Below are 50,390 nucleotides of genomic sequence, written 5' to 3'. Positions count from 1 at the left end.
GGTTATTACAAGTCGTTTGTGGGGGGAAAAGAGTCGTTTGTGGGGACACAAACAACGGATAAAGAAATCTATCTGCTGGGCATCAGTTTTTCGGGCAAAACCAAGCAAGTAGCCGAGTGGAAGATGGAAAAGGTGTAATTTCATTCATAAAAAATTTCAACCGATGTCAAGCTGGACATTGCAACATAAAAAGGCGCTTGTTACGGGCGGCACAAAAGGCATTGGCAAAGCCGTTGTGGAAGAATTTTTGCAATTAGGCGCTGACGTGCTATTCACTGCCCGCAATGCAGATGAGGTTGCAGCAATGGAAACAGAATGGACTGTGCGCTACCCGAACGCGCAAATCAAAGGCATTGCTGCCGATGTAAGCAGCGCAGATGACCGCCAAAGAGTGCATGACTGGCTGGTTGCAAACTGGCAAAAATTAGAAGTACTGGTCAACAATGCAGGCATCAATATTCGCAAAAAAACGCCGGAATATAGCTGCGAAGAATACGAAAAAATACTGTCTGTCAATATGTTAGCGCCTTTTGAATGGGCGCGGCTACTCTATCCCCTGCTCAAACTATCGGGAAAGGCAGCTATTATCAACATCGCTTCCGTTGCAGGCAGCAATTTGGATATTGGCACGGGGTCGCCTTATGCTATGTCTAAAGCAGCGCTGATCCAAATGACGCGCAGCCTTGCCGTAGAGTGGGCAAAGGAAGGCATTCGCGCCAATGTAGTATCCCCTTGGTACACGGTTACTCCGCTGGCTGCGCCTGTGTTGCAAAACGAGGCGCGCATAGCACATATCCTGAGCCGTACTCCGATGGGGCGCGTAGCACAACCCGAAGAAATGGCTGCTGCCGTTGCCTTTCTGGCGATGGACAAATCCTCCTATATCACAGGGCAGAATATTATTGCCGATGGCGGGCTGAGTATCAGCGGGCTGTAAAATATTGGCAACAAGTTTGCCGTTTATTCAGTAAAACCAAAATTATTGCCATGCGATTGTTTGCTTGTTTACTGATTTGTTGCTTTTCAGGCTTTTTTTTCAATGGTTTTGCCCAGCGCAAAATGCCCAAAGATGCCGGAACACTGCCCTCGGGCGTGAACCGTGGACAAGGGCCAAGCAATCAGGTCAGGCGCGATGGACCGGTGATGCCTGAGGTAAAAAAACCTTTGGATAGTGCAGCACTGGCAGCTGCCGCGGCAGGTATCACTATTCAGCCTACCTTTGAAAAACGCGACTCCGCTTTTATTAGTGGCATTGGACGCAATCTGATCATTATTCGCCAGCAGAATCTGGAAGGCATCGCCAACGATACGGGTAAAGTATTGCTTACCCCTGCCTACGACCGCATCAGTTTTTTCAATAACAAAGACTCTACCTGTACGCGCTGGGAAGGTATTTTAAAAGTGGAAAAAGGCGGTGCGGTCGGGCTTATTCACTACAGCGGAAAACCGATCACCATACTTGACTATCAGGATATTAGCCTGCTTCCTGCCAGTTGTTCAGGCACACATCCGGCTTCTATGGTCGCCAAGGTCAAGCAATTAGGCAAGTTCGGGCTGATTAACGGCAAAGGTGAGGTACTCATCCGCCCCAGTTACGACGACATTATCCTGCTTACCGATGAGCAAGGCAAAACAACTACTCCCGAGATTGTGCTGGTGCGTCGCCAAGGCAAATATGGCATGATGGAACTCCGCAACGGACTCGTACTGAAAACAGAGTTTGAGCGCATTGAATTTTTGCAATATTTGGAAAAAGAAATCAAAGGAAAAACCGAAAGAGATTTGCTGCTGCGCATGAAATTAGGCGGAAAATGGGCATTTCTGAACCTGACTACCAAATTCCAGAGCAATCCGGAGTGGGATGAACTGTTGCCTTTTGGTAGTGGCTGGGCAGCTGTCCGCAAAGGCAACCAGTGGGGCTTTATCAACGAAGAAGGTAAAAATAAAATTAACTGCCAGTATGATACTACTGTAGGCTTCAGGCAGGGTGGTGCGCCTGTATATAAAAATGGCAAGTGGCTGCTCATTAACAGTGATCGCAAGGAGTTATGTACCCCTTGCGATCATATGGAGTTTGTAGTACAGCCTACCAACAAGCGCCGCCAGAGCGAATATGTACTCTCGCTTGTCAAGATAGAACGAAGCGGTAAAATTGGCATCATTGATACAAAAGGGCGCGAAATTTTACCGTGTGAATACAAAACGATAGAGTTTGTAGAGCGTGCAGGAGGTTTTAAAGTCATCAAAGATGGTGGTGAGGAACAATTTGTAGCACTCCCCGATCTACCTGCCGCCAACAAGAAATAATATACATCAGTTACCTGCCCTGTCTGCTTCCTGAATTAATCGCACTATATCTTCCTGACTTTTAGCGAGGTTCAGATTATTTGCCTTCACAAAGTTTTTGAGTTTACCATCCTCGTCGTTCAATGCTTTTAGAATCGCTTTTTCATTGGTTTTTAACTTCGTCCATGCGGATGATTCTTTGGCAACTAAGTAGTAGGTTGTTGCGGTTAGGAACTCGTCGTAGTAGCGACCTGCACTGTAAGCCCCCTTGTAGTCTGCCTGCAAGATGGTTTTTTTGTAATGTGCCAGTAGGTTATACTGCTTTCCTTCGTACAATACGTGGAAAAATCCTGTCAGCTTAGTTTCCGGATTAGTCAACTTGCGGAAAAACATTTGCTGCCCTTTGTCATCAACCAACATAAACTGTTTAACAGCATCCTTATCCACGATAATTGAGTCGCCTGTATCGCGCTTGCGCACAATGATCTGGTCGCTGTAAGTGTTCAGTTTTAAGTCTATCTCTGAGTACTTGGTGCCGTTTTTGAACAGAAGATCGCCTTTCACCCATGACTCTAAGAGATAGGGGCTATTCAGAAATCCTTTGTAGCGCGTATCAAAAGACAGAACAACGTTACTGCCTCCAAGAGCAGGGCTGCCTAGTGCATCCAGATTTTGCTGGGCATTAATCCCGCTTGGAGGCGTAGTGTTAGTAGTAGAGGGCTGCTGTGCATCAACTGAAGCAGATATACCCATGCCCAGCAGCCAGAAGAATAGCTTCGTTTGCATATTTATTTGACCCGATCAATTAATTCTTGCAGGTAGGCTTCCAGCTCCTCTTCAGGATTTTGCTTCAAGCCCTTCTCGGCGAAAGCCTTTGCATTCGTTTTATCACCGGATTGCTCCAGTACAAAAGCGTGTACATAGTAGGCTATCGCATCTTCCCCCATTTTGAGTGCCTTAGCAGACCACTCGCGGGCTTTGGCTAAAGGATTAGCTTCTTTGCTGCGAGAAGCCAGTTCCATCGAACGACGCATCAGTTCGTCTCTGTCTTCGCTGTTGTATTGATCCATCCAATCTATCAGCGACTTGACATAAGCTGCCTCGTTCTCAGTGCCCTGATAGTAGAACATATCAATAATTCCTTCGTAGAAACCCGCCTGACGCGCTTCCGGATTGGTAGCCTGCATCAAATTAACATACATATGCTTTACCTGATCGGCTTTACCTATATTCTGCTGTTGTACTGCAGCGGTCAATACAGCATCCATATGTTGAACCACAAACGCTTCAAGCCCCTTGCCGTACTTTTCTGAAAATAACTTGGCATTATCTAACACATACTTAAATTCGCGGCTGTCGCTATCGGTAACAAATCTTTGAATAATTGTCCAATTATCCTCTTCCTGAAGTTGTTGCTCGGTAAGTTTTGACAAATAAGCAGTAGCAACTGCTTTGCTTTCTGCATCTCCACCGTTGGTTCGCGCCAGCGCCAGCAGATAGTTTCGGGCAGCAAGGACATCATCAGGGTTGGCCTCGTACATGGCTTTCAAGGCAGGAATTTCCTTGGCGGCAATCTGACCGTTGATTACTTTTTTTCCGAATGCAATAAACTCGGCTTTGTCCAAAGCGCCAATATTCTTATTGATGATTTTACCATCAGCACTGAAATAGTATAGCGAAGGATAGGCTTCGATTTGTGATGCACGTACCAGCTCCGGCTCTTCCTTCTCCGCATCAATCTTGACAGAAATAAAGTTCTTGTTGTAATAGTCTGCTACTTGAGCGTCGGTAAATACGGTTTTTGCCATGAACTTGCACGGGCCACACCATTCGGCATAGAAATCAACAAAGATAGGTTTGTCTTCGGCTTTTGCTTTGGCAAGTATTTCCTGCCATTTTCCTTTGGTGAAAGCAATGCCTTGTGCAAATGAGGTTACTTGAAGCAGTACAGCACTAATAAATAGAATGCCGTTTTTCAAAAAAGACTTCATAATTGATTTTTTTGTGTTTGATGAGTGGGCATGCCAAATGCATCTAACCCCGTAACTAATTTAGTTACAATTCCCGTACTAAATCCATAATTGTGGCAAAAAAACTAAAAAGCCACCTATATGAGGCGGCTTTTTAGCTGTCAAATTGTGTGTCGGATTAGTTTCCGCCCAAAGATGGGGTATCTCTTTCGGCAATTTGAAGCATGGCAGCGTACTGCTCGGGTGTCAAATCGTTAGCGAAATAAGCAATCGGGTTTACTTTTTGACCTTTCTTAATTACTTCGTAGTGCAGGTGTGGCGAAACAGAGGTACCTGTACTGCCCACCTTACCGATAATCTGTCCGCGCTTCACCTTTTGCCCAACTTTTACCGAATAAGCGGAGAGATGTGCGTACTTGGTAACATAACCGTATCCATGGTCTATTTCGATACATTTACCATAGCCGCCGTCGTAATCTGCCATGCGCACCTTGCCATCGCCCGTTGCATACACTGGCGTACCGGTAGGCGCTGAAAAATCGCATCCACTGTGAAATTTGTAAACCTTGTAAATAGGATGCATCCGCATGCCATAGCCTGAAATAAACATAGCACCATCTTTTTCGGCTACCGGACGAATGGCAGGCATGGCTGCTATACGTTCTTCGCGTTCTTTGTACAACTTGTTCAGCTCGTCGTACGACTTGGATTGTACATAGGCTTGCCTTCTGAGCTGATCCAATTTTCGGAAATTAGCAACAATTAGTTCCTCGCGTTTCAAACCTTCTGCAAATAACTCCTTGTATCTTTCTGTACCCCCGATACCGCCGTTGCGGATTTCATCTGGAATAGGGTCTGCCTCGAGAATCATTCTGTATATTTTGTCATCCCGTTCGCGCAGCGATGCCAACATGTTAGCAGTTTGTTGCATATCGCGGGCAAGAATCTCGTATTTGAGAAGGAGTTCCTCATTTTCTTGTCGGAGGGCTGCCTCTGTAGTGGATGGGAAGTAATAAGAAAATAACTTTAATAGCGCGAAACCCATGAATGCGGCGAGAAAAATAAAGCCAAAGAAATTGATGAGGATTTCCGAAGTTGATCTTTTAATCTCTTCATACTTACACGTTTCCGTGTCGTAGTAGTACTTGATCTTTGCCATTTAGCAAAAGGTTTAGTTCAACATTAATCCAAACAGGGTGCAAGTAAGTAACTTCTCCCCTGAATCTGAAATTTTTAACAAGTTTTTAATAGTCGTATTGCGCAAATATAAAGTTTCCGATAAAAATTTGTGTGCCTCTTCTATTTTTATTCAGAACAAATCTTGCTAACATTAACACCTCAGAAGCACAGCACATATGGACAACCGCATAGATAACCCCACCGATATTCGACAAGGCGAAGAACTGAATATCAGCAACTTAGCCGCTTTTTTACGGCAACACTTTCCCGATTGGCAGGGTGAAGTAACCGTAGCGCAGTTTCCTGCGGGCTTTTCTAATCTGACTTATTTTGTACAAGTAGGGGACAAGGAGCTTGTGCTGCGCCGTCCGCCATTTGGTGCCAACATTAAATCGGCGCATGATATGCGGCGCGAATACGGCATCTTGAAATCGCTGGAGCCTGTCTATTCAAAAATTCCTAAGCCGCTGATTTACACTGATGACGCTTCGGTTATCGGAGCAGAGTTTTACGTGATGGAGCGCGTGAAAGGGCTGATTTTGCGCAACCGCCCGCCTCAAGGCATGGAATTGACGGCGGAGAAAATGCGGGCTATTTCAAAGGCAACCATAGAGAATCTGGCAGATTTGCACGCCATTGATATTTATGCAACGGATTTAATCCGATTGGGAAAGCCCGAAGGCTACGTGCAACGGCAGGTGGAGGGCTGGATTAGCCGCTATGAAAAATCCGCTACTGACGATGTGCTGACCATGAACAAGGCGGCGTACTGGCTGCGCAACAACCTGCCCGCCGAAAACAGTCCTTCGCTAATTCACAATGACTATAAATACGACAACTTGGTGCTGAACCCTGACAACCTATCGGAAATTATCGCCGTTTTGGACTGGGAAATGGCCACTGTTGGCGACCCGTTGATGGATCTGGGTACAACGCTGGGCTACTGGGCAGATGCCGACAGCCCCAAAATGCTCCAAGCCTTTTCGCTCACGGCCTTCCCCGGCAATATGAACCGCGAAGAAGCAGCACAGTGCTATGCCGAAGCAAGCGGCAGAAACCTTGACAATATCCTGTTTTACTACGTGTTTGGTTGCTACAAAATCGGGGTGATTGTGCAGCAGATTTATGCCCGTTACAAAAAAGGCTTCACACAAGACCCGCGCTTTGCCAATCTTATTCACTTGGTTCATGCCTGCGGCGAAAGTGCAACAAAAGCAATTCAATTTGGCAGAATCAGCAACTGGAGGTAGCCGATGCCCACGTTCACCGACCAAATGGGGCGGCAGGTAACAATACCCGCGCCGCCTCAGCGCATTGTTTCCTTAGTTCCTTCCCAAACCGAACTGCTGTTTGATTTGGGCTTGCGCGACCGCATTGTAGGCGTTACCAAGTTCTGCATTCATCCTGCCGAAGCGGTAAAAGGCAAAACCATCATTGGCGGAACAAAAAATTTTCGCTTAGAGGTAATTCATCGTTTGCAGCCCGATTTAATCGTTGGCAACAAAGAGGAAAATTACAAGGAAGGCATAGAAGAACTATCGCAACACTACCCCGTCTGGATGAGCGACATCTGTACCTTAGCCGATTCGCTGGCGATGATTCGCGCCATCGGTGAACTGACGCAAACCGAAGCCAAAGCAGAAGCGATTGCGCAGGAAATTGAAAATAGTTTTGCAGCACTGGCGGCTTACCAAACGGCAAAGCGCGCGCTGTACATCATCTGGCGCAAGCCATGGATGGCAGCGGGCAGCCAAACATTCATTAATGAAATGCTGCAACGCGGTGGCTGGCAAAATGCCGTTACGGCAAGTCGCTACCCCGAATTGAGCGAGGCGGACATCCGCGCGCTTGCCCCCGACTTGGTTTTTCTTTCTTCCGAACCCTTTCCTTTTCGCGAAAAGCACATAGCTGAATTGCGGCAAATGTTGCCCGATGCGCAGATTTTATTGGTAGATGGCGAAATGTTTTCGTGGTATGGCAGCCGTTTGCGGCATAGCGCAGCTTATTTGGCAAGATTGAGGAATCTAAAAGCGTTCGTTTAATTCTAAAAAGGTTCAATCGCAAAGGCTACAAGCGCCCAATTTTCCGGAAAGAATCTGTAAAATTGATGTAGTCGTGCGGTTGCGAATCATTCAAAATATTGCAATAGTCAAATCCAAACGTGAACTCCACACTCCTACACCCCCATATCGCCCGTTGGTTTGCCGCTAAGAATTGGCGGATACAGCCCTTTCAGCAGGAATGTATGCAGGCATTTTTGGAAGGGAAATCGGGCTTGCTCAATGCCCCTACGGGAAGCGGCAAAACTTATGCGCTGTGGCTGCCTTGCCTTGCCGATTATCTGCAAAGGGGCGGCGCAACGGGGGCAACCGCCAAGCCGCCCGGACGTTTGCAGGCGCTATGGATTACCCCGCTGCGGGCGCTTTCCAAAGATTTGCAAGCGGCGCTGCAACGCGCTTGCGATGAAATGGAAATTCCGTGGCGAGTGGCGCTGCGAACGGGCGATACTTCTGCCGCAGAGCGCCAGAAACAGCGCAAGAACGCGCCGGAATGTATGGTTACCACACCCGAAAGTCTGCATCTGTTTTTTGCGACCAAAGACCACGCGGCGTTTTTCAGCGACCTGAAAGCTATCGTCGTAGATGAGTGGCACGAACTGATGGGAACAAAGCGCGGCGTACAAATGGAATTGGCGATTGCGCATTTATTGCGCCTGCAACCCAAAGCGCGGGTATGGGGCATTTCGGCAACGATTGGCAACCTGCAAGAGGCGGCGGATGTGCTCACCTTTCCGCTTCGGCGACAAGCGGCTGATTTTCAGCCTTGTATCATCAAAGCAAATATTGAAAAAGCGATTCAGGTGATTTCTATCCTGCCCGATATTGTGGAAAAATTCCCTTGGGCGGGGCATTTGGGCATCAATCTGTTGTACAAGGTTTTACCGATTATTGAGCAAAGCAAAACCACGCTTTTGTTTACCAATACGCGCAGCCAGACCGAAATATGGTATCAGAAATTGTTGGAAGCCGCGCCCGAATTGGCGGGACTGATTGCAATGCATCACGGTTCGTTAGACAATGAAATCCGCACGTGGGTAGAGGAAGCCTTGCACGCCGAAAAACTTAAAGTCGTGGTTTGTACGTCCAGTTTGGATTTGGGGGTAGATTTCCGCCCTGTGGATACCGTCATTCAGATTGGCAGCCCCAAAGGCGCGGGCAGGTTTATCCAACGGGCAGGCAGAAGCGGACACCGCCCGGGTGAGGCAAGCCGCATCTATTTCTTACCTACGCATTCATTGGAACTGATAGAAGGCAGTGCGCTGCGTCATGCGGTTAGGTACCATGTGATAGAAGAACGCCCGCCGCTGCAAAACTGCTACGATGTGCTGATTCAGTACATGGTTACGCTTGCCGTATCGGACGGATTCATGCCCGATGAACTGTTTGACGAAGTTACGGCTACCCATGCCTTTCACCAACTAACAACCAATGAATGGGCTTGGGCGCTGTCTTTCATTACCACAGGCGGCGCAGGTTTGGCGCAGTACGATGAGTTTCAGAAAGTGGAAGCCGATGCGCAGGGCTTGTACAAGGTGCGCAGCCGCCGCATTGCGATGTTGCACCGTCTCAGCATCGGCGCTATCGTCAGCGACCCTGTCATCAAAGTGAAGTACGTCAGCGGCGGGTTCATCGGAACAGTGGAAGAGTCCTTCATTTCGCGGCTGAAAGAAGGCGATACCTTTTGGTTTGCAGGCAGAAGCCTTGCGTTTGTGCGCCTGAAAGACATGGTGGCGCAAGTGCGCAACAGCAAGAAAAAGTCGGGACAAATGCCGCGATGGGGTGGGGGGCGCGCGCCGCTCTCTTCGCTGCTCTCGGGGCTGCTGCGCGAAAAAATGCAGGGTTGGGAACAAAGCCGCGAAATAGAAATGCAAACCATTCGCCCTATACTGGAATTGCAGCAGCGCTGGTCGCTGGTGCCGCGATTGGATGAGTTATTGATTGAATACCTGCAAACACAGGAGGGTTACCATCTGTTTGTGTACCCGTTTGAGGGGCGTTGGGTACACGAAGTATTGGCGGCGGTAGTCGCCTATCGGCTCATGGTGCGGCAGCCCATCACTTTTTCCATTGCCATGAACGACTACGGTTTTGAACTGCTTTCCGACCAACCCATACCGATTGAAGAGGCGCTGGCAGAGGATTTATTCAGCGCTGAGAATCTGCAAGAAGACATTCAGGCAAGCATGAACCAAACTGAGATGGCGCGACGCAAATTCCGCGACATTGGGGTCATCAGCGGGCTTATTTTTCAGGGCTATCCGGGCAGGAATGTTACGTTCAAGCATTTACAGGCATCATCTAAACTGCTGTTTGATGTGCTGGAAGCATACGACCCCGACAACTTGCTGGTACAACAGGCTTACAACGAAGTAGTGAACATCCAGTTAGACTTTAAGCGATTGGAAGGGGCTTTGCAACGCATCGGGCATCAAAAAATTGCATTGAAACGCCCAAAAAATCCTACGCCGTTTGCTTTCCCTATTTTAGTGGACAGGCTTCGCGAACAAATGTCATCGGAAACGCTGGAAGAACGAATTGGCAGAATGACGCTGCGTCTGGAAGATATTGCTTCGGGATTTTAACCGAAAAACTCCTTTTCTTCGATGATGATGTAATTGTTCAGGTACTCCGACCACTGTGGTAAGCGTCGGGAAAGGTTTTGCTTAGCATCTGCTAAGGCAGTTTCTCGATTATCACCGAATCCTACGCCACTACCCGATAAACGCTTTCCGCCTGCAGAGGCAGTTTCGCCACTAATCACGACCATATATCTTTTGGCAGACTTGATAACCTTATCATTAGGTTTCATAAAATAGATGTAATATTTAGAACGCATATTACAAATATATAAAAAAACGGATTCCTGAAATAATTCTGTTTTTTTTATTTGATGAACCTAATCAAGTAAAAAATTGAACAAATACCGCATTATATTACAAATAAGCTATTTATATATGTGTGTAACTTTTTTATGCTGAATTTAAAAATCAGCACCTAATTATTCCCTTAGCTGCATCTATATGCACATGAGCGCCTATCGGAAGAATAACCTTTTCCTGAATGTGTCCAAACTGAGCACCGGCAAATGCAGGAATACGTAATGGCAGAAGATACTCTGTCAGTATATCATCTAATGGTCGGCTGTAAGCGCCTTTACCTTCCGGACAATTCGTGAAGTTGCCAAGCACAATACCGGCAATCTGATCTAAGATTCCGGCCAGTTTCAATTGACAAAAAAGCCGATCAATTCGGTAGGTAGCTTCTCCAACATCTTCTAAAAATAAGATGGCATCCTTCCAGTCAGGCAGGTAGTTACTGCCAATGAGTGAACACAAAACAGTCAGATTGCCGCCCAGCAGTTTACCTGAGGCTCTACCCGATTGGATAACCCAGAGTTGTTGGTCGGATTGGATCATATGGCTGTTGTGTAGTATGACTGCGCCCGTATCTTGCGTTTGTATCGGACTACATAACAGTGTCTTGAAACGTTCTAAGGTGAGGGTGCCGCCCAAGTCACGGGCAACTGCCCCGTGCCAAGTGATCAATCCTGTCTTAGCATGCACGGCGAGCAACAGCGTGGTAATGTCGCTGTAGCCCATTAGTATTTTAGGATTAGCAGCAATCAGCTCGAAGTTGATATGTGGTAGCAAACGCGCTGCACCCCAACCGCCGCGAAAAGCAATGACTGCCTTCACTTCGGGATCAGCAAACATTGCATGTAAGTCTGCGAGTCGCTGCTCGTCTGTGCCTGCCAGATAGCCCCATTTTGCCTGCCAATAGCGACCGCATCGCACGCGAAAACCAAGGGACTGTAGCAGATGTATCGCCTGTAAGTAAGGCGCTTCTTCGTAAAGTGAGCCGGATGGACTAATCAGCCCAATAGTATCACCGGGCTGTAAGGACGCAGGAAACATTTACGTTAGATGCGAATACCAATGACTGTAATGTCATCGCGCTGTTCTGCACCGTTCATGTGTGCATCTAAACTCGCTTCTATGAGGCTTTTTTGCTGATCTGCCGGCTTGGTCGCGTAGTACTCCAGCATTTCACGAAGGGCTTTGGTAGTAAACTTTTGCTTATCGGGATTATTCTGATCGGCAAAGCCATCAGTGAACATATAAATCATATCACCTCTATCCAGTATGAGTTCGTAACGGTTGTAGCTGTAGTCTTTGCGTTGTGGCCCGCCCAACGATGCGCGATCGCCTTTAAGATCGTGCAGTTTGTGTTCTTTTGCAGTAAAGAAATACAACGGACGACGCGCGCCTGCATAAACGATGCGCATTTTACCACTATCCATCCGCTCCAGCATGGTGAGGCAAACATCCATGCCATCGTCGTTCACTTTCTCGTTTTGCTTGAGAATACTACGGATTTTGCGATCCATCATTTCAATGATCATCGCAGGATCGTGGATTTTGCGCAGGCTGACAATTTCATTAAGCAACTGATTGGCGATCAAGGTCATAAAGCCACCCGGCACGCCATGACCGGTACAGTCGATGGTAGCAAAGAATACCTTATTACCGGAGTATGACAATGACGATGTGGCTGGGGCGTTGTCATCACCATCGCTTTTGAGTTTGTCGAGCCAGTAGAAATCGCCAGAAACCATGTCTTTTGGACGATAAATCACAAAGTATTCGCCGAAGGTTTCCTTCATTTGCGCAGGACTTGGCAACATTGCCTGCTGGATCGTTTGTGCATATCGGATGCTGTCTGTTATGTCCTTATTTCTGCGACGAATAATCTCGTAAGCATTTGCGTTGTCCAGTGCAATAGAAATATACGAAGCCAGTGTACCGAGTACTTTCAAGTCAATGTCGGTATAGGCGTTATTTTTCATGCTTTGTACCGTAATGACACCGATCGCCTTGTTGTCGCGTACTAATGGCAGGTACAAGAGGGATTTCGGCATGTCTGCCGTAACGGTAAAGTTATTGGTATTCAAATACTTGGCATAGTCTACCGCAAGGTTGTTAATCACTACTTCTTTTCTGTTTTTCAGACACCAGACCGAAAAGTTATTGTTACTGCTCATGGACTCGACATGGTATGACTGCTGTTTGCCATTTGCCATAAAGTCCATGAACTCTATTTTTTGCTCTGCTTCATTGAAAATACCCACACCAAATACAGAAGCATCCAGTAAAGAGATCACATTGGTATTGATAGTGGAAATCAGGGTTTTAAAGTCTAACGTAGCTGTAATTTTTTGCCCGATGGTGCTCAGAGTTTTGATATTGTTGTATGCTTGTGTGATTTCATCGCGTTGCCTTTCAATCTCTTGCTTTTGCTGGTTGATTTTGCGCAATGCCTGATAACCAAATATGATAGCCAGCAACAGGATAAATGCCACAAAAGCAACGACGTATAAAATCTGAATCGTAATTTGTTTCTGCGTTTCAACAGTTGTGATGCGGTCGTCTTTCTCAAGGATGGTTGACTTCAGTCGCTCAATGAGTTCCTGCGATTTCTGCTGGGCATTTTCATACGCAACATCGTTTTCTATGAGTGCTAATTCAAGATTTTTAAGGTATTTCTTCAGGTTTTCGCGCTGTACGGGCGATATATCGGGCTGGTTGTTTAGTTTTTCTGCTACCCGCTCCATTTCTTGGCGAATCTGGTTGCTTTTTTCGGAAAGTATTTGCTTGCGCATCTCCAGCTCGTTAATGATGCCGTAGAAGTCGTTGCGATAGTCTATCACCATAGAGTCTATGCTTTCGCGCATAGGAATAATAGGCGTACTGCCTTCAGATTTAACGACAATGAACACGTAATTACCTTGTGTATCAAAGTCAAATTTGGCAATTTCGTAGCCCTCTACACTGAACTTGCTGACATCTATATATGCCGATTTGATAACAAATTTGCCTTCGCTGTCAGTTGTATAAGTTGTTCCATCTACTTCTAATTTCAGGTTAGGTATCGGCAGGTAACTCTCGTCGTACACAGTAACGCTGATAATATTTTTTTTGCTTTCTTCGGTATCTTTATTAGCGGCAACAGGGGCGGGTTTTGGAACACGGAGGATAACAAATCCTGCATTTTGGAATACAGTAATTCTGTCCGGTGCAATTCTGTTGCCTGCTACACTAAACGAAATTTCTTTGGTGAGCGGAACATCTTCAGGCAATTGGGTAAAAAAGAAACCTTTGGAATCGGTAGCTACCGATTCGGACTTGTCGTTGGCTTTTATCATCACTTCAGTTGCAGGCTGCGGATTGCCGTCGGCAGAAATCACCTGTCCCTGAAAAAAGCCCGGTGCATCCTGCATCTGGATTCTAAATTCGCGCACGTTGGCAAGGTAGCGTACATCTTTCAGGCGCATATGTCTGCGCAATACGCGCACGTCTTTTGGCTGTTGGTCAATCGCTTTGGAAAGCGTAATAGAAAAATAGCCGTTGGCATCGGTATCGGTGAAAGCGCTGCTTTCTACAGAGACTTTTGCACCCGATACGGGCTTGCCCTGCGTGTCAAGTACTTTGCCTGTAATGGTGAAGTCCTGCTGTGCGAAGAGTGATCCTGCTATCAGTAGCCATAGGGATGAAAAAAGGATGCTTAACTTGAAGCCAAATTGCTGCATATAGAAAATGTATGAAGCCCTGTAAAGTACGTCTGTAAAGTTAGCGTTATGCGGCATAAAATCAAAAGTTTTTGTACATGAGGCTTTATTTCAATTGCTTTTGCCTGTGGCAATGTCGTTGCCTGCCCGCAGCAGTGAGTCGGTCTCCTGCAAAAGGTTGCGGGTTTCAGCGATGTATCTGCGGACGTTGCCAAGTGCTTCATTATCAAACTGTTCGCGGATGACTGCGGTGTGCATCAGCAGGCGGATATCGCGCCCGCGATAGAGCCGCTGCCTAATGTCGCCCAGTTCGCGATACCACTGCCGATAGCTGCGGTTAAATGCTGCCAGCGCCTGACTGTTGCGCTTAAATTCAGTTTTGCGCAGACGGCTGTCGGAAATCTGCGCGGTTTGGCGATTCATCTGCTCAAAATAATAGTCGCGCGAATTTGCCATAGTACGCAAGGAAATGCGCATTTGCTCGTAGCGCATGAGCAAATCTTCCCATTCGCGCTCCCACTCATCTACTTTGCGTTCCAGCGGGCTTTTGAGGCTTTCGGCACTGTTGGCAGGCGGATTATTGACGGGAGTATCGTCTGTGGCTGCCGGCTCGTCGGTTGTTTCGGGCGGCGGCAGGGTTTGCAGGGTGCTGTCTGTGTCCTGTGCCAGCGTCTCGATTTGTGCCAGTAAAATTGCGCGGTTGTCTGTAAAATCTTTGACTACCGATGTCAAGTCAGGAGGGATAACTTCGGCGCGCGCTGTCTCTGAAATCTCGCCGCGTTCGCGATTGACAGGCTCGCAGGACATAAGCAAGAATAGCAACAGCAAGAGACAAAACAGTAGTGCGCCTATGTAGTAGCTCTGTACTTTGCCGCTTTGCATGGTTCGGATGCGTTTGCCCATGATGCCGATTATTTGGTAAATTCCTTTGACTGCTCCGTCCACTATTGTGCGGTCAATCCATGCCTGCACGTGCCCGATGACGACTGTTGCTTTTGCCAACAGGTCTATCGGGCGGTCTAACAGCGCCTGCTCCCAAGCCGCTATGCGCCTGCTGCCCGCAACCAGAGTTGGCAGGCTTTTCTGTTCCAACCAACGACTGATAGCGCTGACAGTCAGATACTTACCACCTTCCAGCCAAATTTTTGGCTCTGGAACAGGTGCAGAACGCTTACTCCATGCTAAAAACTGCGCAAAGGCTGTTCCGCTGTTTTGCCAGAGCTTGTGGTAAAGCGTGTCCAAATATAAAAAATTGTATGCCGTTCGCCAGCCGGGCAGCTTTGCCAAACTTTCATCTTGTTGCAATATATTGGTGCGGCAGCAGTAAATCCGCCAAGCAAAGCCGGCGCCTCCTACCAGCAAAGCCAGCGACAGCAGCGCCAACCACAGCGGAGTAGCCTCTTGCGGCAGACTTATTTGAAAAGTCAATAAACTTGCTGACCAGCTAAACGGCAACAATGAAAAAGCAATGAACGGAATAAAGATGGCTAATGCCGAAAGTGCCACACGCTCGCTTGTTGCTATTTTAACTTCCTGATAATCAATGTCATTGCGCTTTTGTGAATAAAATACCAGAAACCACATGCGGGCGGTGTAGAACGCCGTTCCTAGCGAAGCGACGAGCAGCATTAAAAAGCAAATCAAGCCGAATAAACCTGATGGGTCTTGAAGACCTGTCAGGTTTGCATATAAAACAGTTTCTTTGGTGAGAAAACCCGCCGTCAGCGGCACACCCGCCAGCCCTGCGGCCGCCAGCGTGAAAACAACAAACAAAAATCGTTGCTGCCTCATGCCACCCATTTGGCGGATGTCCTGCGTATGTGCAACATGGATGACTATGCCTGCACACAAAAACAGAGCAGCCTTATAGAAACCATGACTTAACAGGTGCAAAAAGGCGGCATCGGGATCGCCCGCACCCACCGCAGCCAGCATCAGCCCCAGTTGCGAAATAGTAGAATAGGCCAGAATGCGCTTCAAATCGTATTGAGTAGCGGCTGCTGCTGCCCCCACAAGCGCCGTTAAGCTGCCAACTCCAGCAGCAATTAGTTGAATATCAGCGCCTAATGCAGGAAATATGCGGATCAGTAGGTAAATGCCAGAAACAACCATTGTGGCGGCGTGCATCAGCGCGGAAACGGGCGTTGGCCCCTGCATCGCGTCGGGCAGCCACACGGAAAACGGCAACTGTGCCGACTTGCCCATCGCTGCCAGCAGCAGTCCTGCGCCAATGAGCCAGTGCCATTTGGAAAATTCGCTGCCGTTGCCAAGTACGGCGAGGTCAAATGATCCATAAGCCGCCCACATGCCGCCCAGCGCTGCTAGAAAGCCCAAATCTGCCAGTCGGTTGATGAGGAAGGCTTTGTTGGCAGCCATGCCCGCCGGCGCTTTTTCGCGCCAGAAGCCAATCAGCGCCCAGCTGCAAAAGCCGACAATTTCCCAGAAAAAGAACAGCGACAGCAAATCGGCGCTGATAATCAGCATGTTCATAGCAAAGGTAAACAGCCCCAGCAGCGCGAAATAGTCGCGTTGGCGCTGTTCGTGCCGCATGTAGCCCCACGAATAGACCTGCACGGCAAACGAAACGGCATTGACCATCAACATCATCGTAACAGCTGTGCCATCTGCCGCCCAGCGAAAAGCAATTTGGGAAGCCCATTGCCAGCCGAAGGTATCCGAAAAATCCTGTACGGCATAGGTATAGCTAAAACCACAGAGTGCGGCAAGCGTCGCCCATGCCGGAATGGTTTTGCCCCAACGGAGCGGTAAGAGCCATGTTATTAGCGCCCCTGCCAGCGGTAAAATTGCCCACAATAGTGTTTGCATAGGGCAAAGTAAGGGGATTTTAAGGGTTAAAGAGGCTCAAAGTTAAAATCTTCGTCGCGCAGGCGTTCCACAAAAGCAAGCGGTAGCCCGGTACTTTCCGCGATAATTTCTAACGCAATCCCACGTTTGAGTAGATTTTTAGCGATTTCAAGTTGCATGTCTTGTTGGGCAGTTACTTTTAATGTAAAAGCCTCGCTCGCTTTGTAGTGCAGATAGTCCAAATAGCGGTTGTAGCTGTATTGCTGTTCCTTATCCAAACGCATAATATCCAGAATTTCTTTGGCTTCCGACAAACCTTTGGCTCTGAACTCGTCTTTAACCTCGCTGTTTTTCAAAAAATAAATCCACTCATCAAGCGTATTTTTAGCAACATCATTAAACTGGTTGACTTTGATGATGTAATATTCGGGAAAAATTTCCGACACATGTGCTTTACCAAAAACAGACTTTTGCCGCTTTGAAAGTTGCAGTACATCTTTGGCGTGCAGTCCAAGAAAGGAAGTTGTGCCTTTGTAAATGTAATCCTCGCCTTGTCCCAAATCAAAGTAAACAATATTAACCGAAATCACTTTTTTGATTTCCCGATAGACTTGTCCCAAAGAAACATTTTCCGCCAGTGCCTTTGACACACCATAGGCCATGCGCTGGAAGTAATCTATCTCGTAGGTATTTTGAATTTCTATGATAATCAGCTCATTTTTTGAGTTTTGGGTTAGAATGTCCACGCGATTGTACTTATCATCATCAGAAATCTGATTGCTTTCGCTTTCCAGAATCTTCTGAATTTTGATATCGTCAAACAACAATTCGGATAAAAAACCTTCCAGTACGACAAAGTTAGCCTTATCGCGCAGTAGCCGCTTGATAGCCCAGTCAAAGTGAATCAGTCGCTTGCCCATTTTACAATTTACTGCAATAGTGAGGTGTCATGCCTACGGCATTCTGCTAATAAAAAATGTATAATTTTACTACTACAAAGATAACAAGCCTACCGGCTTTTTTTACAACAAGCCTGTAGGGCTGCTAACTTTGTAGCCTATCGTATAGCTTTTGCGATTCAAACACCGTTAGGTGTGGTATCTTATGTGCTGTGCCAATAGTTCGTAAAAGCAATGAGGAAAACTTTCATTGGCTTGATTACTTGGGGAGCCTGAAATATGCCCTTACCTTTGAAACCTCACAAACTTTGTATAATGCTTATGAAAAAACAAACCTTGCTACCAATATGCAACCCCCACAGGATAAAAAATGCATGGCATGTGATTTATTTTCAGTATAACACTTATCCCCGTCAGCGGTCGCCGGACTCTGACGGTTTTTTTACGTGGGGAAATAATCTGCTGACAGGCTATCGTGTATAAGGGATGCTCATCAAAGCTGTCAATCAAACCTTTACTTACTCTACCTCTGAAGGCTTAACAGCGCTGCCCGGTTTAATTTGCAAGAGTCCCGTTGTTACAACGGTGTCGCCTATGGACAGGCCTTCGAGTACCTGAATCTTCGACTCGGTGCGGATGCCTGTTTTTACCATCACAGGCATTGCTTTACCATCTTTAACAATGAATACTTTTTTGTTATCCATTTCCGGGATGATGGCCTGCGTAGGAATCAGCAGTGCATTGGGAATACTGTTGAGAACAATTTTTACTGAAGCAAATGCACCGGGCAGGATTTCGCGGTCGCGGTTGTCGCACAAGGCGCGGATCTGGATGGTGCGGGTAGCAGCTTCTACCTTCGGTTCAATGGCATAGACCGAACCTGTATATTCCTTTGTCCCCCCTGCAACAGTGAAAGTAATTTTCATGCCCTTTTTGACAATCCCCATATATTTTTCAGGGATGGCAAAATCTACTTTGACGCTACTCAGGTCAATGAGGTTGGCGATGCGTACCGTAGGGGTAACGTAGCTGCCCTCGCTGACATAGCGCAGACCGATTTGCCCGCTGAAAGGCGCTAAGAGGCGTGTTTTGGCAATTTGCGATTTGATAGCTTCGATCGTAGCGTTTTGCGCATCCAGTTGGGCTGTCAGTGCTTCAAACTCCTCCTGACTGATACCTTGTCTCTGTAGGAGTTTTTCATCGCGGGCTTTTTTCTTCTCCAATAACTCTTTTTGGATAATAGCGCGTTTCAGTTCTGCTTGCAATTCATCGTCGTTGAGTTGTAGCAAGAGCTGTCCTTTGCTGACAATGCTGCCTTCCTGAAACTGGATGTTGGTAATCTTACCTGAGATTTCGCATTTCAGATCTACTTCCTCGTTAGCAATTACAGAACCCACAGAGGTAATTTTATCTTCGAGCAATTCACCTTTGACTACATATGCCTTAATTATTACCGGCGGGGCTGCATTACTTCCCGCAGCGCTTGCTGCTAAGGGAATGTCTTTCTTTTTTACCGAACCAAACCACTCTAAACGCCAAGCAAGACCTATGGCAATAACGATGAGAAAAAGTACCAGAACAACTACGCGTACAGAGATTTTCATAAAAAGAACTAACATCGGTCAGATTAACGGGACTGCAAGAGCGGTAAAAGGTTGATATTCAAAAAAAGCAGGGTGTACAAATTTAGGAATGTTTTTGGGCTTCGCGATATAAATTCAACAAATCAGCAACAGCATGGGGAATATGCTGCTTGCTTTGGTAGATGCTTGCCAGCTTTTCCTGCAAAGCCGCTTGTATAGTTGGATTCCGATAAAAACTCTCCAGCAGTTGTTCAGCAATGAGTTCTTTGAGCCAAGCCTCCTGCTGTTGCAGGCGTTTGCGTTGCCACCAGCCATTGCCCTGTGTCAGGTTGCGGTAGTCTTGTATCATCTGCCAGATTTCTGCCAGTCCGTTACCCTCAATTGCCGAACAGGTCAGCACCTTAGGCTGCCAGCCATAGGCTTTGGCAGGAAAAAAATGCAAGGCATTGCGGTATTCTGCCTGTGCAATTTTGGCGCGGCGGAGGTTGTCCCCATCGGCTTTGTTGATTGCAACCGCATCAGCCATCTCCATGATGCCTTTTTTGATTCCCTGTAACTCGTCGCCTGCTCCGGCAAGCATGAGCAGCAGGAAAAAATCGGTCATGCTGTGTACAGCTGTTTCTGACTGCCCTACGCCGACGGTTTCAATGAAAATGACTTCAAAGCCTGCCGCCTCGCAGAGCAGCATAGTTTCGCGGGTTTTACGGCTGACTCCTCCCAGCGAAGTACCGGCAGGTGAAGGGCGTATGTATGCCAGAGGATTGTGGCTAAGTTGCTCCATGCGGGTTTTATCGCCCATGATGCTGCCACCTGTAACAGGGCTGCTTGGATCTATTGCCAAAACGGCCAGTTTTTTGCCAAGGCTTGTAATCAGCGAGCCAAACCGCTCGATGAAAGTGCTTTTACCTACACCGGGTACGCCTGTAATCCCGATGCGTATGGCATTGCCGCTCTGGGGTAAGACAGCCTGCAAAATAGCGTCTGCCTGTTCGCGGTCGGCAGGTAGCTGACTTTCGATCAGCGTAATGGCACGACTTAAAACAAATCGGTTTCCTTCTCGAATTCCTGCTATGTAGGCATCGGTGCTGAGTCGTGGGCGCGGCATAGATCTGTTTTTATAGTCAAATTTTGATGAAAACCAAAAGAGTTTCAAATCGCAAACGCGTTTGAAACTCTTTGTGGAAATATGTACTTTGCAGCTAATCTTACTGAGCTGAGTCGGCAGGTGCTTCTTCAGCAGGCGGAGTTACCAAGCCGGGGATTGGCGTATTGGCAGGAGGGGCAGTTTTCTGCTTGCCTCTTGCGGCGTCAATATTGGGGCTGGAAACTTCTTTGGAGCGATCAATGGTAATATTTGCTAACAGAGAAAGCACCATAATAGCACTTGCAAATACCCATGTAACACGCTCCAGAAAGTCTGTTGTACGCTTTGCACCCATGATCTGGGTAGCGGCAGAAGCGCCTAAATTTCCTGCCAGACCGCTGCCTTTAGAATTTTGCGCCATTACTGCTAGTATGAGTAATACGGCTATAATCAGAATCAGAATGATGATTAACTGTGTCATTATTTTGTGATCATTGTAAGCGATGAAGCTCTTCAATTTGAGTCGCAAAGTAAGCGCTTTTCTGCGGATATTTCAAAGCAAGTCGCTGATAAATACTGATCGCTTTTTCTTTTTTTCCTTGACGCACGTAGATTTTAGCAAGATGCTCGGAGATGTTGTCATCGTTTTCCTGCACACTTTGCTGCGCGAGGTCTTCCTGTTCGGACAGCGTCTCCAACTTACTGCGATCAACTGTAATGGTTGGCTCTTTTCTGATAAACTCTTCAATAATGTCCCAAGTGTTTTGGTTAGTCATGGTAGGTTCGGTTTTGTAGGGGGATGTGTTTGGTGCTGTGTCTTCTGTCAGGCTGTCAAAAAAGCTCAAGTCGTCAGTGGCTTGTCGCTCAGGCGCACTGCTTTTGGCAGGTGCATCTGCCGATGGCTGGGCTGCTTCAAATGCCTGCATTTGCGACTGATACCATGCTGCTTCTGCTTCGTAGCGGTCGGCATAGCTATCTAAAAGCCCTTCTTCGGGCAGTTCGCCGAGTACTGTGATTTCGGATGCTGCCGTCTTGTTATCCAGTGCCTGTTCCCATGCTTGTGATGCTTGTTGAAGTGTTTGGAATGCCTGCTCGTCCGCATCGCTAAGTTGCTGCCAATCGGGCAGTAGGGTTTCTTCCCAAGCCTGCGGCATCCCGTTGCCTTCGTAGTAAGCGCGTTCTGCCTCCAAGCGCTCTGTGTAAGGCTCGAGCACCTGCTCCGACATGGCTATTTCTTCGGCTGTCAAATTGATGCGCTCATCGGGTACGGGTGTGGGCGTGGCTGCTATAGGGCTAATTATTTCATCTAAGCCGTCTAAGATCAAATCATCGTCTGCGTTTTCATCCTCCTCGCTGAGGGGCGCAACAATATCATCATCCTGATAGATTTCGGGAGCATATCGCGGAATTGATGTGGTTTGTCCAAGCACTTCCTGTCGGAGTTTTTCGTATTCGCTGTCGTGAATGAGTGCGTCCATCTCAAAGTCAGGCAGATCGGATGACAGCTCGTCGTCCTGTGCTAGTGGCGGCTCAACGGCAGGAGCTTCATATACGAAAGACGGCGCGACATGTTCAGTATCCTCGTTGGTATCTTTACCGGTTTCCTGCACCGCAATTTCTTCTTCAGGAAAAGAGGTATAAGTATCGGTCGGTACTTCTGTAGTTACAGAAGACTCTTCAGGTGGATCGGCAACTACCGCCTGCTCTAATATTTCAGGCGAATACATCACGCTGATTTTATCGAACAGATTGATTTCTTCTGCTGTAAAGTCAATAGAGAAAGTGGTCAGTGTTTCGTCGGTCGTGTAAAACTCTTTATTGATTACTTGTTTGAGTCTTGCGCGATCGGGGGCATATAATGCCGCTCTGCTGATATGTTCCCTCTTGCCGGTTGCTTGCGCCAGTCGTAGATGAAAGGTCGCACAATAAGGATACGCTTTTACTAATTGTGTCAATATGTCCGCGCCGACAGACATTTCACCAACACCTGAATAGCGCAAAAGTTGAGTAAATTGTTCCTTGTTGATCATAGCAGATGAGGTGTTGCAAATCCAAAGTTAAAAAAATGTTGCAAAGCGCTTACCAAGTTGCTACCGATTTATTGAAAATATCCAGAATGATCTGATCAAAAATGCGGGAAATAAGCTCTTGCTCAACTTGGGAAAGGTTCTGATCTTGTGGGAAATCTTCGAAGAAGGTAAACTCCTGATCGAAGTTTTCGCTCTCATCAATTGTGTTTTCATAATTGACTTTGACTTTGATGGTCAGCCGCTGCAAAGCTGCCAACTGATCAAACTGGACTCCACCTGATTGTACCGAACCCGCCGAAGGCGCAACGGGGGTTACTTCATAGCCGGTAATAGTACCGCTAAAACGCAAATCGCCGTTGCTGTTTACTAATCGCAAACGCGTGTTGCGCATGAGGTATTCACGCAAGGACTCTGTAAACTGGAGCGAAAGGTTGGCCGGACCGGCAGGTACGTCGGCATAGAACAACTCTATTTCCATCGTCTGTACGCGCGGATCTAAGTTGATACCCGAAAAAGTAAAGCTGGGCAGCTTCGCGCAGCTGCTCAATAGGCACATCACTACCAACGAGGGTATGAAAAGAATGATTTTTTTCATGGAAAACGTAATGGATTTGTTACTCTTCTTCTATGCCGTACTGCTTGATTTTGCGGTACAAGGTGCGTTCGGAAATGCCTAAATCTTGCGCGGCATATTTGCGCTTGTGATTATTTTTGATTAACGCCTTGATAATCATTTCTTTTTCCTTTTTTTCCAACGAAAGGCTGTCGTCGTCTTGATGAATTTCGTGGGTAACGTCTTCAACGCCTACAAATTCATAATCCTCCTCCTTGTTATGAGCAGCGGCAGGTTTGCTTGCACTGTTGATAACTACAGGGGCTATTTTGGGTTCTATCGGCTCGTGGCGGAAGTGTGCTGCAATCGGTTCTTCGGTGGTTGGCGCTACTCCCAGATTGCCAAACAGCCGCTGATTTTGTTGCAAAATGTTTTTTTCGTTGGCAATATCGCCCTGCAATAGTCCCAGCACCACTTTTTTGAGGTCGGTAACGTCGCGGCGAAGGTCAAACAGCACTTTGTAGAGTAAATCGCGCTCAGACAACTGCTCGTCTTTCTGCTCGCCTGTGATGGCAGGCAATAACGAAGCGGTTTTTGACTGATTCGCATTGACCGGGGGCAGGTATTTGGCTAACGTAGCGGCCGTAATGTAGCGATTGGTTTCCAGTAAGGACACCTGCTCGGCGATGTTCTTCAACTGGCGAATGTTGCCGGGGAAAGGATAGTTTAACAGCAACTGCTTTGCGCCTTCGTCCAGCGATACGGGCTTAACGCGGTAGCGCTCGGCAAAATCGGTGGCAAATTTGCGGAACAGTAACTCAATATCGTTGCCGCGCTCGCGCAGCGGCGGAATGTAAATCGGAACGGTATTGAGGCGGTAGTACAAATCCAATCGGAATTTGCCCTGCTCGGCGGCTTTGAGCAAGTCCACGTTGGTAGCTGCAACTACGCGCACATTGGTTTTCTGCACTTTTGACGAACCTACTTTGATAAATTCGCCATTTTCCAGCACGCGCAACAGCCTTGCCTGCGTTCCCAGCGGCATCTCTCCGATTTCATCTAAAAAAATCGTTCCGCCGTCGGTAACTTCAAAATAGCCTTTGCGAGCTTCGGTTGCGCCCGTGAAAGAGCCTTTCTCATGCCCAAACAGTTCGGAATCAATCGTTCCTTCGGGAATAGCGCCGCAGTTGATGGCAATAAAGTTGTTGTGTTTGCGTGCGCTCAGGTTGTGGATAATTTTGGAAAAAGATTCCTTGCCGCTGCCACTCTCGCCCGTAATCAGCACGGTGAGGTCGGTAGTCGCTACTTGCACGGCCACCTGAATGGCGTAGTTCAGCGCCGGCGAATTGCCGATAATGCCGAAGCGTTGTTTAATAGCTTGTATGTCGTTCATTCCTGAAAAATGTTTTTGAGGGGGATGCTGAATCCCTGAATGACTACTGAATGTAGTGTGCCTTCTTCATTCAATTTAAGATGCAGGCTAAATTTACCTTCGTTGAGCAGGTATTGTTCTACTGTGCGCTCATCGGGGTCTATCAACCAATATTCCTGCACGTTATGTGTGGCATAATCCTGCATTTTGATGCCTCTGTCGCGCTCTTGCGTACTTTCTGAAAGAATTTCCACCACAAAATCGGGAGGCGGAAATACGCTTTGGTGTGGTTCAAATGTGGCGGCGCGTTCCTGTGTCCAGAAACACACATCCGGCTCATAGTCGTTGCGCGTACAGCGAATCATTACTTTCTCATAGCCAACTTTGCCCAGTCTGTTGTCATACACATAAGGCAGCAGGTAGCGCATGAGTTGCTTGCTTGCCATCCAGTGCCGGCCACACACAGGCGAACGGTACATAATTTCCTCTCCGTTGATAAACTCCGCCTTAACCGTGCCGTCCACAGCCTCCCAGAAACGATGACGGCGCTCCTGCTCTAACTGCCATTGGCGGTTGAGTTCTTCCAGCAACTGCCACATATCGGGCGATTTGAGGATAGGTTGTAATATGGATGATGGGGTTGGCATCGTTGTTTTGGCAATTTCTGAATAAATCTTATTCCACCACCTCGCCTAGCAGGGTTGCTGCCGTAGCCGAATGTACCAGCACGTTTACATACTGTCCTTTTTGGTAGCTGCCACGGGGGAATACCACCACTTTGTTGGCCGTGTTTCTGCCTTGCAGGAAGTCTGCCGAACGCTTGGATTCTCCTTCAATCAGTACGCGGTGGATTTTTCCTACGTCGCGTTGGTTGCGCTCATACGAAAGGTCGCGTTGCAGGGCGATAATTTCGTTTAGGCGGCGTTTTTTCACCTCCAACGGAACGTCATCGGCATATTTGCGGGCTGCCAGCGTTCCCGGGCGTTCCGAATAGAAGAACATGTACGAAAAGTCATATTTTGCGTACTGCATCAGGGTCAGCGTGTCCTGATGTTCCTCTTCGGTTTCGGTGCAGAAGCCTGCAATCATATCTGAACTGATGCCGCAGTCCTCGCCCAGAATGCGGCGGATAGCGTCAATGCGCCCAATGTACCACTCGCGGTCGTAGGTGCGGTTCATCAGCGCCAGCACGCGGCTGTTGCCGCTCTGCACGGGCAGGTGAATGTATTTGCAGATGTTGTCGTATTTGGCCATCGTGTGCAGCACCTTATCGGTCATATCTTTCGGATGGCTTGTGCTGAAACGCACGCGCAGGTCAGGATGGATAAGCGCCACCATTTCCAGCAGGTCGGCAAAGTCCACAACAGGTTTGCCTTCGGCTTGGGCGCGGTCGGTTTCTTTCTTATTGGCTTCGCCTGCCCACTTGTAGCTGTCCACATTTTGCCCCAGCAGGGTTACTTCGCGGAAACCTTTGTTGAACAGGTCTTGCGCTTCGGCAACGATGCTTTGCGGGTCGCGGCTGCGCTCTCTGCCGCGGGTAAACGGCACTACACAGAAGCTGCACATATTGTCGCAACCGCGCATGATGGAAATAAACGCCGTTACGCCGTTGCTTTCCAGACGAACAGGGGTAATATCGGCGTAGGTTTCCTCGCGGCTGAGCAGTACGTTCACCGCACGAGCGCCGCTGTCCACTTCGCTCACCAGACGCGGCAAGTCGCGGTAAGCATCGGGGCCTACGACCAAATCCACGATTTTTTCTTCTTCCAACAGCTTGGCTTTCAGGCGTTCTGCCATGCAGCCCAGCACACCAATCGTCATTTCGGGATTGCGTTTTTTAAGGCTGTTCAGTTCGCCCAAACGGTGGCGGATGGTCTGCTCTGCCTTGTCGCGGATAGCGCAGGTATTGAGCAACACCAAATCGGCTTCTTCGGGGCGCGCCGTAGTGCCAAAGCCATGTTCTTGCATGATGCTCGCTACAATTTCGCTATCCGAAAAGTTCATTTGGCAGCCGTAGCTTTCTATGTAAAGTTTACGCTGCCCTGCCAGCGCGTTCTCCGCCGTCGTGCGGATTTCACCCGAAGGGCGGTGTTCGTGGCTTTGGGTATGTTCGTTTACTTGCTCTAAAATCTCAATATCAGTAATCAGTCCCTGTTGCATGGATTCAGTGGAATTAAGAAGAATCAAGCACAAAATTAGCTGCTTTACGGGACAGTTTATGACATTTTGGCAGAAAAATTAGGGGACTAACAGTTGTTCGTGCTTCGTTGCACCTCGCCTATGAACAACTTTACTAAATGAAACTTATTTGCTGTTAATCACCTCTTCTATCTATCGGCGCAATTCCGGTATTTTATTTTTCACAACATCCCAAGCGATGTTGTAATCTACTTCTTCCATGTAAAAGAATACTCATCCAGAATATGCCTCAAATACGTCATTGGATTCTTAGGCATACACAACCTCTTTTAAAATTTGGGGACTAATGTACGGACTGAGTCTGTTTTTGGTAACAACTTCAACTTTATATCCGCTAAACAAGTTATCAATGAAGTCGCAAAAGTCAATAAAGTTGTCAAACTTTGCCTTTTCAGGCGCAAAATCAATCAAAATATCTATGTCGCTTTGCTCGGTTTGCTCGCCCCTCGCATAAGAGCCAAACAGCCCGATAGATTGGATACCGTATCGGGAAATCACATCTTTTTGAGATTGAATTTTGGCGATGATAGCTTCTCGCGTGGTCATGGATTCGGCATTCAACGTGTACGTAAACATACAAATTTGTAGCCGACATACAGGCGAATGTACTACTCCGCCAGCGCTCGCAAATCCACAGGCACGACGCGCGAAACGCCCTGCTCCAGCATGGTTACGCCGTACATGACATCGGTGGCGGACATGGTGCGCTTGTTGTGCGTTACGATGATGAACTGCGAGTTGTCGGCAAACTTGCGGATGATGTTGTTGAATTTGTCAATATTGGCATCGTCTAACGGCGCGTCCACTTCGTCAAAAATACAGAAAGGCGCGGGGCGCAGCAGGTAAATGGCAAAGAGCAGCGAAATGGCGGTCAGTGTTTTTTCGCCCCCCGAAAGCTGATTGATGGTCAGCGGGCGCTTGCCTTTGGGCTTTGCCATGATGTCAATCGCCGATTCCAGCGGATTTTCAGGGTCTAACAGCATCAAATCGCAGGTGTCTTCTTCGGAAAACAGCGAACGGAACACGCGGATAAAGTGGGTGCGAATCTGTTCAAAAGATTCCGTGAATTGCTTGCGTGCAATTGCGTCTATCTCGTCAATGGTCTGCAATAGCGATGCTTTGGCGGTCAGCAAGTCATTTTTTTGCTCGTTGATAAAGTCGTAACGGGCTTTGATTTCGTTGTAAGCCTCCATCGCCATGGGGTTGATAGCCCCGATGCGCTCCATGCGTTCTTTGCACTTTTGCTGCTCTTCGCGCAGGAACTCCTCGCTCAAATCGCTCAGTACAAGGTCTGGCGCATTCATAACTGCCTCTAAATCAATCTCAAACTCTACCGAAAGTCGTTCTTTGAGCGATGCCATTTGCAAGCGGGCTTCGTTGAGGCGGTTGTTCATTTCGCCGATGAGCTGGTCGGCTGTTTCGCGGCGGCGGCGCAACTCACGGATTTCTTTTTCGGTTTCGGCAATGCTGCCGCGTGCGGCGAAATAGTCCTGTTCGGCTTCGCGCACACCTTCTTCTATGCTCTCTTTTTCTTCGTAGAGGCTGAGTAATTTGCTGTCGCTGAGGGTGTTGCTTGCAGCCAGTTCGCGGATTTCGCCTTCGGTTTTTTGCAGTTCTGCCTGCGCCTGCTCCATGCGGCGGCGTAGATTGACGATGTCGTTCTGGCGGTACTCAATTTCTTTTTCCAGCGTTTCCAAACGGTTGCGCAACTGATAGCTGCGCATATTTTGCTCATTATAAGCCGTTTGTTTGCGGTTGAGCGCCTCGTTGCGATGGAAAAGCTCGTTGTTCAGGTGCGCAAGTTCGCCTTCGGCTTGGCTAAGTAGCGTCTGCGCCTGACGCGCTTGCGGTTCGATTTCGGCAATTTCCTCGCGCAAGGCATCCATGCGCGCCTCCATGTCCTCTTTTTTCAGGTCGCTGCTGCTGACCAACTGCTGCAACTGCTCCTGACGGATGCGGGCGGCGGTTGCCTCCTGTTGCAGGCGGTTCAAGTCGCGCTGAGCGGTTTCTATCGCCGCTTTTTTGCTGTCCGCTTTTTGCTGTTCAATGTATTGATAAAGCGCTTTGAGGCGCTCTTCGTCTTTTTTGATGCGGTCGTTAAGTTCGGCAAGCTGTCGGCTGAGTTTTTCCAGATTCTTTGCCCGCCCCAGTCGTTTGCCTTCAAAAAGCCCGACCGAACCGCCTGAAAAGCTGAAAGGTTGCCGAATAATTTTACCGTTTTGTGTAATCAGCGTTACTTCCTGCGGCGCGTAGGGCAGCGTTTCCTGATGTTCGGTCAGGATGTAAACATTGCCTAACAGACTGTAAACCAGCGGGGTAAAGCGCGTGTCAAACTCAATGACCGAAAGGGCATGTACTGCGCCGCTGATTTCCTGCTTGTTTGGCATAGGGATATTGCCGCGCATCAGTTGCGACATGACAAAAAAATTGGCGCGTCCTTTACCCGCTTCGCTCAACAAGTTGATGCCTGCCATTGCCTGTTCCTCATTTTCAACCACATAGTGGCTCATGTAGGGTTGCAGGTAGTTTTCAATGCAAAGTTTGAAAGCATCGGCAGCGTTGATAATATCGGAAAGCAGGGGCGCATTTTTGGGGAAACGCTTATCGCTGTGCAGAAAGCGCACCGCCTCGGGGAAGCCTTCCATGCTGTCCACCAGCGATTTGGTGAGGTTGTACTCGTTTTGCAGCGCATCCATTTTGCGGTGTTCGGCGGCTATTTGCAGCCGCAGGTCTTCGGCTTGTTGGGTGTTTTTGGCAACGCTTTCCTGCAAGGCAAGCTCGGCGGTCTGCATATCGGCAAGTTCGCGCTCTAAGTCTGCTATTTGGTCGCGTAGGTCAAGTACGGTATCGTTCAGGGTTTCAAGAGAGGCGCGTTGCTGGCTGGCATCGGTGTGGTTTTTTTCCAGTTCAAGCCGCAGCGCATTGTATTGCATCTGCTTGATTTCCAACGATTTGTTAAGTTGGAAAACTTCATTCTTAGCCGTATTGCCGTTGGCGGTGGCTTCTGCCATTTGCTTCTGCAAGGCTTGTACCTGTTCGCGCTCGGCTTCATAGTCGGCTTTGAGCGTCGTCAGCGTAAAGTCGGTTTCGTCTGCCTGCCTGCGTGCGCTTTGCAGCTCTTCTTTCAGGACGACAATGCGGTTGTGCAGCACGTCGGTATTGTGTCGCTCGTCTTCAATTTGGCGCTCCAAGCCTGCGCGGCGGTCGGTGAGAAAGCGCAGCCGCTCGTTTTTGAGTTTTTGCTCGCTTTCGTATTGCCTGATTTTGCCGACGTGTTCATTCAGTGCCCGTTGGCGAGTAGCCAGCAGTTTTTCTTTCTGCAAAATCGCCGTTTGGGTTTGCTCAATGGAAGCCTCCAATTCGGCAATTTGAGCGGTTAGCGCGGTTTTTTGGTCATTTTCGGCGTTGAGTTGCGCCTGAATGCCGATGAGCGAATCGCGCTGCCGGCTGACGATTTTTTTAGCCAATTCAAGGCTGATTTCTTTGTATTCGTCTTTGGCTTTGTAGTAGCGCTCCGCCTGTTTGGCCTGTTTTTCAAGGCTGCGCAGGTTTTTTTCTATTTCAAAAAGCAGGTCTTCCACACGCGCCAAATCGGCATCGGTATCGCTTACTTTTTTGATGGTTTCTTTCTTTCGCGCCTTGAATTTGGAAATGCCCGCCGCTTCTTCAAACAATTCGCGGCGGCTGCCTGAGGTGTCGTTGAGCAAGTCGTCCACCATTTTCAGCTCAATAATTGCGTAGCTGTCCGGCCCGATGCCCGTGTCCATGAACAGGTTGTTAATGTCTTTCAGGCGGCAGTTTACGCCGTTGAGCAGGTATTCGCTATCGCCTGAGCGGTAGTAGCGGCGCGTGATGGTAACTTCGGTGTATTCGGTAGGCAGCAGGTTTTTAGTATTCAGGAAAGTGAGCGAAACCTCCGCCATTTGTTGCGGCTTGCGGTTTTTGGTACCGTTAAAAATGACGTTTTCCATTTTGTCGGAGCGCAGGTTTTTGGTGCGTTGTTCGCCCAGCACCCATCGGATAGCATCTACTACGTTGCTTTTGCCGCAACCGTTAGGCCCCACAATGCCCGTAATGCCTGCATCAAAGTTGATAGTAACTTTGTCGCCGAAACTTTTAAAACCTTTGATTTCTAACTTGCTGAGTTGCATGAGTTGCGCCCGATTTTTGGCAGCGGCAAAAGTACAAACTTGGCGTCAATCATGGGCGAACCTTACACAGGCAAAATATTGTATCAACAATATTTGTAAACATATCAATCCGATGTACCTTTGTAAGGTGCGAATAGAACAGGAATTACAACAAAGTAAGTTTGACAGCGAGCATCATAAGGCTGTGCTGAATATTTTGTTTACAGCAGGCTGGATCAATACGATTGATCTGACAATGTTAAAGCCGTTTGGTATTTCTCCGCAACAGTTCAATGTGCTTCGTATTCTGCGCGGGCAATATCCTGCTACTGTCCGCCTTTGCGATATTACGCCGCGCATGCTGGACAGGATGTCAAACACTGCCCGGTTGGTAGAAAAACTGCGCCTAAAAGGCTTGGTCAAACGCGAACAGAATCCGCTCAACCGTCGGGCAGTAGATATTACCATCACCAACGAAGGGCTTGCCTTGTTGAAGGCAATTGATGCCAAAATGCAGGAATGGCACAGTCATTTTACCAATCTTTCCGAACAGGAAGCTACACAACTCAATATTTTATTGGACAGGTTGAGAGGATGTTAGCAGATGAAAGATTTCTATTTCATTGACTTGTACTACATTTACGAACTGATTTCTTTTGCCTGATCCCGATGTATGCTAAGATTATAAACCGTATTCCGCTTTTGTTATCTCTGGTTTTTCTGCTGGCTGTTTCCTGTACCAGAGAAGGCAGTCCGTTGGCTGATTTTTCTGTGGAGCCAAACCCTGCAACAGTAGGCAGAGCGGTTACTTTTGTCAATCGAACTGTTAATGCGACAGAGTTTGAGTGGTATGTGCAGGGGAATTTGGTTTCCAATGAAAAGGAACCCCGTTTTATCTTCAATAGGAGCGGTACACAGGTGGTTACATTGGTGGCGCGCAATCCGAAAGGTACTTCGGGTGGGTCTATTCCCGTGCGCGTACTGGATCCCCGCGACTCAATTGTGGGTACTTACAGGGGAACCATAACGGTTATCTTACCGAATGGGCAGCGCAGTACGGGCAATAGCACCTGCATTATTCAGCGGGCGCAATTCAATGTATTTGGTTTAGATATTAGTCTCAGTGGTATCAACGATGCGCCACCGCGCAATGCAATCATAGTGGACGATAATAGTTTCAACATAGAAAATGACATTGCGGGTGTTCGTATGCGCGGCACGGGACTCCGCAGCGGTCGGCAATTGACCTTGAACTATACAGTCGTAAATAACGCCAATCATTTGTTAGCAACCTATAATTTTATTGGGACGAGGTAGTCCTAACAGCATTTTAAACTAAGGCAAAGTGACAGCCATACGTACACAGCCTTTGCCGGCTTTTAATTCGCTGCCTATATTAGGCGCAATTAGTACGGTCCATCTCTTAAACGACTCTATGCAGGCGGTGATACCTGCCATATTTCCTATTTTGGAAACAGAGTTGCAACTCAGTTATCGTCAGTTAGGGTTGATTGCTTTTGCTAATAATATTGTAGCCTCGTTTTTACAACCGTTGATCGGTTTTTACACCGACAAGCGCCCAAAACCTTATCTGCTTCCTTTAGGAATGCTTTGCAGCACAATAGGGATGTTGTGGATGGGTTTAGCTACAGATATTGTCCAATTGGTTTTGGCTGTGATGCTGATTGGGGTCGGGTCGTCTGTATTTCACCCGGAGGGTTCGCGATTGGTCATCATAGCTTCAGGAGAACGGCGCGGTATGGGGCAGTCCTTATTCCAAGTATTAGGACAGGCAGGGCAGGCGCTGGCCCCTGTATGGACGATTGTGATCTTTGCGCCTTTGGGGCAAAAGGGATCATGGCTTTTTGTAATTGTGGGGAGTGTTGCAACGCTTATTTTATTCTATCTGGCAGGCTGGTACAAAGCCAACCTGAAAGAAACGACTTTTGTGCGTCCGATTTCGCTAAATAAACTACACGCAAAGCGTCAAGAGTTGATTTATTATGCTTTTGGACTGATAGCGCTTATTACCTTTGCCCGTAGCTGTTACATAGTTGGCATTGTAGGCTTCTATACTTTTTTTCAAACCAAAGTTCTGATGCACTCGCTTGCAGAGGCACAATCCTACATTTTTGTTTTTCTCATATCGTTGGCGCTGGGTACGCTGCACGGCGGAACATTAGCCGACCGCATAGGATTGCGCTCTGTCATGTGGCTTTCGGTAACTATCAGCGCATTTGCGGCTATTCTGCTGCCCTTTACAGAAGGCTGGTCAACCTATCTGATTCTTTTCATTTCGGGCTATGCGGCAATGGCAGGTTTTCCTGTATCGCTGATTTACTGCCTCGAACTCCTACCCGAGCGGGTTGGGTTGGTTTCAGGAGCTATGTTCGGGCTGACGTTTGGTATTGGCGCTGTAGCTGCTATCGGGCTGGGAGCTATCGGCGACTGGCTCGGTATCAAGAACATGATTATGATTTGCTGTGTGCTGCCCTTAATAGGGCTATTTGCATTTCTCCTGCCTGTAGAAAGAAGCAGGCGGCGCAGATAAGCGCTCCGCGCATTTGCGCAAAGCATTAATATTTCCATACAAAAGCGCCATCAGTTGCAAGGGCATGGCAGGTCAGCCCCAATGCTATGGCTTGCTGCTTAATCCGCCGAACCGTCGCCGGACTGTTGTTGCCTTCCAGTACAATGCAGCGGACTTCGCGCAGTTGATCGGCGGGTAGCCCGTTCAGGTCGAAAAGCGCATTATTGGCAATGAGCAGTAGGTCGCAAGGCGGCAGCACAGGTTTGCGCACACGCTTTGCCAGACGATATACCTGCATCTCTCCTTTGCGGTACAACATGCCTCCCTGCACTTTTCGTGCCGCTATCGGGCTTGTTTCGCTATCGGCTAATACGACAGGAATTTGCTCCCAGTTGATACTTCTTCTGGCCAGAAATTCTGCAAAAGTATAGCGGATCTGCTGCGGCTGCTCCAATAGCGTACTGTCTGCCAGCAAAATTGCCTGCTGCCCCTTGAGCCATAGCATCGAGCTTTGTCGGGCAGTATAGAACACGGCCAGCAACTGCTCCTGCCGCTGACTTTGCCAAGTCCATAGCTTGGAGGCTCCAAATGCGGTAGCAGCCAGAAGCGCAGCGACAAGCAGCAAGCGATGTTTCAGCACAAAAAATACGGCTAACGCTATTATGATTGCATAGATGCCCGTCATCTCCCATGCGCTGATGTACAGCGCCTTAGCAGCCGAATAAGGCAAAGCCTCTACCTGAAAAGCCAAATAGTTGTTCAGCCATACCAACCATTTCATTACCCAGCCTAAACCTTGAATCAGCAAGGGCTGCCATGAAAAAATCAATATCAGAATCCCCCAGCTTAACATGCAGAAAGCCAGCGGAATAGCAAACAGATTCGCCAAAAGGAAATAGTTCGGAAACTGATGAAAGTAATACATTCCCAGAGGAAAGGTTGCCAATTGCGCCGCTGTTGAGACACAAATCACCGACCATGTTCTGTCTGCAAAGTTCAATGGCGAAGCCGGCGCTTTCCAGCATCTGTAGAATCGCGGATAGAAGTACATAATCCCCGCTACTGCAGTGTAGGAAAGCTGAAAGCCAACCTGAAAAAGCATCAGCGGATTGTAGGAAAGCAGGATGACGGCCGACAGCGCCAGCGTATTGAACGAGGAACCGCGTTTGTGGAATAGCTGTGCCACATTGAACAGCGAAAACATCAGTGCCGCCCGCATGACCGAAGGCGAAAGCCCTGTAACGAGCGCATATGCCCACAATACAAGCAATACAATCGCAACGAAAAGCCATCGGCCTCGTTCGTGATTTTTGAGCGGATACAACAAAAAACTCAGAATAGTAAACAAGATGCCAACGTGAAGCCCCGAAACGGCCAGCACGTGCATAATGCCCGTCGCTGAGTAGGCGCGTAGCAAGGTGTCGTCCAGTTCGTCCTTCAGCCCAACGATGAGCGCCGAAGCCAGCCCTGCCTCCATCGGACTGTCAATGGCGCGTTCTAAAGTGCGATCTGCCCATTTTTGCAGTTGTAAAGCTGTCCTGTGCAAAGAAAAACCGGAGTCTGCAACTATCAGCTGCCAGTTTTTTGCACTTACAAAATGCTGATAGACAATGCCTTTGTTGCGCATCAGTTGCCTGTAATCAAAAGCATCGGGGTTTTTGGGTGGCTGGATTACCTGTGGCTGACCGCGAATCAGCAGGCGGCTGCCGTAGGTGAGCGCCGCGTGTTGCAGGCTGTCAGCCCGCAGCGAAAGTTGTACCTTCGCATCGGCAGGCAGCCATCCTTTGGGAGTGTGTACGCGCAGTATTTCGGCTGTCAGGCTGCTGTTGCCGCTTGCTTTGCGGTCGGCGCGCGAGATAATTACTGCTTCGTAGGCTGTTACAAGGCTATCTGAGGCGTGAATACTCAGACGTTCGCGTGGTTCGGTCTGCCACATGCGCAGCGCCCCAAAGCTAAACAGGGCAGCATATACACAAGACACAGCAATAACGTAGTGAACTTGTGTCTCTCGCGGGCGGCGCAGCACCTGCCCTTGCAAGTACAAATATGTTGCTACGGCTACAACAAACAGCCCCGCATAAGCAGCGCCGACGGGTAAATAACGGGCAGTTACAATTCCTGCCGCAACAAGCAATACAATCCGTACAAAAGGAAGTGTTTCCCACTTACTGGTTAACATCACACAAAAACGAGAGCGAAGCGAAGAAGTAATCGAACCGATTTTTCAGCAATTTGTTGCTATCGCTATTTTAAGCAGACAATGCTGAAATTACAAGCAAAAGTGAAAAATATTATTTGACATTCTTTACAAACTTTTCACCTGTACAATAGCTTAAAGCACATCTGAATTGCGGGAATCTTGCAATTACCAACTTTACTCTTTTATGAACACCCAATCGGTAGTATCCTTACCGTCATCACTATCCGTTTGATCGCTGTCAAGTTCCACATTCATTTGCCGCAACTGAAGTCTGCTGAAGAACCGTTAAAATAGCCTGACTAACGAACGTCGCCGCGCACCAAATACGCCCCGATATTGCATTGCAAGCATTGGCGGCGGCTGCAAAATTCGTTGTAGAGTTCTATGGCTGCCTGCGTGTCGGCGGCGGTTTGCAGCGGCAGAGGCAACTCTTTCCACTGCCTGATAATGGCGTTATTTTCGGCAGGCAGCTGCGCCAGCAGCTCCAAAGCCCGCTCCATCACCTCTTCGCCGCCTTCGCGTAGTGCGTAAGCTGCCAACAGCGGAAACAGCGTGTTGATTATCAGGCTATTGGCGCTATCTTCGCCCAAACCTCCCAGTTTTCGTTCCGAAGGTTTTTCAGGTAGGTAATGGCGCTGCCAATACTCAGATGGCTGCGCGTTAAGTAATTCCTGCAAAGGCTTGATTTGCTTTGTTTCAAGGAAAACCGTAAATAAGTCGGGTAGTTGGCAGAGGATAGCAGCAGCCTGCGCCAAACGCCGTACAGGGAAGTTCGCAGGGCGCATGCGGGCAATTTTCCACGCACTTTTGGTGCCTGTTTTATCGCTCAGGTCGTATTTATGTTGTAAATAGCGAAATTCTGCCTGCAATTTTTGCAAGTAACTATCCTCATAAGCCTTTGATAACCAGCCACTCATGCCCAAGAGCAGCGCCTCTGTCTGCAAAGGTTCGTGCAGATGTTTGCGCAGCACATGGTAGGGCAGCGAACGCGCCAGTTCCAGCATCGGTGCGGCATTGACTTTGAAGCCCATGTTGCGCATCAGCAACATATAAGCCACTTGCTGCCAGTCGCCGCGAACTTGTTGCAACCAATCCAGCACTTCCTCGGCTTTGCGGTGCAGGCGGCGTACCAATGCACGGTCTGCCATCGCAAGTACGGTTAGCGACGGTACTTTTTCTATCTGCGAAGCGCAGGCAATTGCTTCTGCGGGCTGTGCAAGCATGAGTGCATAGCGTTCCCATAGGAGCGGATCGGTGCGGGACTTCAAAGCCAAAACAGGAATCGGGGAACAATCTGCCCTCACTAAAGGTTCTGAAGTATCATGTTCCCAAACCACGTGCAATATCACACCCTCATAAGCAGCATCGCGCTGATGACCGTGCCGTAACCAATCGGAAGTTCTCATGTGCAACTCTACCTGTCCGAACCATTGCAAACCGTCAATTTGTAGGGCTGCATTGGTAAAATCTGCCCCGGAATCGCTATTCCGTGTGCCTGTGTGCACAACAGTTAGCGTTTCACCGCTTTCAGTTTGCAGGTTTCGTTTATCGAAGTACTGAAATTGCCAGAGGTAAGCAAGAAATAATTCATTCATAAACGACAATAAATCAGAACAAATTTCTGTAATTGCAAGTTATTAAGAGTTACAATCATTCTACAACAAGTACAATGTATCAACAAGTTCGGTTTGCCGACAAAGGTCGGTCAGCGTTTTTTGCAACTGTCAGAAAGCGCGTTGATAATTATTTTATCCAAAACAACATTTCCAAGCACGCCAACGCGGAAATGATTTTAAAAACAGTCCTATTTCTCGGTGGTTTTGCAGGTTTTTATTTACTCTTACTTCTTGGGAATTTCAGTACTCCTGTCATGCTGCTCTTAGCGGCAGCAATCGGTGTTTTCGGTGCATTGATTGGTTTCAATATCTGCCATGATGCCATTCACGGCTCGTATTCTTCCAATATGTACGTAAACAAAGCGCTTAGCCTTGTATTTAACATTATCGGTGCAAATCCTTACGTGTGGAGTATCTCGCATAACATCGTACATCACACCTACACAAACATCGCGGGACACGACGAGGACATCGAGGTAGCCCCGGGCCTGATTCGCCTTTCACCGGAAGATAAACTTACTCCTATCCAGCGTTATCAGCATTTATACGCCTTTCTGCTTTACGGATTGGCTTCTGTTTCGTGGGTTTTCCGCAAGGACTTTAAAAAATTCTTCCAAGAAAAGATTGGCAGCCATAAAAACAGGCATCCGAAAATGGAATATTTCAATCTGTTTTTCTACAAAGGCGTGTACTACTTCCTATTTATTGCCTTACCGTTGTGGATCATGCCTATCAGTTTTGGCGGTTGGTTGGCAGGTTTTATGGTGATGCATATTTCACAAGGTTTGGTATTAGGCTTAGTATTCCAACTGGCGCACGTAGTAGAAGGCACAGACTTCCCGTTACCAGATGAGAACGGCAACATGGAAGAATCATGGGCGGCGCACCAAATGCGTACGACTGCCAACTTTGCCCGCAACAGCCGCATCGCTAACTTCCTTTGTGGCGGATTGAACATGCAGATAGAACACCATTTATTCCCGAAAATTTGCCATGTACACTACGCCGCTATTGCGCCAATCGTACAGCAAACAGCCAAAGAATTTGATTTGCCTTACATAGAAAATGAAACATTCTTTTCCGCGTTGCAATCGCACTACCGCATGTTGCGCAAGTTTGGCATAGAAGAGTGGGAAGCCAAAGACAAGCTTGTGATGGCTTAATTTAGATAATCCATTTCTCCAATACTTTACGGGGTTTTCGCCAATGCTCGCGCATCAGGCTATAAATCCCGTAACTGTTTACAGTCGGTATTTCGGCTCCCTGATGTTTGTTTCCTTCGCTGATTCTGATGGGATCGGTTTTCTCTGAAAACATTTCATAGTGCAAAATACCACTGCCCCTGTCCAGACACACACGCGATAACTTCCATATTTCCTGTCCGCTTTCCGTATCAGTCGGCAGAAAGCGTATGTTGTGCAACTGCCTGTAAAGCAGCCAAATAAAAAAGTAAAAGCAGGCGAATTTTCATAGTTGTGCTTGTTTTCTTGTCTTGGCAAAGCCTTTAATCAGACCTGTCAGGTGCCGATGGTTGGTTATCAATGTGTGAAATAGATCGGGATTGCGCTTTGCGAGTCGGTTGATGCGCTGCTTTTGTTTGAGGATACGTGCAAACCGGTAGTACCGAAATGCGTAGTAGCCCGAAGCAGGCAAACTGAGTAGGTATAACAGCAGATGCCACCACAAATCGCTGATTAGGTTCACAAAAAGCCAGCCGTACAGCGGGTAGCATATGCCAAAAGTGAAGATTCCAAGCGTTAGATTGATAGGGGCGCGATAGACGGTTTCCCTCGTGAGTAAAATTGCCAGCCGACCCGGCAGCCGATAGGGGATGTAGTTGTGCAACTCGCTGTACAGATAGAGTGGAAAACCTGCTATAACAGCCAGCCACTCCTGCCATCTAATACGAATCACCTCGCTTGTTTTTTCAGAGTTTTGCTGCTCCGGAACAGCCGTCAAAACGCGCGCTGAGATGCCGTTCTGCCGCAGAACTGTCAGGTGTTCGGTCAGTAGTTGCCGAAATTCTTTGAATCCTTCTGTATTTTCTTTCGAATAGAAGGCCACACCGTCCGCAATTTCTTGCGCTACTACAAATACCGAATCGGTATGCGGCAGATCTAAAGCAAGTTCTTTTTTAAGTTGATGTCCGTAGATTTCCTCAATTTGCCGCGTGAGTTGGTCGGTGGCTTTATCGGGGGTGATGACGAGCATCGGGCGCAGCCGATTAGCCATTTCTTGTGTGAGCGTATGTACGCCATCCGGATGATCGGCAAATGCACGGGCGGAAATCGGTTGGGCATAGCCAAGTTTGAGCAAACTCTGAAAGCGGCGCGGATTGGTGTAGTTGATGCCTGCGCAAACAATCTGCACGTCTTGGTCGGGTGGCAGATGTGCCAGCGCACCCAATGCAATGCGGGCTGTACCTGTTTTCAGGGGGCGCAGTTCGCGGCGGTCTTCGCTGATGCCTTCGGGGAAAATCATCAGCGCCCCGCCTTCGGCCAGCAGCTCGAAGCAGGCAGCAAAGGTCTGCTCATTCTTTTGGGATGCCTCCGAACTGTCTTGCTGCCTGTAGATCGGGATCATAAACAGTTGCCGGAACAACCACTTGACAAAGGGTGAAGTAAAAACTCCGCCATTTGCCAGAAAATAAACCGGACGGCGCAGCCAAACCGCTGCAACGATAGGGTCTAAAAATGTGCTGGGATGGTTGGCAGCAATAATTAGCGCGCCTTTTTTAGGCACGTTCTCCAGCCCGCTGAGGCTGATACGTCCAAAAAAGGCGCGAAGGGCAATCAGAAATATGAAACGCAGGAACTGATAGAGCAGCATATATGGCAACTATTTGACCAATATACGCTTTGTCAATTTGTTTCCGTCAATATCGAGCGTTACTAAATAGATACCGGCTGCACAGTTGCCCAAGTCAATTTCGTGTAGTAGCCGCAAGTTGTCCATACGTACCGAGTCGGTGAGCAGTTCGCGCCCCAGCAGGTCTGTTACGTGGATCTGTACATTTTCAGCGCGTTTGAGGAAAGACCCGAATACAGTGATTTTACCATCTGCCGAAGGATTTGGAAATACCCGTACATCTTCGCGGCTGGCCAGAAACTCTTCGATACCTACTGCATCGGTTTGAATTTGGAGGTTATCAATCGCCCAGCCCCAGCCATTTGCCGATTCATCGGCAAACAAACGAAAGCGAAAAATTACTTCCTGTCCGGCGCGGAAAGTCTGCAAAATATTGATGCTGCGTGGGCGGAACAGTTCTTTTGTCCCTATGGTAGTTGAGTTAGGGTTATTGGCCGATAGCCCACGCGTGTAGGCGCTCAACCACTCAGGACGTTCGCGGGAGTCGTAGCCGTTCAGCAGGCGCTGCCAGGTTTGTCCGCCATCGGCAGAACCTTCCACAATGACATAATCCCAAAACGTAAACTGCCCGAATACCGAGCCCGGCTCGCCGGGTTCAACCAATACGATTTCATCAAAACGCATAGTCGAGTTTTGTTCGCGGATGCGGATAGGGAATCGCATTTGGTAAATATAATTGCTTTCGTTGTTAATTCCCGAACCATCCTTGTAGGGGTGATCGGAATGGATCGCACCATTTTCAAAACCTGCGGGAGTTTCTATCCTGAAGTCGCCGCCGATGAAATCCTCTGCTCCGCCTTGGTTAAAATCGTTGGCATAACTCTCGCGAACAGGCAGCAATCCTTCTGCACGCACCTGGTGGAAACCATTAGCGGGGTTTGTTGCCTGATTGCGCCTACTGCTGATGTCGCGGGCTACTATGCGGTAGCTCAGGTTCGTACCGCTTACGATGCGCCCCTGTGGAAATTGCAGCAACGTAGCAAAGTTATCGGGGCCAACGGGTATCATACCCAACGTTATAGTTGGCTCATTATCAAGCCTGTACTCTACAAAAGCTGTATCTATGCCCAGCCTGTCGGTAATATTGGCAGAAATAATCAGAGAGGTAGCATTGACGGGTAGGATAGAAACAGGAGTATGTGAAATTATGGGCGGATCGTTGTCCGTAGTTACGATGAACGAAAAAGTAACGCGCGGCGCTACACCTGCCGGCCAGAGGATTTGTACATTCTGCCGCGTATTTTCGGCAATCAGGTAGTAGTTGATCGTAACCTCCCGATTGGGTGCAGGGATCTGTCCTTCGTACAAATCGCCCGATGTGCGGCGCATAGTCGCTGTTTGCTGCGTAGCAAAACGGTCTAAAGAATACACAATTCGCAGATCATAATCAGCGAAATTCAGCGCTGTATCGCTCACCAAGCGGGCGCGGAGCGTGAAAGGCTGGTCAATAATATCGGTGTTAGGTTGCGGATCGTGGATGATGCGCGTATTTCGCCAGCCCATTTGGTCGAAAATAGCCATCGCTACCGGTCCGGGATCGTGCGAAGCCTCACCATTGCCGATCGAAGAAATCATCAACTGGTTAGAAGTACCGTCGTAGGTGCGGTCGTCTAAGTGTGAGATACTTGAACCCTGCTGCCAGGGAGAAGGTGCAAAAAGTGGTGCAGGCACGCCCAGATTGGCGCGGCGAACCAGTTCACCCTGAAATACGATTGCGTCGCTGGTCAGTTCGCGCCCCAGCGCCAGCGAGTTGTTGCGGAAAATAGTTGTATCAAGCAGCGACTCGCCGCGCGCATTTTCTATGAAAACGTCATAGATAAATGGAAAGCCGCTATCGCCCCAGCGCCCGAAGTTACGCCCTGTTTCAAACTGAAAACTGCCTGCAAAACCCAAACCATGTCCAATTTCATGCAAAGCAACGCTTGTCAAATCCCACTTATCGGAAGGCGGATTGGCATCTGTGCCAAAATACCAGTTATTGTTATTGCTGTTAAAATTGGCAATAATATCGGCATCCTGACCGTTCAAATCTTCACCCAATAGCTTTTCAGCAAGCGCTACGGGATACCAAACAGGAAAACGCGGTAAAAAAGGCGAGCGGAAAAAGCCGTTGCTCGTAGCGCTGCCCAATACGTTGGGGCGGCTGTTAGGTTCCCATACCGCCCGAATGCGGATAGGTACAGGCGAGGAAATCAGCGACGACCATATATCTACCGCCCGTTGGAATGCAGCCTGTGCCTCCTGCGTAAAACCTTGATATTGAACAATGAATTGCGCGTTTTCTGTACCCTCTGTTCTGCCGCTTCTGCGGGCAGCCGCCCACTTTTCATAGGCTTCGGGGGGAGGAATATTTTTGCGGATGTGGCTGATGGTCGGCGGGCAGATGATAGACAAACCCTCTTTTTTGTACTCGACCTGTAGCCGCTCACGCACCGTTTTTTGTGCCTGAGCGGTATGCAGGGTACAGATTGTTAGGTAAAGTAGCAGCAGTTTGCCGATGAAAGACTGTAGTAAGATGCGCATCGGAATTTCAGTTTTGGTAGTACATATTGTATTGTTAAGTTAGTAAATTTTCCGGAATGTGCTATCGCATCGTCAGGCTGCTGTCGGTCAAGGTTTGCAAAAAGGCTATGAGTGCGGGTCGGTTGATGCTTCGGAAGTGATGATCAGGTAGTTGATGCTGTCTTGCCAGCGAGTCGGGCAGGTTTGCATAGTGCGCTATTACCGCTTCCAGATCGGGTAGGCTGCCGTCGTGCATATAGGGTGCAGTCAGCAGTACGTTGCGCAGCGTCGGGGTTTTGTACCTGCCAAAATCGGCTGTCTGCGAGGTGATGCGCTGCCTACCCAGCAATAGTCCCGCACTATCAATTTCCGAAGGCAGCGGCAACCCGTTCCGATGAAATTTACCATCTGTAAACAGCGGCGGCGTATGGCAACGGGCGCAATGCCGCTCGAAAATGGCAAGCCCCTCCAATTCGAGGCTGCTTAGTTGGATAATACCGCGTTGGTAGCGATCGTAGCGGCTGTCTGCTGCGATCAGCGTCCGTTGGTATTGTGCAAGGGCGCGGCTGATGAGCGCAACCGTAATAGAATCTGTCCCAAAAGCAGCCCGAAAAGCACGGCGGTATTCAGGGATTGCCTGCAACTCGGCGGTTAGCTCGCGCAGATCTGCTCCCATTTCGTCGGGGTGGCGCAGTGGTGCAAAACTGAGCGATTCTAAGTTGCGCACACCTCCGTCCCAAAACAAGTGTTCCGACCAAGCCAGATTGACGAGCGTTTGTGCGTGGCGCAGCAAGCGATTGCCTGACATACCCCGCGAGGTAAGTGCAGCCGTATCGGCAAAAGATACCTGAGGCTGGTGGCAACCTGCACACGCAAGCTGATTGTTGGCAGAAAGCCGCTTATCGAAAAACAGCATCCTGCCCAGCGCAACCCCTTCTACTGTCGCGCGATTATGCGGCGGCTGCGGCACAGTATCGCCCAGCGGCAGCGGCATATCGAACACATAGGGGCGCGGCGATTGTGGCTGCATACAAGCCCACAGCCAAAGCAGCGCCGCCGCCACAAGGCTATATTTACCTGCTTGTCCCAAATCGGTTGGCGGCTAAGATTCTCTTCATTTTAGTATTACAACTCAAAATGCGGCATAAGCGTTCGCGCTTTGCGTACCTTTGTGCCTATCATGGAAAAAGTAAAGCCCAAAAAATACTTAGGACAGCATTTTCTCAAAGATTTGCACATTGCAGAGCGCATTGCAGCGTTGCTTTCGGGGCATGGCGGCTACCGCAAGGTGCTGGAAATAGGCCCGGGTATGGGTGTCCTTACACAGTTTTTGGTAAAAAATACAGACAGGGAGTTACACCTTGCTGAGGTGGACAGTGAATCGGTGGCTTACCTGCAAAAAGCAGGCTATGTGCCTGCTGAGCAACTGCACCATGCCGACTTTCTGACCATGAATTTGCAGGAAATTGCACAAGGCGAACCGCTTGCGCTCATTGGCAACCTGCCCTATAATATTTCTTCGCAAATATTTTTCAAGATGCTGGAAAACAGGCACTTCATTCCCGAAATGGCTTGCATGATTCAGAAAGAAGTAGCGGAACGCGTCGCCTCTCAACCGGGCGGCAAGGAGTACGGCATCCTGAGCGTACTCTTGCAGGCATTTTATGAAATTCGCTATGAATTTACCGTCCACGAACACGTGTTCCAGCCGCCGCCCAAGGTAAAATCTGCGGTGATTACGTTTCGCCGCAATGCTACCCAAGAACTTGGCTGCGATGAAAAGCGATTTTTTACTGTTGTTAAAACAGCTTTTAATCAGCGGCGCAAAACGCTGCGCAATGCACTCAAACCAATTGGCATTCCCGAATGCTCGGCACATTTGCCTGTACTCGACTTACGCGCCGAACGACTCGGAGTAGCTGAGTTTGTCGAACTGACAAAGGCCTTGAGTTAAGGTTTCTGTTGTTTGTGAGGATATAAACACGAGTAAAACAAGAGGCTGTCTAAAAAGGCTAGATGTAGCACAGACTTCAGTCTGTAGTCGTATGATTATCAAGTATTTCAACGATCACAGCTAAAGTCTATGTTACTTTTTGGACAGCCGCAAAAGATTGGTGTCCAAAGAAACTTTGTGCAAGCGGTTAATTACTGCCGCGACGCTGTCCGTTCCACTGTCCGCCCATTTCTTTCATGCGCTCTGCCACGATCTTCTGGAACTCGGCGCGGGTTACTTTTTTACCTTCCGAAGGAGCTTTCAGTTCGTTTTTGGGAGGTGTTTTTGTGCTGATGCTCAAGGGACGGAAAACAACTAATTCGTCTTCTACATTGACTTCTAACACAGTGCCGGGCAGCGAGTGGAAACGATCCGGACCAACGGGGGCAAGCATCTGATCGGCATACCAAGCCACTACGTTCACTTTGCGGTTCATAAACTCGTCTTCCATCGTCGCTTTTTTGCAGGTATAGCCGTTAACGACTTTTTCTTCGTCTTCAAATTTCCATGCGCGGACTTTGAGCGTGTCTTCAATGAGAAACTTGCGGCTCATGAACTCGCGCAGCTCCAGCCATTGGGAGGTTTCAAAGTTGAGATAGGTAGATCCCATGTTGCGCATGAAACGCATCATGCCTCCGCCACGACCGCCGCCTGCCTGCATATCCTCATCGTCCTCTTCTACGGGCTTGTAGATAGACTCATTGGCATTGAAAGCAAGTTGCATTTTCTGCGTCATAAATTCGGGGATCATGCTTTTCATCGCCTCCCGTTCGGGCGGTAGGTTTCGGTGCAGATTTATTTTCATTTCGTAAATAATAGTTCCTTCCATTGTCTGCGCTTGTGCAGCCAGAGCCAACAGGAAGAAAAAGGCTAAAGCAAGGTTCTTTCTCATGCGATTTCAAACAAATTAACTCGAGGCAAATGTACGCCGAAGGGCTTGTAAGGCAGTGTTAATCAGGCTGAAAGTAATGTTAATCAAGGTTAACAAACAGGCGCAATGCGATAAAAGTTTTTTTTCTTTGATGTTGAAAATCTCAAGCGCCTATGCGTCCAGCTGCTGCCCGACCTTTGTTACCCGTTTTACTAATGGCTGCAAGCCTCGTCTTGCTGATGGTTTTACAGTTCCTGTGGCTGACCAAATCATTCAACGAGGCAAGGCAGGGGGTTCGGCGCGAGTTAAGCAATATGTTCGAGCGCAGCGTTCGCCATGTGCAGGATTCGCTGGCTATGCGGCTCATGGATTCGCTGGGTATCAACCGGGATTCTATTGCGCAACTGTTGCTCCCCTCGTCGGCACAAACGCAGCGCGTTATCGTCAATACTCATTCAGAAAAATCCGATTCGCTGCGCAACAGCATGTTCATCGTATCGCTGAGCGCAAAAGGCGACTCCTTGAGCAAAAATTACCTCAAGTTCTCTCCGCGCAGGATGCGTTTCGTTAATTCTATCGGGCTGCTGGCTGCAGGTATTCGGATTGACAGCAGCCTGATTATGAAGCGACTGCGACACGAAATTGCTGAACGACAACTCCGCGTGGACAGTATTGCCATTGCGTCGCTGCAACTGAGTAGCCCGCCCTCAGAGGAAGAGTGGCGCAAGATGCGGGAGGCAGAAGCACAGAGTCCGCACATTCTCCGCGAGCGGATTTTCATCCTGCCCGGCGTAGGCTACGAAGCCCGCATGCAAGGGTTCATATGGAATGTTTGGCAACATATGCTGCCGCTGATTTTATTTTCACTATTCCTTACCTCGGTTACTGTAGCAGCTTTTGGGCTGATGTACCAATCGCTACGCAGGCAAGAGCGGCTGGCAGAACTAAAAAATGATTTTATCGGCAATGTAACGCACGAACTCAAAACGCCTGTTGCTACTGTCAGCGTTGCTATTGAGGCATTGAGCAACTTCAACGTATTGCAAAATACCACGCTCACGAGCGAGTATCTGGAAATTTGCAAAATGGAACTGCGCAGGCTTTCGCTGATGATCGACCAGATTATGAAAATTGCCATTTTTGAAGAAAAAGGCATTCAGCTAGAAAATACCAACGTAGATCTGGACGTGCTTGTGCGCAAGGTAATGAATGCCATGCGTCCACAGTTTCAGCATTTTCAGGCACAGGTTAATTTACAGACCATCGGCAGCCGGTGGACGGTACGCGGCGACGATACGCACCTGACCAATATTCTGTTCAACCTGTTGGAGAATGCGCTCAAGTACAGTGCAGAAAATCCGCAGATAGAGGTGCGCCTTTTAGAGAAAGAGCAAGACGTGGTGCTGGAGGTCAGCGATAATGGTATTGGTATTCCGGCGGAGTACCATAAGAAAATTTTTGATAAGTTTTTTCGCGTACCTACCGGCAACGTGCACAATGTCAAAGGCTACGGACTTGGGCTGAGTTATGTTGCCAACGTTGTGAAAAGTCATGGCGGGGATATTACTTTGCAAAGCATACCTATGCAGGGCAGTACATTCGCTGTGCGCCTGCCAAAAATTGTAGCAACGGTCAATCTTCAGTCGCATGAATCCAGCCTTGTTTAAAATTCTGTACGTAGAAGATGAGCAGTTTCTGGGACGCATTGTCAAAGACAGCCTCGAGAGTAGGGGCTTTCAGGTGCTGATGTTGCCGGACGGCAAGCAGGTAAGCGAACAGTTTGAGCGTTTTCAGCCGCACATTTGTGTATTAGACGTAATGCTGCCTCATAAAGACGGCTATGCTGTCGCGCAGGAAATCAGGCAGCTTGCACCCAAAATTCCTATCCTTTTCCTCACTGCTAAAACGCAGGCAGAGGATGCCGTACTAGGTTTTCAATCGGGTGGCAATGACTACATTCGCAAACCCTTTAGTTTAGAGGAACTCATCGTCAGGATTCAGAACCTGCTGCAATTGACTCAGGAAAAGCCCGTCATGCGCAACGACGGCACGGTTAGCATCGGGCGCTACACTTTTCTGCCACAACGCTACGAGTTGCGGCTCGGTGAAGAGGTGCGCAAACTATCGCACCGCGAGTCGGAGTTGCTGTCCATTTTTGCCGAAAATCAGAATAAAATCATCAGTAGGCAGGACATCCTGATGCGCGTATGGCACGACGACTCGTTTTTCAACTCCCGCACGCTGGATGTGTACATTACCAAACTGCGCGGGCTGCTCAAAGAGGATTCTTCCATCCAGATTTTATCTATCAAAAACGTAGGCTATCACTTTTTGGTAGGGTAGTACCCCAAGTGAACATTTCCCGCCCTACAGGTGTTTATCACAAAAGCAGCGTAATTTTGCGCTTATTTTTCCATACAGGAGTAGGTAATTAGTCAAATTAAAACGTATCGCGCCCTTCAGGGTGCGCGTTGGTTACTTGATGAAAATCTATTACTTACACACCCTCAAGGGTATGTTACATTTTGCACAAGTACTTAACACACATAATGAGCGCCAAAGGCAGAGTATTAGTCGCTATGAGCGGCGGTATAGACAGTTCGCTGGCAGCGGTTTTGCTGCACGAGCAAGGATATGAGGTGATAGGCATGACCATGAAAACGTGGGATTATGCCTCTTCGGGCGGTAGCAAGAAGGAAACGGGCTGTTGCAGTTTGGATTCCATCAACGATGCCCGCTATGTAGCTGTTAGTCTGGGCTTTCCACACTATATCGTAGATATTCGCGAGGAGTTTGGCGACTATGTAATTGATCACTTTACGAGTGAATATCTGGCGGGACGCACCCCGAACCCTTGTGTATTGTGCAATACGCACATTAAGTGGGACTCGCTGCTACGCCGCGCCGATAAATTGGGCTGCGACTTCATTGCAACGGGGCATTACGCCAACGTGCGCGAAGAAAACGGCAGATTCATTGTTTCCAAAGGCTTAGACCATGCCAAAGACCAAAGCTATGCCCTCTGGGGCGTGTCGCAGCAAAGCCTGAGCCGCACGATTTTCCCGCTGGGCAAATTGCACAAATCGGAGATTTATGAAATGGCAACCTCACGCGGCTTCATGGAGTTGGTGAATAAGCCTGAGAGTTATGAAATTTGCTTCATTCCGGACAATGACTATCGCGGATTTCTGCGCAGACGCGTCCCTACGCTGGAGCAGGAGGTAGCCGGCGGCGATTTTGTGATGGAAGACGGTACTGTTGTCGGTAAACATCAAGGCTATCCGTTCTACACCATCGGGCAGCGCAAAGGATTGGGTATTACGCTGGGCTATCCTGTATTTGTAACCGAAATCAGGAAAGAGACGAATCAGGTGGTGCTGGGTACGGACAAAGAACTCGCCCGCGACGGCATGTGGGTAGGGCAGCTTAACATGATGAAATACCCATCGCTGAGCGAGCCGCTGGAAACCGTTACCCGCATCCGCTATAACGATAAGGCAGGTGCGCCCGCACAAATTATGCAGGAAGATGATCGCATGAAAGTACTGTTCCATCAGCCTGTATATGCTATTGCTCCTGGGCAGGCTGCCGTATTCTACGAAGGCGAGGATGTAGTCGGCGGCGGCTGGATTCAGTCCAGCTTTAGGCAGGAAACCGCTGTTTGATTTTCTTCCGCAGCGGACGCACAAGTCCAAAAACGCAAAGAATTAAAAAAGCCCTTGCAACATCTGAATCGCTGCAAGGGCTTTTATATTTCCATCGTTCGTGAGGAATGTTAGGACTTATGCAAGGGTCAATATGTAGTTTTTTTCATAAGTTCTGCCATCTCTGACCAGCGCCATGATTCTTTGAATAATTTTATTTTTGACTGCATTAAGGGCAGACATTTTTTGTTTGCCCTGTGCTACTTTTCTCTGATAAAATATTTTCAGTTCACCCTCTCGTTGAATAGCAGTCATCGCGCAGAGGTGCAACAATGATTTAAGCGATTTATTGGCAAAGTGAGACAAGCGCGTTTTACCTCGCACACTACTACCCGAACTATGCTCAAAAGGTACTATGCCGCAATAGCAAGCCAGTTTTTTTGCTGAACTGAATTTGGTAAACCCCTGTGTGGCAACCAGTAAAGCAATAGATGTTATTTTGCCTACACCGGGAACAGAGCATACAATCCGATGTAAGGCGGAGAGTGAGTTATCATTAGCAATCAACTCGTCCATTTGCCTGTCTAATGCTTTGATTTGCTCATTAAGCGCTGCTATGACAGGCTGGTAGTGCTGCTCCTTCAACTGATAAAGGCTTGCCGCTTCACAGGTACGGGATTCTTGCAAATCAGTCTGCAAACGCACGCGGGTAGCAACTAACTGCGTGCGGCTGGCTTGCAGGGATTGTAATTTTTGCAGACTTTCAGGGGCAGGCTGATACAAAACGACTTTGTCCTGATACCGATAGGCATACTCGGCAATCCGGTGCGCATCAGCTTTGTCGTTTTTCCCCCGTTGTAAGCCTAAAGAACGTTTAATAACGGTTGCATTTTCTATCCAGATACAGGCTTGTTGCAGGCTAAGTGTGTGCAGTAACGTATGCATATACCTGCCTGTATTTTCAAGACAAATCAAGCACCGGCTGAAAGAAAAAGAATAGGCTTGCTGCCAATGCTGCAACAATTGTTCAATGCCTTCCCGCTCATTAGCAATCTTCTGATAGGCTAAAACCTGACCGGCATTACGTAAAGTCAAATCTAAACTTGCTTTACTCACATCAATTCCGATAAAAAAGCTGTAATTTTCCATTGTCTTTACTAGTTAAAACACAGGAAACATGGAATGATCCGCAGTGTTCAAGTCTTTAATAAGGAGCCTGAAAACCCAAAATGTTAGCTGAACCTTTCGGATCAAAAGCTCATAGGATTCATTCCCCACAAGGGGCTTATTCCCCAGACACGAACAGAAGTCGCCTATGAGCTTCCATATCCTGTTAGTTGGCAAAGAGCAAATAATCCTTGGAAAATCCAATACTGGTTAATCCAGATATCCACTCACTCTTACCCAACAAACACTTAGTATCTTAACACTTGCAAATCTAAAAGACACGA

At 48.3% G+C, this 50,390-nt stretch carries 39 protein-coding genes; 13 read left to right on the top strand and 26 right to left on the bottom strand.

The window, feature by feature from the left end; translation table 11 throughout:
* The first annotated feature begins 163 nt into the window (after positions 1-163).
* Positions 164-937, top strand: coding sequence for an SDR family oxidoreductase (locus ACWIP2_RS07485; RefSeq protein WP_448519295.1), 774 nt, complete (start codon positions 164-166; stop codon positions 935-937).
* Positions 938-987: 50 nt separating this feature from the next.
* Positions 988-2,307 carry a WG repeat-containing protein gene (locus ACWIP2_RS07480; RefSeq protein WP_448519294.1) on the top strand — a complete coding sequence of 440 codons (1,320 nt, stop codon included), beginning with the start codon at positions 988-990 and terminating at the stop codon, positions 2,305-2,307.
* A 6-nt stretch (positions 2,308-2,313) separates the two neighbouring features.
* On the opposite strand, the gene ACWIP2_RS07475 is transcribed toward ACWIP2_RS07480, so the two are convergent.
* The 3 genes from ACWIP2_RS07475 to ACWIP2_RS07465 form a co-directional block, all read right to left on the bottom strand.
* Positions 2,314-3,072: a hypothetical protein gene (locus ACWIP2_RS07475; RefSeq protein ID WP_448519293.1), complete on the bottom strand. Its 759-nt coding sequence runs from the start codon at positions 3,070-3,072 to the stop codon at positions 2,314-2,316.
* A 2-nt stretch (positions 3,073-3,074) separates the two neighbouring features.
* A complete protein-coding gene (locus ACWIP2_RS07470; RefSeq protein ID WP_448519292.1) occupies positions 3,075-4,277 on the bottom strand; it encodes a thioredoxin family protein in 1,203 nt (400 codons plus the stop codon).
* A gap of 157 nt (positions 4,278-4,434) precedes the next feature.
* Positions 4,435-5,415: a M23 family metallopeptidase gene (locus ACWIP2_RS07465; protein ID WP_448519291.1), complete on the bottom strand. Its 981-nt coding sequence runs from the start codon at positions 5,413-5,415 to the stop codon at positions 4,435-4,437.
* Between the two features lie 196 nt (positions 5,416-5,611).
* On the opposite strand from ACWIP2_RS07465, the gene ACWIP2_RS07460 reads away from it, so the two are divergent.
* The 3 genes from ACWIP2_RS07460 to ACWIP2_RS07450 all read left to right on the top strand — a co-directional run bounded on the left by ACWIP2_RS07460 (position 5,612) and on the right by ACWIP2_RS07450 (position 10,077).
* Complete coding sequence (locus ACWIP2_RS07460; protein ID WP_448519290.1) at positions 5,612-6,685, top strand: phosphotransferase family protein; 1,074 nt, start codon at positions 5,612-5,614, stop codon at positions 6,683-6,685.
* A gap of 3 nt (positions 6,686-6,688) precedes the next feature.
* Entirely contained in the window at positions 6,689-7,477 is a 789-nt protein-coding gene (locus ACWIP2_RS07455; RefSeq protein ID WP_448519289.1) for an ABC transporter substrate-binding protein, read from the top strand.
* Between the two features lie 119 nt (positions 7,478-7,596).
* A complete protein-coding gene (locus ACWIP2_RS07450; RefSeq protein WP_448519288.1) occupies positions 7,597-10,077 on the top strand; it encodes a ligase-associated DNA damage response DEXH box helicase in 2,481 nt (826 codons plus the stop codon).
* Here ACWIP2_RS07450 and ACWIP2_RS07445 read toward each other — a convergent pair.
* The 15 genes from ACWIP2_RS07445 to smc all read right to left on the bottom strand — a co-directional run bounded on the left by ACWIP2_RS07445 (position 10,074) and on the right by smc (position 30,736).
* Positions 10,074-10,304: a hypothetical protein gene (locus ACWIP2_RS07445; protein ID WP_448519287.1), complete on the bottom strand. Its 231-nt coding sequence runs from the start codon at positions 10,302-10,304 to the stop codon at positions 10,074-10,076. The two genes, ACWIP2_RS07450 and ACWIP2_RS07445, sit on opposite strands and share 4 nt — an antisense overlap.
* A gap of 178 nt (positions 10,305-10,482) precedes the next feature.
* Positions 10,483-11,409: a S66 peptidase family protein gene (locus ACWIP2_RS07440; RefSeq protein WP_448519286.1), complete on the bottom strand. Its 927-nt coding sequence runs from the start codon at positions 11,407-11,409 to the stop codon at positions 10,483-10,485.
* Between the two features lie 5 nt (positions 11,410-11,414).
* The gene (locus ACWIP2_RS07435) at positions 11,415-14,138 is read right to left on the bottom strand and encodes a SpoIIE family protein phosphatase (protein WP_448519285.1); all 2,724 of its coding nucleotides are present in this window, start codon (positions 14,136-14,138) and stop codon (positions 11,415-11,417) included.
* Positions 14,139-14,171: 33 nt separating this feature from the next.
* A complete protein-coding gene (locus ACWIP2_RS07430) occupies positions 14,172-16,886 on the bottom strand; it encodes an NADH-quinone oxidoreductase subunit 5 family protein (RefSeq protein ID WP_448519284.1) in 2,715 nt (904 codons plus the stop codon).
* A 26-nt stretch (positions 16,887-16,912) separates the two neighbouring features.
* On the bottom strand, positions 16,913-17,785 hold the full coding sequence (locus tag ACWIP2_RS07425; RefSeq protein WP_448519283.1) for an Rpn family recombination-promoting nuclease/putative transposase: 873 nt from the start codon (positions 17,783-17,785) through the stop codon (positions 16,913-16,915).
* Positions 17,786-18,282: 497 nt separating this feature from the next.
* Positions 18,283-19,368: an efflux RND transporter periplasmic adaptor subunit gene (locus ACWIP2_RS07420; RefSeq protein WP_448519282.1), complete on the bottom strand. Its 1,086-nt coding sequence runs from the start codon at positions 19,366-19,368 to the stop codon at positions 18,283-18,285.
* Between the two features lie 82 nt (positions 19,369-19,450).
* Complete coding sequence (gene meaB / locus ACWIP2_RS07415; RefSeq protein WP_448519281.1) at positions 19,451-20,452, bottom strand: methylmalonyl Co-A mutase-associated GTPase MeaB; 1,002 nt, start codon at positions 20,450-20,452, stop codon at positions 19,451-19,453.
* 100 nt (positions 20,453-20,552) lie between these two features.
* Complete coding sequence (gene secG, locus ACWIP2_RS07410; RefSeq protein ID WP_448519280.1) at positions 20,553-20,912, bottom strand: preprotein translocase subunit SecG; 360 nt, start codon at positions 20,910-20,912, stop codon at positions 20,553-20,555.
* Positions 20,913-20,922: 10 nt separating this feature from the next.
* On the bottom strand, positions 20,923-22,461 hold the full coding sequence (locus tag ACWIP2_RS07405) for a tetratricopeptide repeat protein (RefSeq protein ID WP_448519279.1): 1,539 nt from the start codon (positions 22,459-22,461) through the stop codon (positions 20,923-20,925).
* Between the two features lie 49 nt (positions 22,462-22,510).
* Complete coding sequence (gene lptE, locus ACWIP2_RS07400; protein WP_448519278.1) at positions 22,511-23,056, bottom strand: LPS assembly lipoprotein LptE; 546 nt, start codon at positions 23,054-23,056, stop codon at positions 22,511-22,513.
* Between the two features lie 19 nt (positions 23,057-23,075).
* A complete protein-coding gene (locus tag ACWIP2_RS07395) occupies positions 23,076-24,407 on the bottom strand; it encodes a sigma-54 interaction domain-containing protein (protein WP_448519277.1) in 1,332 nt (443 codons plus the stop codon).
* Complete coding sequence (locus tag ACWIP2_RS07390) at positions 24,404-25,033, bottom strand: Uma2 family endonuclease (RefSeq protein WP_448519276.1); 630 nt, start codon at positions 25,031-25,033, stop codon at positions 24,404-24,406. Before ACWIP2_RS07390 ends, ACWIP2_RS07395 begins: the two co-directional genes overlap by 4 nt.
* A gap of 28 nt (positions 25,034-25,061) precedes the next feature.
* Positions 25,062-26,546, bottom strand: coding sequence for a tRNA (N6-isopentenyl adenosine(37)-C2)-methylthiotransferase MiaB (miaB, locus tag ACWIP2_RS07385; protein WP_448519275.1), 1,485 nt, complete (start codon positions 26,544-26,546; stop codon positions 25,062-25,064).
* Between the two features lie 288 nt (positions 26,547-26,834).
* The gene (locus ACWIP2_RS07380) at positions 26,835-27,161 is read right to left on the bottom strand and encodes a nucleotidyltransferase family protein (protein WP_448519274.1); all 327 of its coding nucleotides are present in this window, start codon (positions 27,159-27,161) and stop codon (positions 26,835-26,837) included.
* 32 nt (positions 27,162-27,193) lie between these two features.
* Complete coding sequence (gene smc / locus ACWIP2_RS07375; protein WP_448519273.1) at positions 27,194-30,736, bottom strand: chromosome segregation protein SMC; 3,543 nt, start codon at positions 30,734-30,736, stop codon at positions 27,194-27,196.
* A 112-nt stretch (positions 30,737-30,848) separates the two neighbouring features.
* On the opposite strand from smc, the gene ACWIP2_RS07370 reads away from it, so the two are divergent.
* The 3 genes from ACWIP2_RS07370 (at position 30,849) to ACWIP2_RS07360 (ending at position 33,266) form a co-directional block, all read left to right on the top strand.
* Positions 30,849-31,316 (top strand): MarR family winged helix-turn-helix transcriptional regulator, encoded by a 468-nt coding sequence (locus tag ACWIP2_RS07370; RefSeq protein ID WP_448519272.1) that lies wholly within the window; start codon positions 30,849-30,851, stop codon positions 31,314-31,316.
* A gap of 101 nt (positions 31,317-31,417) precedes the next feature.
* Complete coding sequence (locus ACWIP2_RS07365; protein ID WP_448519271.1) at positions 31,418-32,032, top strand: PKD domain-containing protein; 615 nt, start codon at positions 31,418-31,420, stop codon at positions 32,030-32,032.
* A gap of 28 nt (positions 32,033-32,060) precedes the next feature.
* Positions 32,061-33,266 (top strand): MFS transporter, encoded by a 1,206-nt coding sequence (locus ACWIP2_RS07360; RefSeq protein ID WP_448519270.1) that lies wholly within the window; start codon positions 32,061-32,063, stop codon positions 33,264-33,266.
* A gap of 25 nt (positions 33,267-33,291) precedes the next feature.
* Here ACWIP2_RS07360 and ACWIP2_RS07355 read toward each other — a convergent pair whose 3' ends face one another.
* A complete protein-coding gene (locus ACWIP2_RS07355; RefSeq protein ID WP_448519269.1) occupies positions 33,292-35,424 on the bottom strand; it encodes a ComEC/Rec2 family competence protein in 2,133 nt (710 codons plus the stop codon).
* A 320-nt stretch (positions 35,425-35,744) separates the two neighbouring features.
* On the bottom strand, positions 35,745-37,040 hold the full coding sequence (locus ACWIP2_RS07350; RefSeq protein ID WP_448519268.1) for a DUF2851 family protein: 1,296 nt from the start codon (positions 37,038-37,040) through the stop codon (positions 35,745-35,747).
* Between the two features lie 74 nt (positions 37,041-37,114).
* Between ACWIP2_RS07350 and ACWIP2_RS07345 the strand changes: the two genes are divergently transcribed.
* Positions 37,115-38,224, top strand: coding sequence for a fatty acid desaturase family protein (locus ACWIP2_RS07345; protein WP_448519267.1), 1,110 nt, complete (start codon positions 37,115-37,117; stop codon positions 38,222-38,224).
* A gap of 1 nt (position 38,225) precedes the next feature.
* Here ACWIP2_RS07345 and ACWIP2_RS07340 read toward each other — a convergent pair whose 3' ends face one another.
* From ACWIP2_RS07340 to ACWIP2_RS07325, 4 genes are all read right to left on the bottom strand, one after another.
* On the bottom strand, positions 38,226-38,483 hold the full coding sequence (locus ACWIP2_RS07340; RefSeq protein ID WP_448519266.1) for a hypothetical protein: 258 nt from the start codon (positions 38,481-38,483) through the stop codon (positions 38,226-38,228).
* Positions 38,484-38,528: 45 nt separating this feature from the next.
* Positions 38,529-39,890, bottom strand: a complete 1,362-nt coding sequence (locus ACWIP2_RS07335; protein WP_448519265.1) for a lysophospholipid acyltransferase family protein — start codon at positions 39,888-39,890, stop codon at positions 38,529-38,531.
* Between the two features lie 9 nt (positions 39,891-39,899).
* On the bottom strand, positions 39,900-42,452 hold the full coding sequence (locus tag ACWIP2_RS07330; protein WP_448519264.1) for a T9SS type A sorting domain-containing protein: 2,553 nt from the start codon (positions 42,450-42,452) through the stop codon (positions 39,900-39,902).
* 61 nt (positions 42,453-42,513) lie between these two features.
* Complete coding sequence (locus ACWIP2_RS07325) at positions 42,514-43,521, bottom strand: cytochrome-c peroxidase (protein ID WP_448519263.1); 1,008 nt, start codon at positions 43,519-43,521, stop codon at positions 42,514-42,516.
* Positions 43,522-43,590: 69 nt separating this feature from the next.
* Here ACWIP2_RS07325 and rsmA point away from each other — a divergent pair, with 69 nt between their 5' ends.
* Positions 43,591-44,385 carry a 16S rRNA (adenine(1518)-N(6)/adenine(1519)-N(6))-dimethyltransferase RsmA gene (gene rsmA, locus ACWIP2_RS07320; protein ID WP_448519262.1) on the top strand — a complete coding sequence of 265 codons (795 nt, stop codon included), beginning with the start codon at positions 43,591-43,593 and terminating at the stop codon, positions 44,383-44,385.
* 187 nt (positions 44,386-44,572) lie between these two features.
* Here the strand turns inward: rsmA and ACWIP2_RS07315 are convergent, their stop codons facing one another.
* Complete coding sequence (locus ACWIP2_RS07315) at positions 44,573-45,316, bottom strand: GLPGLI family protein (protein WP_448519261.1); 744 nt, start codon at positions 45,314-45,316, stop codon at positions 44,573-44,575.
* A 152-nt stretch (positions 45,317-45,468) separates the two neighbouring features.
* Here ACWIP2_RS07315 and ACWIP2_RS07310 point away from each other — a divergent pair, with 152 nt between their 5' ends.
* The 3 genes from ACWIP2_RS07310 to mnmA all read left to right on the top strand — a co-directional run bounded on the left by ACWIP2_RS07310 (position 45,469) and on the right by mnmA (position 48,960).
* Positions 45,469-46,962: a sensor histidine kinase gene (locus ACWIP2_RS07310; RefSeq protein ID WP_448519260.1), complete on the top strand. Its 1,494-nt coding sequence runs from the start codon at positions 45,469-45,471 to the stop codon at positions 46,960-46,962.
* Positions 46,943-47,638, top strand: coding sequence for a response regulator transcription factor (locus ACWIP2_RS07305; RefSeq protein ID WP_448519259.1), 696 nt, complete (start codon positions 46,943-46,945; stop codon positions 47,636-47,638). Before ACWIP2_RS07310 ends, ACWIP2_RS07305 begins: the two co-directional genes overlap by 20 nt.
* A 206-nt stretch (positions 47,639-47,844) precedes the next feature.
* Positions 47,845-48,960 carry a tRNA 2-thiouridine(34) synthase MnmA gene (mnmA, locus tag ACWIP2_RS07300; protein WP_448519258.1) on the top strand — a complete coding sequence of 372 codons (1,116 nt, stop codon included), beginning with the start codon at positions 47,845-47,847 and terminating at the stop codon, positions 48,958-48,960.
* 117 nt (positions 48,961-49,077) lie between these two features.
* On the opposite strand, the gene ACWIP2_RS07295 is transcribed toward mnmA, so the two are convergent.
* Positions 49,078-50,088 carry an IS110 family transposase gene (locus ACWIP2_RS07295; protein ID WP_448519257.1) on the bottom strand — a complete coding sequence of 337 codons (1,011 nt, stop codon included), beginning with the start codon at positions 50,086-50,088 and terminating at the stop codon, positions 49,078-49,080.
* Positions 50,089-50,390: the final 302 nt, after the last annotated feature.

It is taken from the genome of Rhodoflexus sp. (assembly GCF_053489755.1).
This window is presented reverse-complemented; position numbering and strand designations above follow the sequence as displayed.

Excerpts from the sequence above, each read along its gene's own strand:
- ACWIP2_RS07485 (WP_448519295.1), top strand. The coding sequence starts at position 164 with ATGTCAAGCTGGACATTGCAACATAAAAAGGCGCTTGTTACGGGCGGC.
- ACWIP2_RS07480 (WP_448519294.1), top strand. The coding sequence starts at position 988 with ATGCGATTGTTTGCTTGTTTACTGATTTGTTGCTTTTCAGGCTTTTTT.
- ACWIP2_RS07475 (WP_448519293.1), bottom strand. The coding sequence starts at position 3,072 with ATGCAAACGAAGCTATTCTTCTGGCTGCTGGGCATGGGTATATCTGCT.
- ACWIP2_RS07470 (WP_448519292.1), bottom strand. The coding sequence starts at position 4,277 with ATGAAGTCTTTTTTGAAAAACGGCATTCTATTTATTAGTGCTGTACTG.
- ACWIP2_RS07465 (WP_448519291.1), bottom strand. The coding sequence starts at position 5,415 with ATGGCAAAGATCAAGTACTACTACGACACGGAAACGTGTAAGTATGAA.
- ACWIP2_RS07460 (WP_448519290.1), top strand. The coding sequence starts at position 5,612 with ATGGACAACCGCATAGATAACCCCACCGATATTCGACAAGGCGAAGAA.
- ACWIP2_RS07455 (WP_448519289.1), top strand. The coding sequence starts at position 6,689 with ATGCCCACGTTCACCGACCAAATGGGGCGGCAGGTAACAATACCCGCG.
- ACWIP2_RS07445 (WP_448519287.1), bottom strand. The coding sequence starts at position 10,304 with ATGAAACCTAATGATAAGGTTATCAAGTCTGCCAAAAGATATATGGTC.
- ACWIP2_RS07440 (WP_448519286.1), bottom strand. The coding sequence starts at position 11,409 with ATGTTTCCTGCGTCCTTACAGCCCGGTGATACTATTGGGCTGATTAGT.
- ACWIP2_RS07435 (WP_448519285.1), bottom strand. The coding sequence starts at position 14,138 with ATGCCGCATAACGCTAACTTTACAGACGTACTTTACAGGGCTTCATAC.
- ACWIP2_RS07430 (WP_448519284.1), bottom strand. The coding sequence starts at position 16,886 with ATGCAAACACTATTGTGGGCAATTTTACCGCTGGCAGGGGCGCTAATA.
- ACWIP2_RS07425 (WP_448519283.1), bottom strand. The coding sequence starts at position 17,785 with ATGGGCAAGCGACTGATTCACTTTGACTGGGCTATCAAGCGGCTACTG.
- ACWIP2_RS07420 (WP_448519282.1), bottom strand. The coding sequence starts at position 19,368 with ATGAAAATCTCTGTACGCGTAGTTGTTCTGGTACTTTTTCTCATCGTT.
- meaB (WP_448519281.1), bottom strand. The coding sequence starts at position 20,452 with ATGCCGCGCCCACGACTCAGCACCGATGCCTACATAGCAGGAATTCGA.
- secG (WP_448519280.1), bottom strand. The coding sequence starts at position 20,912 with ATGACACAGTTAATCATCATTCTGATTCTGATTATAGCCGTATTACTC.
- ACWIP2_RS07405 (WP_448519279.1), bottom strand. The coding sequence starts at position 22,461 with ATGATCAACAAGGAACAATTTACTCAACTTTTGCGCTATTCAGGTGTT.
- lptE (WP_448519278.1), bottom strand. The coding sequence starts at position 23,056 with ATGAAAAAAATCATTCTTTTCATACCCTCGTTGGTAGTGATGTGCCTA.
- ACWIP2_RS07395 (WP_448519277.1), bottom strand. The coding sequence starts at position 24,407 with ATGAACGACATACAAGCTATTAAACAACGCTTCGGCATTATCGGCAAT.
- ACWIP2_RS07390 (WP_448519276.1), bottom strand. The coding sequence starts at position 25,033 with ATGCCAACCCCATCATCCATATTACAACCTATCCTCAAATCGCCCGAT.
- miaB (WP_448519275.1), bottom strand. The coding sequence starts at position 26,546 with ATGCAACAGGGACTGATTACTGATATTGAGATTTTAGAGCAAGTAAAC.
- ACWIP2_RS07380 (WP_448519274.1), bottom strand. The coding sequence starts at position 27,161 with ATGTTTACGTACACGTTGAATGCCGAATCCATGACCACGCGAGAAGCT.
- smc (WP_448519273.1), bottom strand. The coding sequence starts at position 30,736 with ATGCAACTCAGCAAGTTAGAAATCAAAGGTTTTAAAAGTTTCGGCGAC.
- ACWIP2_RS07370 (WP_448519272.1), top strand. The coding sequence starts at position 30,849 with ATGTACCTTTGTAAGGTGCGAATAGAACAGGAATTACAACAAAGTAAG.
- ACWIP2_RS07355 (WP_448519269.1), bottom strand. The coding sequence starts at position 35,424 with ATGTTAACCAGTAAGTGGGAAACACTTCCTTTTGTACGGATTGTATTG.
- ACWIP2_RS07350 (WP_448519268.1), bottom strand. The coding sequence starts at position 37,040 with ATGAATGAATTATTTCTTGCTTACCTCTGGCAATTTCAGTACTTCGAT.
- ACWIP2_RS07345 (WP_448519267.1), top strand. The coding sequence starts at position 37,115 with ATGTATCAACAAGTTCGGTTTGCCGACAAAGGTCGGTCAGCGTTTTTT.
- ACWIP2_RS07335 (WP_448519265.1), bottom strand. The coding sequence starts at position 39,890 with ATGCTGCTCTATCAGTTCCTGCGTTTCATATTTCTGATTGCCCTTCGC.
- ACWIP2_RS07330 (WP_448519264.1), bottom strand. The coding sequence starts at position 42,452 with ATGCGCATCTTACTACAGTCTTTCATCGGCAAACTGCTGCTACTTTAC.
- ACWIP2_RS07315 (WP_448519261.1), bottom strand. The coding sequence starts at position 45,316 with ATGAGAAAGAACCTTGCTTTAGCCTTTTTCTTCCTGTTGGCTCTGGCT.
- ACWIP2_RS07310 (WP_448519260.1), top strand. The coding sequence starts at position 45,469 with ATGCGTCCAGCTGCTGCCCGACCTTTGTTACCCGTTTTACTAATGGCT.
- ACWIP2_RS07305 (WP_448519259.1), top strand. The coding sequence starts at position 46,943 with ATGAATCCAGCCTTGTTTAAAATTCTGTACGTAGAAGATGAGCAGTTT.
- mnmA (WP_448519258.1), top strand. The coding sequence starts at position 47,845 with ATGAGCGCCAAAGGCAGAGTATTAGTCGCTATGAGCGGCGGTATAGAC.
- ACWIP2_RS07295 (WP_448519257.1), bottom strand. The coding sequence starts at position 50,088 with ATGGAAAATTACAGCTTTTTTATCGGAATTGATGTGAGTAAAGCAAGT.